This window comes from Streptomyces sp. NPDC007945 (assembly GCF_042958885.1).
Lineage (GTDB): Bacteria > Actinomycetota > Actinomycetes > Streptomycetales > Streptomycetaceae > Streptomyces.
On record NZ_JBIBJV010000006.1, the window covers coordinates 507,459 to 561,379 of the forward strand.

General features: G+C 74.7%; 56 protein-coding genes (1 of these 56 only partly in view). 24 read left to right on the plus strand and 32 right to left on the minus strand.

All coding sequences use genetic code 11. The features are described 5' to 3' along the window. The 4 genes in view from ACFZCF_RS21965 to ACFZCF_RS21980 are tightly spaced (at most 29 nt apart) and all read left to right on the plus strand, a layout consistent with a single transcriptional unit that may run on beyond the window. Positions 1 to 847, plus strand: partial view of an extracellular solute-binding protein gene (locus ACFZCF_RS21965; protein WP_391288142.1) — the 3' portion only. 470 nt of this gene lie to the left of the window's left edge; 847 of the gene's 1,317 nt are visible here — the last part of the coding sequence; the start codon falls outside the window, past its left edge; it ends in the stop codon at positions 845 to 847. Next, positions 844 to 1,776 carry an ABC transporter permease subunit gene (locus ACFZCF_RS21970; protein ID WP_391288144.1) on the plus strand — a complete coding sequence of 311 codons (933 nt, stop codon included), beginning with the start codon at positions 844 to 846 and terminating at the stop codon, positions 1,774 to 1,776. The genes ACFZCF_RS21965 and ACFZCF_RS21970 overlap by 4 nt, the downstream gene beginning before the upstream one ends. Then, a complete protein-coding gene (locus ACFZCF_RS21975; protein WP_388446222.1) occupies positions 1,773 to 2,687 on the plus strand; it encodes a carbohydrate ABC transporter permease in 915 nt (304 codons plus the stop codon). The genes ACFZCF_RS21970 and ACFZCF_RS21975 overlap by 4 nt, the downstream gene beginning before the upstream one ends. A 29-nt stretch (positions 2,688 to 2,716) precedes the next feature. Next, positions 2,717 to 3,742, plus strand: a complete 1,026-nt coding sequence (locus ACFZCF_RS21980) for a LacI family DNA-binding transcriptional regulator (protein ID WP_388446226.1) — start codon at positions 2,717 to 2,719, stop codon at positions 3,740 to 3,742. Here the strand turns inward: ACFZCF_RS21980 and ACFZCF_RS21985 are convergent, their stop codons facing one another. The 6 genes from ACFZCF_RS21985 to rhaI all read right to left on the minus strand — a co-directional run bounded on the left by ACFZCF_RS21985 (position 3,743) and on the right by rhaI (position 11,382). Beyond that, positions 3,743 to 4,390 (minus strand): LUD domain-containing protein, encoded by a 648-nt coding sequence (locus ACFZCF_RS21985; protein WP_391288147.1) that lies wholly within the window; start codon positions 4,388 to 4,390, stop codon positions 3,743 to 3,745. Then, a complete protein-coding gene (locus ACFZCF_RS21990) occupies positions 4,387 to 5,859 on the minus strand; it encodes a LutB/LldF family L-lactate oxidation iron-sulfur protein (protein WP_391288150.1) in 1,473 nt (490 codons plus the stop codon). Before ACFZCF_RS21990 ends, ACFZCF_RS21985 begins: the two co-directional genes overlap by 4 nt. Continuing rightward, entirely contained in the window at positions 5,856 to 6,572 is a 717-nt protein-coding gene (locus tag ACFZCF_RS21995) for a (Fe-S)-binding protein (RefSeq protein WP_388446235.1), read from the minus strand. The genes ACFZCF_RS21990 and ACFZCF_RS21995 overlap by 4 nt, the downstream gene beginning before the upstream one ends. Then, positions 6,572 to 8,104 (minus strand): FGGY-family carbohydrate kinase, encoded by a 1,533-nt coding sequence (locus ACFZCF_RS22000; protein WP_391288152.1) that lies wholly within the window; start codon positions 8,102 to 8,104, stop codon positions 6,572 to 6,574. The genes ACFZCF_RS21995 and ACFZCF_RS22000 overlap by 1 nt, the downstream gene beginning before the upstream one ends. Further along, positions 8,101 to 10,146: a bifunctional aldolase/short-chain dehydrogenase gene (locus tag ACFZCF_RS22005; RefSeq protein ID WP_391288154.1), complete on the minus strand. Its 2,046-nt coding sequence runs from the start codon at positions 10,144 to 10,146 to the stop codon at positions 8,101 to 8,103. Before ACFZCF_RS22005 ends, ACFZCF_RS22000 begins: the two co-directional genes overlap by 4 nt. 69 nt (positions 10,147 to 10,215) lie before the next feature. After that, on the minus strand, positions 10,216 to 11,382 hold the full coding sequence (gene rhaI, locus ACFZCF_RS22010) for an L-rhamnose isomerase (RefSeq protein ID WP_391288258.1): 1,167 nt from the start codon (positions 11,380 to 11,382) through the stop codon (positions 10,216 to 10,218). Between the two features lie 159 nt (positions 11,383 to 11,541). Between rhaI and ACFZCF_RS22015 the strand changes: the two genes are divergently transcribed. Beyond that, entirely contained in the window at positions 11,542 to 11,862 is a 321-nt protein-coding gene (locus ACFZCF_RS22015) for an L-rhamnose mutarotase (RefSeq protein WP_391288156.1), read from the plus strand. Between the two features lie 269 nt (positions 11,863 to 12,131). After that, on the plus strand, positions 12,132 to 13,133 hold the full coding sequence (locus ACFZCF_RS22020; protein ID WP_388446370.1) for a LacI family DNA-binding transcriptional regulator: 1,002 nt from the start codon (positions 12,132 to 12,134) through the stop codon (positions 13,131 to 13,133). A 22-nt stretch (positions 13,134 to 13,155) separates the two neighbouring features. Here ACFZCF_RS22020 and xylA read toward each other — a convergent pair whose 3' ends face one another. Beyond that, complete coding sequence (gene xylA, locus ACFZCF_RS22025) at positions 13,156 to 14,328, minus strand: xylose isomerase (RefSeq protein WP_388446248.1); 1,173 nt, start codon at positions 14,326 to 14,328, stop codon at positions 13,156 to 13,158. Between the two features lie 385 nt (positions 14,329 to 14,713). On the opposite strand from xylA, the gene xylB reads away from it, so the two are divergent. The 4 genes from xylB to ACFZCF_RS22045 all read left to right on the plus strand — a co-directional run bounded on the left by xylB (position 14,714) and on the right by ACFZCF_RS22045 (position 19,419). Continuing rightward, complete coding sequence (gene xylB / locus ACFZCF_RS22030) at positions 14,714 to 16,171, plus strand: xylulokinase (protein ID WP_391288159.1); 1,458 nt, start codon at positions 14,714 to 14,716, stop codon at positions 16,169 to 16,171. Between the two features lie 42 nt (positions 16,172 to 16,213). Further along, positions 16,214 to 17,866, plus strand: coding sequence for a protein kinase (locus tag ACFZCF_RS22035; RefSeq protein ID WP_391288160.1), 1,653 nt, complete (start codon positions 16,214 to 16,216; stop codon positions 17,864 to 17,866). A gap of 187 nt (positions 17,867 to 18,053) precedes the next feature. Further along, positions 18,054 to 18,659 (plus strand): hypothetical protein, encoded by a 606-nt coding sequence (locus tag ACFZCF_RS22040; protein WP_388446257.1) that lies wholly within the window; start codon positions 18,054 to 18,056, stop codon positions 18,657 to 18,659. Between the two features lie 154 nt (positions 18,660 to 18,813). Then, positions 18,814 to 19,419 (plus strand): GPP34 family phosphoprotein, encoded by a 606-nt coding sequence (locus ACFZCF_RS22045; protein WP_388446260.1) that lies wholly within the window; start codon positions 18,814 to 18,816, stop codon positions 19,417 to 19,419. Positions 19,420 to 19,482: 63 nt separating this feature from the next. On the opposite strand, the gene ACFZCF_RS22050 is transcribed toward ACFZCF_RS22045, so the two are convergent. The 5 genes from ACFZCF_RS22050 to ACFZCF_RS22070 form a co-directional block, all read right to left on the minus strand. Beyond that, a complete protein-coding gene (locus ACFZCF_RS22050; RefSeq protein ID WP_391288163.1) occupies positions 19,483 to 19,779 on the minus strand; it encodes a hypothetical protein in 297 nt (98 codons plus the stop codon). Between the two features lie 402 nt (positions 19,780 to 20,181). Then, complete coding sequence (locus ACFZCF_RS22055) at positions 20,182 to 20,373, minus strand: hypothetical protein (protein WP_388446266.1); 192 nt, start codon at positions 20,371 to 20,373, stop codon at positions 20,182 to 20,184. Between the two features lie 60 nt (positions 20,374 to 20,433). Then, on the minus strand, positions 20,434 to 21,075 hold the full coding sequence (locus tag ACFZCF_RS22060) for a phosphoribosylanthranilate isomerase (RefSeq protein WP_391288166.1): 642 nt from the start codon (positions 21,073 to 21,075) through the stop codon (positions 20,434 to 20,436). Positions 21,076 to 21,113: 38 nt separating this feature from the next. Continuing rightward, positions 21,114 to 22,058: a 2-dehydropantoate 2-reductase gene (locus ACFZCF_RS22065; RefSeq protein ID WP_391288168.1), complete on the minus strand. Its 945-nt coding sequence runs from the start codon at positions 22,056 to 22,058 to the stop codon at positions 21,114 to 21,116. Then, a complete protein-coding gene (locus ACFZCF_RS22070) occupies positions 22,055 to 22,615 on the minus strand; it encodes a winged helix-turn-helix transcriptional regulator (protein ID WP_391288170.1) in 561 nt (186 codons plus the stop codon). The genes ACFZCF_RS22065 and ACFZCF_RS22070 overlap by 4 nt, the downstream gene beginning before the upstream one ends. 537 nt (positions 22,616 to 23,152) lie before the next feature. Between ACFZCF_RS22070 and ACFZCF_RS22075 the strand changes: the two genes are divergently transcribed. Together ACFZCF_RS22075 and ACFZCF_RS22080 are read left to right on the plus strand one after the other, a co-directional pair. After that, a complete protein-coding gene (locus ACFZCF_RS22075) occupies positions 23,153 to 24,349 on the plus strand; it encodes an ROK family protein (protein WP_391288172.1) in 1,197 nt (398 codons plus the stop codon). Between the two features lie 222 nt (positions 24,350 to 24,571). Then, positions 24,572 to 25,615, plus strand: a complete 1,044-nt coding sequence (locus tag ACFZCF_RS22080; RefSeq protein WP_391288174.1) for an LD-carboxypeptidase — start codon at positions 24,572 to 24,574, stop codon at positions 25,613 to 25,615. Here the strand turns inward: ACFZCF_RS22080 and ACFZCF_RS22085 are convergent. Beyond that, complete coding sequence (locus tag ACFZCF_RS22085; protein WP_391288260.1) at positions 25,609 to 26,574, minus strand: LysR substrate-binding domain-containing protein; 966 nt, start codon at positions 26,572 to 26,574, stop codon at positions 25,609 to 25,611. The genes ACFZCF_RS22080 and ACFZCF_RS22085 overlap by 7 nt on opposite strands. 310 nt (positions 26,575 to 26,884) lie before the next feature. Here ACFZCF_RS22085 and ACFZCF_RS22090 point away from each other — a divergent pair, with 310 nt between their 5' ends. Beyond that, positions 26,885 to 27,580 (plus strand): DJ-1/PfpI family protein, encoded by a 696-nt coding sequence (locus tag ACFZCF_RS22090; RefSeq protein WP_391288175.1) that lies wholly within the window; start codon positions 26,885 to 26,887, stop codon positions 27,578 to 27,580. 19 nt (positions 27,581 to 27,599) lie between these two features. Here ACFZCF_RS22090 and ACFZCF_RS22095 read toward each other — a convergent pair whose 3' ends face one another. Continuing rightward, complete coding sequence (locus tag ACFZCF_RS22095) at positions 27,600 to 27,992, minus strand: nuclear transport factor 2 family protein (protein WP_388448200.1); 393 nt, start codon at positions 27,990 to 27,992, stop codon at positions 27,600 to 27,602. A 173-nt stretch (positions 27,993 to 28,165) separates the two neighbouring features. On the opposite strand from ACFZCF_RS22095, the gene ACFZCF_RS22100 reads away from it, so the two are divergent. Together ACFZCF_RS22100 and ACFZCF_RS22105 are read left to right on the plus strand one after the other, a co-directional pair. Then, the gene (locus ACFZCF_RS22100; protein WP_388448202.1) at positions 28,166 to 29,611 is read left to right on the plus strand and encodes a WGR domain-containing protein; all 1,446 of its coding nucleotides are present in this window, start codon (positions 28,166 to 28,168) and stop codon (positions 29,609 to 29,611) included. Further along, the gene (locus ACFZCF_RS22105) at positions 29,608 to 30,105 is read left to right on the plus strand and encodes a hypothetical protein (RefSeq protein ID WP_391288178.1); all 498 of its coding nucleotides are present in this window, start codon (positions 29,608 to 29,610) and stop codon (positions 30,103 to 30,105) included. The genes ACFZCF_RS22100 and ACFZCF_RS22105 overlap by 4 nt, the downstream gene beginning before the upstream one ends. A gap of 46 nt (positions 30,106 to 30,151) precedes the next feature. Here ACFZCF_RS22105 and ACFZCF_RS22110 read toward each other — a convergent pair whose 3' ends face one another. From ACFZCF_RS22110 to ACFZCF_RS22120, 3 genes are all read right to left on the minus strand, one after another. Beyond that, positions 30,152 to 30,574 (minus strand): DUF350 domain-containing protein, encoded by a 423-nt coding sequence (locus ACFZCF_RS22110; protein WP_189851624.1) that lies wholly within the window; start codon positions 30,572 to 30,574, stop codon positions 30,152 to 30,154. A gap of 176 nt (positions 30,575 to 30,750) precedes the next feature. Continuing rightward, positions 30,751 to 31,365, minus strand: a complete 615-nt coding sequence (locus ACFZCF_RS22115; protein WP_391288180.1) for a DUF308 domain-containing protein — start codon at positions 31,363 to 31,365, stop codon at positions 30,751 to 30,753. 35 nt (positions 31,366 to 31,400) lie between these two features. Next, a complete protein-coding gene (locus ACFZCF_RS22120; protein WP_391288182.1) occupies positions 31,401 to 32,795 on the minus strand; it encodes a M20/M25/M40 family metallo-hydrolase in 1,395 nt (464 codons plus the stop codon). A 190-nt stretch (positions 32,796 to 32,985) separates the two neighbouring features. On the opposite strand from ACFZCF_RS22120, the gene ACFZCF_RS22125 reads away from it, so the two are divergent. Together ACFZCF_RS22125 and opcA are read left to right on the plus strand one after the other, a co-directional pair. Then, entirely contained in the window at positions 32,986 to 33,522 is a 537-nt protein-coding gene (locus ACFZCF_RS22125; protein WP_388448210.1) for a DoxX family protein, read from the plus strand. A gap of 52 nt (positions 33,523 to 33,574) precedes the next feature. Further along, positions 33,575 to 34,489 carry a glucose-6-phosphate dehydrogenase assembly protein OpcA gene (gene opcA, locus ACFZCF_RS22130; RefSeq protein WP_388448212.1) on the plus strand — a complete coding sequence of 305 codons (915 nt, stop codon included), beginning with the start codon at positions 33,575 to 33,577 and terminating at the stop codon, positions 34,487 to 34,489. Between the two features lie 87 nt (positions 34,490 to 34,576). On the opposite strand, the gene ACFZCF_RS22135 is transcribed toward opcA, so the two are convergent. The 3 genes from ACFZCF_RS22135 to ACFZCF_RS22145 form a co-directional block, all read right to left on the minus strand. Beyond that, a complete protein-coding gene (locus tag ACFZCF_RS22135) occupies positions 34,577 to 35,947 on the minus strand; it encodes a carbohydrate-binding protein (RefSeq protein ID WP_391288186.1) in 1,371 nt (456 codons plus the stop codon). 129 nt (positions 35,948 to 36,076) lie between these two features. Next, positions 36,077 to 37,006 carry a LysR substrate-binding domain-containing protein gene (locus ACFZCF_RS22140; RefSeq protein WP_391288188.1) on the minus strand — a complete coding sequence of 310 codons (930 nt, stop codon included), beginning with the start codon at positions 37,004 to 37,006 and terminating at the stop codon, positions 36,077 to 36,079. A gap of 58 nt (positions 37,007 to 37,064) precedes the next feature. Continuing rightward, the gene (locus ACFZCF_RS22145; RefSeq protein WP_388448686.1) at positions 37,065 to 38,039 is read right to left on the minus strand and encodes an acetylxylan esterase; all 975 of its coding nucleotides are present in this window, start codon (positions 38,037 to 38,039) and stop codon (positions 37,065 to 37,067) included. A gap of 185 nt (positions 38,040 to 38,224) precedes the next feature. Here ACFZCF_RS22145 and ACFZCF_RS22150 point away from each other — a divergent pair, with 185 nt between their 5' ends. From ACFZCF_RS22150 to ACFZCF_RS22160, 3 genes are all read left to right on the plus strand, one after another. Beyond that, a complete protein-coding gene (locus tag ACFZCF_RS22150; RefSeq protein WP_391288263.1) occupies positions 38,225 to 39,751 on the plus strand; it encodes a Re/Si-specific NAD(P)(+) transhydrogenase subunit alpha in 1,527 nt (508 codons plus the stop codon). Position 39,752: 1 nt separating this feature from the next. After that, on the plus strand, positions 39,753 to 41,171 hold the full coding sequence (pntB, locus tag ACFZCF_RS22155) for a Re/Si-specific NAD(P)(+) transhydrogenase subunit beta (RefSeq protein ID WP_388448218.1): 1,419 nt from the start codon (positions 39,753 to 39,755) through the stop codon (positions 41,169 to 41,171). 299 nt (positions 41,172 to 41,470) lie between these two features. Next, positions 41,471 to 44,155, plus strand: coding sequence for a hypothetical protein (locus ACFZCF_RS22160; protein WP_391288191.1), 2,685 nt, complete (start codon positions 41,471 to 41,473; stop codon positions 44,153 to 44,155). Positions 44,156 to 44,224: 69 nt separating this feature from the next. Here the strand turns inward: ACFZCF_RS22160 and ACFZCF_RS22165 are convergent, their stop codons facing one another. Next, positions 44,225 to 45,043, minus strand: coding sequence for an SDR family oxidoreductase (locus tag ACFZCF_RS22165; RefSeq protein WP_388448222.1), 819 nt, complete (start codon positions 45,041 to 45,043; stop codon positions 44,225 to 44,227). 87 nt (positions 45,044 to 45,130) lie between these two features. Here ACFZCF_RS22165 and ACFZCF_RS22170 point away from each other — a divergent pair, with 87 nt between their 5' ends. Further along, a complete protein-coding gene (locus tag ACFZCF_RS22170) occupies positions 45,131 to 45,343 on the plus strand; it encodes a hydrophobic protein (protein WP_388448224.1) in 213 nt (70 codons plus the stop codon). 19 nt (positions 45,344 to 45,362) lie between these two features. Here the strand turns inward: ACFZCF_RS22170 and ACFZCF_RS22175 are convergent, their stop codons facing one another. The 4 genes from ACFZCF_RS22175 to ACFZCF_RS22190 form a co-directional block, all read right to left on the minus strand. Further along, the gene (locus ACFZCF_RS22175; RefSeq protein ID WP_391288193.1) at positions 45,363 to 46,073 is read right to left on the minus strand and encodes a DUF6766 family protein; all 711 of its coding nucleotides are present in this window, start codon (positions 46,071 to 46,073) and stop codon (positions 45,363 to 45,365) included. 84 nt (positions 46,074 to 46,157) lie between these two features. Then, entirely contained in the window at positions 46,158 to 46,565 is a 408-nt protein-coding gene (locus ACFZCF_RS22180) for a hypothetical protein (RefSeq protein WP_388448227.1), read from the minus strand. 62 nt (positions 46,566 to 46,627) lie between these two features. Continuing rightward, complete coding sequence (locus ACFZCF_RS22185) at positions 46,628 to 46,963, minus strand: hypothetical protein (RefSeq protein ID WP_391288195.1); 336 nt, start codon at positions 46,961 to 46,963, stop codon at positions 46,628 to 46,630. Beyond that, positions 46,953 to 47,351: an anti-sigma factor antagonist gene (locus ACFZCF_RS22190; protein WP_391288198.1), complete on the minus strand. Its 399-nt coding sequence runs from the start codon at positions 47,349 to 47,351 to the stop codon at positions 46,953 to 46,955. Before ACFZCF_RS22190 ends, ACFZCF_RS22185 begins: the two co-directional genes overlap by 11 nt. A 116-nt stretch (positions 47,352 to 47,467) precedes the next feature. On the opposite strand from ACFZCF_RS22190, the gene ACFZCF_RS22195 reads away from it, so the two are divergent. Continuing rightward, a complete protein-coding gene (locus ACFZCF_RS22195; RefSeq protein WP_391288199.1) occupies positions 47,468 to 47,818 on the plus strand; it encodes a MarR family transcriptional regulator in 351 nt (116 codons plus the stop codon). Between the two features lie 156 nt (positions 47,819 to 47,974). Here the strand turns inward: ACFZCF_RS22195 and ACFZCF_RS22200 are convergent, their stop codons facing one another. The 7 genes from ACFZCF_RS22200 to ACFZCF_RS22230 all read right to left on the minus strand — a co-directional run bounded on the left by ACFZCF_RS22200 (position 47,975) and on the right by ACFZCF_RS22230 (position 52,747). Then, positions 47,975 to 48,367, minus strand: coding sequence for a hypothetical protein (locus ACFZCF_RS22200; RefSeq protein WP_391288201.1), 393 nt, complete (start codon positions 48,365 to 48,367; stop codon positions 47,975 to 47,977). A gap of 86 nt (positions 48,368 to 48,453) precedes the next feature. Continuing rightward, on the minus strand, positions 48,454 to 49,347 hold the full coding sequence (locus ACFZCF_RS22205) for a glucose 1-dehydrogenase (protein ID WP_391288203.1): 894 nt from the start codon (positions 49,345 to 49,347) through the stop codon (positions 48,454 to 48,456). Positions 49,348 to 49,385: 38 nt separating this feature from the next. Next, entirely contained in the window at positions 49,386 to 50,012 is a 627-nt protein-coding gene (locus ACFZCF_RS22210) for an NAD(P)H-dependent oxidoreductase (RefSeq protein ID WP_391288205.1), read from the minus strand. A 162-nt stretch (positions 50,013 to 50,174) separates the two neighbouring features. Then, complete coding sequence (locus ACFZCF_RS22215; protein ID WP_391288207.1) at positions 50,175 to 51,140, minus strand: TIGR03557 family F420-dependent LLM class oxidoreductase; 966 nt, start codon at positions 51,138 to 51,140, stop codon at positions 50,175 to 50,177. A gap of 124 nt (positions 51,141 to 51,264) precedes the next feature. Continuing rightward, the gene (locus ACFZCF_RS22220; RefSeq protein WP_388448243.1) at positions 51,265 to 51,831 is read right to left on the minus strand and encodes an isochorismatase family cysteine hydrolase; all 567 of its coding nucleotides are present in this window, start codon (positions 51,829 to 51,831) and stop codon (positions 51,265 to 51,267) included. Positions 51,832 to 51,995: 164 nt separating this feature from the next. Then, positions 51,996 to 52,163 carry a CsbD family protein gene (locus ACFZCF_RS22225; protein WP_388448245.1) on the minus strand — a complete coding sequence of 56 codons (168 nt, stop codon included), beginning with the start codon at positions 52,161 to 52,163 and terminating at the stop codon, positions 51,996 to 51,998. Between the two features lie 17 nt (positions 52,164 to 52,180). Next, complete coding sequence (locus ACFZCF_RS22230; protein WP_391288209.1) at positions 52,181 to 52,747, minus strand: DJ-1/PfpI/YhbO family deglycase/protease; 567 nt, start codon at positions 52,745 to 52,747, stop codon at positions 52,181 to 52,183. A 207-nt stretch (positions 52,748 to 52,954) separates the two neighbouring features. On the opposite strand from ACFZCF_RS22230, the gene ACFZCF_RS22235 reads away from it, so the two are divergent. Further along, the gene (locus ACFZCF_RS22235) at positions 52,955 to 53,443 is read left to right on the plus strand and encodes a flavin reductase family protein (RefSeq protein WP_388448249.1); all 489 of its coding nucleotides are present in this window, start codon (positions 52,955 to 52,957) and stop codon (positions 53,441 to 53,443) included. A gap of 108 nt (positions 53,444 to 53,551) precedes the next feature. Beyond that, entirely contained in the window at positions 53,552 to 53,890 is a 339-nt protein-coding gene (locus ACFZCF_RS22240) for a CDGSH iron-sulfur domain-containing protein (protein WP_391288212.1), read from the plus strand. The last annotated feature ends 31 nt before the right edge of the window (positions 53,891 to 53,921 follow it).

A 53,921-nucleotide genomic window follows, 5' to 3' on the forward strand; every position in this document is an offset into this window, starting at 1 on the left:
CCTCTTCAAGGAGTACGGCCTCACCGTCCCCACCACCTGGGACGCCTTCGCCGAGACCGCCCGCGCGCTGAAGAAGAAGGCCCCGAAGAAGGCCCTCACCACCTTCTCCGCCAACGACGCCGGCCTCTTCGCCGGCCTCTCCCAGCAGGCCGGCGCCGCGTGGTGGACCTTCGAGGGCGACACCTGGAAGGTCGGCATCGACGACGCCGCCACCAAGAAGGTCACCGACTTCTGGGGCGGCCTGGTCGCCGAGGGCGCCATCGACAACCAGCCCATGTACACGCCCGCCTGGAACAAGGCCCTCGACACCGGCGAGCAGATCGCCTGGGTCTCCGCCGTCTGGGCCCCCGGCACCCTGACCACCGCCGCCCCCGCCACCAAGGGCAAGTGGGCCATGGCCCCCCTCCCGCAGTGGAGCGAGGGCCAGAACGCCACCGGCAGCTGGGGCGGCTCCTCCACCGCCGTCACCAGCGACTCCCGGCACAAGGAGGCCGCCGCGAAGTTCGCCGTCTGGCTGAACACCGACCCCGAGGCGCTCGCCGCCCTCGTCAAGGAGAGCGGCATCTACCCCGCCGCCACCGCCGCCCAGACCAGCGGCGCCCTCGCCAAGGCCCCCGACTACTTCGCCAACCAGCCCGACTTCTACACGAAGGCCGCCGAGATCGCGAAGACCACCGCCCCCGCCGCCTGGGGCCCCAACGTGAACGTCGCCTACACCGCCTTCAAGGACGAGTTCGGCAAGGCCGCCAAGGCCAAGACCGCCGCCGCCTTCGCCCAGGCCCTCACCGCCGTCCGCGACACCACGGTGAACGACCTCGCCAAGCAGGGCTTCGAGGTCGCCAAGTGACGCAGCCCCCCAAGGGCACGCGCCGGTCGTACGGGGTCAAGACGGCCCCGTACGGCTTCCTCCTCCCGGCCGCCGTCCTCTTCGCCCTCTTCTTCGCGCTGCCCATCGGCTACGCGGTCTGGCTCAGCTTCCACAAGATCGAGATAAAGGGTCTCGGCCTCGGCAAGGGCGCCAGGTCCGAGGTCTGGGCCGGCCTGGAGAACTACGCCTCCGCCCTCACCGACTCCGAGTTCCTCGCGAGCGCCCTGCGCGTCCTCGGCTACGGCGCCCTCGTCGTCCCCGTCATGCTCGGCCTCGCCCTCCTCTTCGCGCTCCTGCTCGACTCCGAGCGCGTCCGGGGCCGTTCCTTCGCCCGGCTCGCGATCTTCCTGCCGTACGCCGTCCCCGGCGTCATCGCCGCCGTCCTCTGGGGGTTCCTCTACCTCCCCGCCGTCAGCCCCTTCCACCACCTCCTGGAGAAGGCCGGCCTCCCGCAGCCCGACCTCATGGACGGCGGCCCGCTCTACCTCGCGATGTCCAACATCGCCGTCTGGGGCGGCACCGGCTTCAACATGATCGTCATCTACACCGCGCTGCGCGCCCTGCCCGCGGAGGTGTACGAGGCCGCCAAGCTCGACGGCTGCTCCGAACTCCAGATCGCGCTCCGCGTCAAGATCCCGATGGTGGTGCCCTCCCTCGTCCTCACCTTCTTCTTCTCCGTCATCGCCACCCTCCAGGTCTTCAACGAGCCCATGACGCTCAAGCCGCTCACCAACGGCATCCCCTCCACCTGGAGCCCCCTGATGAAGGTCTACAACGACGCGTTCACCGGCGGGAACATCCACGCGGCCTCCGCCACGGCCGTCGTCCTCGCCCTGGCCACCTTCGCGCTCTCCTTCGCCCTCCTCAGGATCTCCAACCGCCGCACCACGCAAGGAGCCAGCCGATGACCGGGCTCGCCTCCCCGACGCTCCGCAAGGCGCACCCCGCGCCCGGCACCACCCCCGGCGTCCCCCAGGGGCCGCCGCGGCCGCGCCGCACCGCCCTGCTGCCCACCGCGGCCCTCGTCCTCGGCGCCCTCTACTGCCTGCTCCCCGTCGCCTGGGTCGTCGTCGCCGCCACCAAGGCCGACGACGAACTCTTCTCCACCTTCACCTTCCTCCCCGGCAGCGGCTTCGCCGACAACCTCGGCGAACTCACCTCCTACCGCGACGGCATCTACTGGACGTGGATGGGCAACTCCGTCCTCTACGCAGGACTCGGCGCCCTCCTGTCGACCGTCGTCTCCGCCTTCGCCGGCTACGCCCTCGCCGTCTACCGCTTCCGCGGCCGCGAGCTCTTCTTCAACGTCATGCTCACCGGCGTCCTCATGCCGCCGGTCATCCTCGCCATCCCCCAGTACCTGCTGATGGCCGAGGCCGACCTCACCGACAGCCACGCCTCCGTGCTGCTGCCCCTGATCCTCTCCCCGTACGGCGTCTACCTCGGCCGCATCTACGCCGAGGCCGCCATCCCGATGGAGCTCGTCGAGGCCGCCCGCGTCGACGGCGCCGGCGAATGGCGCATCTTCAGCCGGATCGCCGTGCCGATGCTCGCCCCCGGCCTGGTGACGATCTTCCTGTTCCAGTTCGTCGCCATCTGGAACAACTTCCTGCTCCCGTTCATCATGCTCGGCGACGACGAGAAGTTCCCCATGACCGTCGGCCTGTTCACCCTCCTCAAGCAGGGCGCCAGCCAGCCCGCCCTCTACACCCTCGTCATCACCGGCGCGCTGCTCGCCGTCGTTCCGCTGATCGCGCTCTTCCTCGTCATCCAGCGGTTCTGGAGCCTCGATCTGCTGTCCGGCGCCGTAAAGTCCTGAGCACAGGGGATCGAGGGGAAACACACAGCATGAGCACAGCAGCGAGCAGGCGCCGTCCCGCGACGATCCACGACGTGGCCCGCGAGGCCGGCGTCTCGCGCGGCACCGTCTCCCGCGTCCTCAACGGCGGCCACTACGTCAGCCCCGCGGCCAAGGCGGCCGTCGACGCCGCGATCCGCAGAACGGGGTACGTCGTCAACCGGCACGCCCGCTCGCTGATCACCGGCAAGTCCGACTCGGTCGCCTTCCTCCTCACCGAGCCGCAGGAGCGCTTCTTCGAGGACCCCAACTTCAACGTCCTCCTGCGCGCCTGCACCCAGGCCCTCGCCGACCGTGACATCCCCCTGATCCTGATGATCGCGGGCACCGAGGACGAACGCCGCCGCAACCTCCGCTACATCGAGGCGGGCCACGTCGACGGCGTCCTCCTCGTCTCCAGCCACTCCGGCGACCCCGTCGTGGCCCGGCTCCACGAGGCCGGCGTCCCCGTCGTCGCCTGCGGGAAACCGCTCGGCCAGACCACCCGCGTCGGGTACGTCGCCGCCGACGACCGCGACGGCGCCCGCGAGATGGTCCGCCACCTGCACGCCACCGGGCGCCGCCGCATCGCCACCGTCACCGGCCCGCTCGACACCCCCGGCGGCGTCGAGCGGCTCGCCGGCTACCGCGAGACCCTCGCCGAGTGCGGCCTCCCCGTCGACGAGGACCTGATCGTCACCGGCGACTACAGCCGCGCCAGCGGCGCCGAGGGGGCCCGCGTCCTCCTGGAGCGGGCGCCCGACGTCGACGCGGTCTTCGTCGCCTCCGACCTCATGGCCCAGGGCGTCCTCGACACCCTCGCCCGCGCCGGGAAGCGGGTCCCCGAGGACATCGCCGTCGGCGGCTTCGACGACTCCCCGGCCGCGCACGACGCCCAGCCGCCGCTGACCACCATCCGGCAGCCCTGGGACCGGATCAGCGCGGAGATGGTCCGCACCCTCCTCGCCCGGATAGCGGGCGAGGACCCGGCGACCGTCATCCTCCCCACGGAACTGGTGATCCGCGCGTCCGCCTGATCACCCCGCCGCGGACCGCGCGCCCCGGACCAGGATCACCTCCAGGGTCCGGGGCCCGTGGACGCCCTCGACCCGGTCCAGCTCGATGTCGCTCGTCGCCGACGGCCCCGAGATCCACGTGAGCGGCCGCCGCGGGTCGAGCCGCGGCAGCGCCTCCGGCACGGAGGCGACGACCTGTTCCTCGCGGACGACGCACACGTGCAGATCCGGTACGAGGCTGAGCGCCCGCCGTCCCTGCCCGGGCCCGCCGTCGAGCACGAGCGTGCCGGTCTCGGCGACGGCGAGCGCGCACCCCGTGACCACGGCGTCGACCGCGTCCAGGGCCGCCGGACCGAGCCGGGCGTCCGGGACCCGCTCAGCCGCCGTGCCGGCGAGCCACCGGGCCGGCAGCCCGTCCGGTACCACCACCGTCCGCGCGCCGCGCTCCTCCAGCCGCCGTGCGATCAGCGCGGACAGCCCGGCCCCGTCGGTGCGGTGCACGTGGGCCCGGTAGTCGGCGAGGTTCTCGTGCAGCAGGTCGAGCACCGCGTCCGGGTCGTCCGGGGCGTGCCGGACGAGGTACGCGCGCGGCACCTCCGGTGCCTCGGGGGCGTCGGCGACGGCGGACCGGATCCGGGCGAGGATCCGGTCGCGGGAGTTCCGGCTCACGGGCGGTCTCCTGTGCGGTCTCCGGCGCGGTCCTCCGGGCGGTCTTCCGGGCGGTTCTTCCTCCACCAGTCCCGGAAGGGCTCGGCGGGCAGGTCGGGCAGGTCCCGGTGGTCCGTCCACTGGCGGGCACCGGGGCCCGGCAGCCTCTCGGGGAGCAGCCCGCGCGTCCTCGACGCGACGCGTTCGCCCGCCGCGAGGACACCGGGGTGGTCGAGGACCCACCCGGCGGCCCTCATCGCCGCCTTCTCCAGCCGGTGGCCCTTTCCGCCCCGGTCGGCGACCTTCTCGCGCAGGTGCACCAGCACCTCCGGGATGTCGATGGCGACCGGGCACACCTCGTAGCAGGCCCCGCAGAGCGAGGAGGCGTACGGCAGGGAGGCGTCGACCTCGCTCGTGGTGCCGCGCAGCTGCGGGGTGAGGATCGCGCCGATCGGGCCGGGGTAGACGGAGCCGTACGCGTGCCCGCCGGCCCGCTCGTACACCGGGCACACGTTCAGGCAGGCCGAGCAGCGGATGCAGCGCAGCGCCTGCCGGCCGACCTCGTCGGCCAGGGCGTCGGTGCGGCCGTTGTCGAGCAGCACCAGATGGAAGGTCCGCGGCCCGTCGGCGTCCGTCGTCCCCGTCCACATGCTCGTGTACGGGTTCATCCGCTCGGCCGTCGAGGAGCGGGGGAGCGTCTGGAGGAACACCTCCAGGTCCCGCCACTCCGGCACCACCTTCTCCACGCCCACGACCGAGATCAGCGTCTCGGGGAGGGTCAGGCACATCCGGCCGTTGCCCTCCGACTCCACGACGACGAGCGTGCCGGTCTCGGCGACCATGAAGTTCGCCCCGGAGATCCCGACCTTCGCCCGCAGGAACTTCTCCCGCAGGTGCAGCCGGGCCGCCTCCGCCAGCTCGGCGGGCGAGTCGGACAGCCCCTCCGGTGCGGGCCGGCCCCAACTCCCCATGGTGTCACGGAAGATGTCGCGGATCTCGCCCCGGTTGCGGTGGATCGCGGGGACCAGGATGTGCGAGGGCCGGTCCTCGCCGAGCTGCACGATCAGCTCGGCCAGATCCGTCTCGTAGGCGCGGATCCCCTCCGCCTCCAGGGCCTCGTTGAGCCCGATCTCCTGGGTGGCCATCGACTTGACCTTGACGACCTCCGTCTCGCCGGTCGCCTTCACCAGATCGGTGACGATCCGGTTCGCCTCGGCCGCGTCCGCCGCCCAGTGCACCGTGCCGCCCGCCGCCGTCACCGCCTCCTCCAACCGCAGGAGGTACGTGTCGAGGTGACGGAGCGTCCGGTCCTTGATGAGCTTCCCGGCCTCCCGCAGCTCGGCCCAGTCGGCCAGCTCCGCGACCGCCCGCGCCCGCTTGTCGCGGATGGTGTGCGTAGCGTGCCGCAGATTGCGCCGCAACCGCTCGTCCCGCACCGCCGACCGCGCGGCCTCGGGAAAGGCCGGCATTCCGACGAACACTCCGCTCACCGCCAGGGCTCCTCTTCCGTGCTCGCCAGGATCTCCGCCAGGTGCACCGCCCGCAGCGGCGCCCCCTGCCGGCTCAGCATGCCGCCGAGGTGCAGCAGACACGAGTTGTCCGCGCCGCACAGCACCCCGGCGCCGGTCGACACCGCGTGCGCCACCTTGTCCGCGCCCATCGCCGCCGACACGTCCGGGTTCTTCACCGCGAAGGTGCCGCCGAATCCGCAGCACTCCTCCGCCCCCGGCAGCTCCACAAGGTCCAGTCCCCGCACCGCCTCCAGGAGGCGGCGCGGCCGATCGCCCAGGCCCAGCATCCGCAGGCCGTGGCACGACGGGTGGTACGTGACCCTGTGCGGGAACCACGCGCCCACGTCGGTCACGCCCAGCACGTCGACCAGGAACTCCGTCAGCTCGTGGGTGCGCGGCCCGAGCGCCGCCGCCTCCGGCCCGAAGGCCGGGTAGTGGTGGCGGACCATCGCCGCGCACGAACCCGACGGGACGACGACGTGGTCGTACCCGTCGAAGGCGCGGACCGTGCGCCGCACCAGCGGCTCGGTCTCCCGCCGGTAGCCGGTGTTGAACTGGGGCTGCCCGCAGCAGGTCTGCGCCGCCGGGAAGTCCACCTCCACCCCCAGCCGTTCGAGCAGCCGGACCGTGGCCACCCCCGTCGAAGGGAAGACGGCGTCGTTGACGCAGGTGACGAAGAGGGCGACGCGCATCAGCAGTTCCTCGGGGACGGTTCGAATCGTGCGGCGGCCCGGTCCCAGGCGGAACCGTCGCCCTGCGGCTCGTAGTGTCGCAGGGGCTGCGTCCCGGCGACCAGGCGGCGCCCGGCGGCCAGGTCGCCCACGAGCCCCGCGGCCCGCGCCTGCACCAGCACGTTCCCCAGCGCCGTGGCCTCCACCGGGCCCGCCGTCACCGGCAGGCCCGTCGCGTCCGCCGTCCACTGGCACAGCAGCGGGTTCCGGGCCCCGCCGCCCACCAGATGGATCCGCCGGAGCTCCCGCCCGGACAGCCCCGCGGCCTCCCGCAGGGTGCGCCGGTGCGCCAGGGCCAGCGACTCCAGGACGCACCGCAGCACCGCCGCCGGGGTCTCCGGCACCGGTTGCCCGGTGCGCCGGCAGTACGCCGAGATCCGCGCGGGCATGTCCCCGGGCGCCAGGAAGTCCGGCGCGTCCGGATCGACCAGCGACCGGAACGGCCGCTCCCGCCCCGCCCGTACGAGCAGCGCGGGCAGGTCCACCACCCGCCCCCGTCCCTCCCAGGTCCTGCGGCACTCCTCCCACAGCCACAGCCCCATCACGTTCCGCAGGAACCGCACCGTGCCGTCGACACCCCGCTCGTTGGTGAAGTTCGCCGCCCGGGCCTCCTCCGACAGGACCGGGCCGGGCAGTTCGAGCCCGGCGAGCGACCACGTGCCGCACGACACGAACGCGACGGCGCCGCCCTCGGCCCCGCTCGCGGGAACGGCCACCACCGCCGACGCCGTGTCGTGCGAGGCGACCGCCGTCACCGGCGTGCCCGCCGGCAGCCCGGTGTACTCCGTCACGTGCGGCAGCAGCGTCCCCGCCGGATCGCCGGGCGCCCGCAGCGGCGGCAGCAACGCCGGATCGACGCCGAGCGCGTCGAGCAGCTCCCCGGCCCACGTGCCGGCCCGGACGTCGAACAGCCCGGTCGTCGAGGCGTTCGTCTCCTCCGCCCCGACCGTCCCCGTCAGCCAGTACGCGAACAGGTCGGGCATGAGCAACAGGGTCCGGGCCGCCGCGAACTGGGCGGAGCCGGCGGAAGCGGCCAGCTGGAAGACCGTGTTGAACGGCAGGTGCTGCAGCCCGGTCGTCCGGTACAGCGCCGCCGCGCCCCCGACCCGCTCCCACACCCCCGCCGCGACCCCGTCGGTCCGCGCGTCCCGGTAGTGGAACGGGGCGCCGAGCAGCGCCCCGTCGGCGTCGAGCAGCCCGTGGTCGACCGCCCAGGTGTCCACCCCGACGGAGTCCACCGGACCGGACCGGGCCGCCGTCCGCAGCCCGTCCAGGATCCCCTGGAACAGACCGAGCGCGTCCCAGCGGAGCCCGTCCGGCAGCCGCACCGGCACGTTGGGGAAGCGGTGGGTCTCGGCCAGTTCCAGGGTGCCGGGCCCGATCCGGCCGACCATGACCCGCCCGCTGGTGGCCCCCAGATCGGCCGCAGCGAACGTCCCGGTGCGCCCGCTCGGCGCGGGAAGGCCGCGGCGCGCCGGGGGAAGCGCGCTCATCGCAGGAAGGCCGCGGCGACGCCCGCGTCGACGGGCACGTGGAGGCCGGTGGTGTGCGTGAGGTCCCCGCCGGTGAGCGCGAAGACCGCGTTCGCCACGTGCTCCGGCAGCACCTCCCGCTTCAGCAGCGTCCGCCGCGCGTAGAACTCGCCCAGCTCCTCCTCCTCGATGCCGTACGTCGCCGCCCGCTGCGCTCCCCAGCCGCCGGCGAAGATCCCCGAACCGCGCACCACGCCGTCCGGGTTCACGCCGTTCACGCGGATCCCGTGCTCGCCCAGCTCGGCGGCGAGCAGCCGCACCTGATGGGCCTGGTCGGCCTTGGTCGCCGAGTAGGCGATGTTGTTCGGGCCGGCGAAGACCGCGTTCTTCGACGCGATGTACACGATGTCGCCGCCCAGTCCCTGTGCGGTCATCACCCGGGCCGCCTCGCGGGAGACCAGGAAGGAGCCCCGGGCCATGATGGCGTGCTGGAGGTCCCAGTCCTCGGCCGTGGTCTCCAGGAGCGGCCTGGAGATCGAGATCCCGGCGTTGTTGACCACCAGGTCGACTCCGCCGAACGCCAGGACCGCCTCCCGGAAGGCGGCTTCGATCGCCGCCTCGTCCGTCACGTCCACCGTCACGGCCACCGCCCGGTCGGGGCCGCCGAGTTCGGCCGCGACCTCCGCCGCGCTCCCGGCGTTCACGTCCGCCACCACGACGCACGCGCCCTCGGCGGCGAGCCGCGCCGCGATCGCCCGCCCGATGCCGCTGCCCGCGCCGGTCACCAGCGCCACCCGGGTCGCCAGCGGCTTCGGCCTCGGCAGCCGCCGCAGCTTCGCCTCCTCCAGCTCCCAGTACTCGATGCGGAACTTCTCGGCCTCATCGATGGGGGCGTACTCCGACACCGCCTCGGCACCGCGCATCACGTTGATCGCGTTGACGTAGAACTCGCCCGCCACGCGCGCCGTCTGCTTGTCCTTGCCGAAGGAGAACATCCCGACGCCGGGCACGAGGACGATCGCCGGGTCGGCGCCCCTCATCGGCGGCGAGTCCGGCAGCGCGTGCCGGTGGTAGTAGGCGGCGTACTCCTCGCGGTAGGCGGCGTGCAGCTCCCGCAGCCGGGCCACCGTCTCGTCGAGGGGCGCGTCGGGCGGCAGGTCGAGGACGAGCGGCCGCACCTTGGTGCGCAGGAAGTGGTCAGGACAGGAGGTGCCGAGCGCGGCGAGGCGGGGGTGCCCGGAGCGGGACACGAAGTCGAGGACGGTCCCGGAGTCGGTGAAGTGGCCGACCTGCGGCCGGTCCTGGGAGGCGAGGGCGCGGACGTAGGGCGCGAGCGCGGCGGCCCGTTCCCGGCGCAGCCGCTCCGGCAGGGGCTCGTACCCGTCGACGACCGGGCCGAACGGCTCGGGGCGTCCGCGCTCGGCGAGGAAGGCCTCGGCGGTGCGGACGATGTGCAGCGCGTTGCGCTCGCACTCCTCGGAGGTGGCGCCCCAGGCGGTGATGCCGTGCCCGCCCAGGACGCAGCCGACGGCCCGCGGGTGGGCGGCCCGGACGGCCGCGATGTCGAGCCCGAGCTGGAAGCCGGGCCGCCGCCACGGCACCCAGGCCACCGTGGGGCCGAAGCATTCCGCCGTCAGCTTCTCGCCGTCGGCGGCGCAGGCCAGCGCGATGCCCGCGTCCGGGTGCAGGTGGTCGACGTGGGGCGCGTCGACCAGGCCGTGCATGGCGGTGTCGATGGAGGGGGCCGCGCCGCCCTTCCCGTACAGGCAGTGGTCGAAGGCGGCGACCATCTCGTCCTCGCGCTCCACCCCCGGGTAGACGGAGGCGAGGGCGCGCAGCCGGTCGAGCCGGAGGACGGCGAGCCCGTCCTCGGTGAGGGTGCCGAGGTCGCCCCCGGAGCCCTTCACCCACATCAGCTCCACCTCCCCGCCGGTGACCGGGTCGGGGGCGGAGCCCTTCGCGGAGGCGTTGCCGCCCGCGTAGTTGGTGACGGTCGGATCGGCGCCGAGTCGGTGGGCGCGCGCGAGGAGGGCGGCGACCTCGGGGTGGGTGCCGGAAGTCATGGCGGTCTTCTCTCCTGATGGCCGGGAAGGGGGACGGGGCAGGGGGAAGCGGAGTCGGGGGAGGCGGGGTTACGCGCCCCAGCCGGCCTGGGCGCCGCCGACGCGCTCGGCGGCGACGCGCTCCAGGCGTCCGGAGCGGAGGGTGGCGGCCACCGGGTCGGGGTCGAGGCCCTGCTCCTCGCGGAGTTCGCGCAGGAGGGGACGGACGTCGGTGGCGTAGGCGTCCATGAGGACGGCGTGGGCGGCGAGCACGTCACCGGAGCGCTGGGCGGCGGCGAGCGCGGCGGCGTCGACGAGGAGGGCCTTGGCGGTGGCTTCCTGCACGTTCATCATGGAGCGGATGACGGCCGGGACCTTGGCCTCGATGTTGTGGCACTGGTCGAGCATGAAGGCCACGTCCGCGGCGGCGTCCAGGCCGCCGTTCCGGACGACCTCGTGCATGATCCGGAAGAGCTGGAAGGGGTCGGAGGAGCCGACCATCAGGTCGTCGTCGGCGTAGAAGCGGGAGTTGAAGTCGAACCCGCCGAGCTTCCCCTCGCGCAGGAGGAGGGCGACGATGAACTCGATGTTGGTGCCCGGGGCGTGGTGCCCGGTGTCGACCACGACCTTCGCCTTGGGGCCGAGCTTGAGGCAGTGGGCGTACGCGGTGCCCCAGTCCGGGACGTCGGTGGTGTAGAAGGCCGGCTCGAAGAGCTTGTACTCCAGGAGCATCCGCTGGTCGTCGCCGAGTCGCGCGTACACCTCGGCGAGGCACTCGGCGAGCCGGTCCTGGCGGGCGGTGACGTCGTCCTGGCCGGGGTAGTTGGTGCCGTCGGCGAACCACAGCTTCAGGTCCGTCGACCCGGTGGCGTCCATGATGTCGACGCACTCCAGGAGGTGGCCGACGGCCTTGCGGCGCACCTTCGGGTCCGGGTGGCAGACGCTGCCGAGGCGGTAGTCGTCCTCCTGGAAGGTGTTGGAGTTGATCGCCCCGAGCTCCAGGCCGCGCTCCTTCGCGTACGCGCCGAGAGCGGCGTAGTCGTCGACCCGGTCCCACGGGATGTGCAGCGACACCTTGGGGGCGACGCCGGTGCGGGCGTGCACCTCGGCGGCGTCGTCGAGCTTCTCGTACGGGTCGCGGGGGACGCCGGGCTGCGCGAACACCTTGAAGCGGGTGCCGGAGTTCCCGTAGCCCCAGGAGGGGGTCTCGATCCGCTGGGCGGCGAGGGCGGCCTTCACGGCGGCGATGTCGGGCATGTCCACCTCGGTGCGTTCGGTCGAATTCAATGAATCGATTCAGTCGTCTGGGAAGCTAGCCTTCGCCCAAGGTGTCGTCAAGGTTCTTGACCGCGGTGGCGACGGGGACCTAGCGTCCGGGACGGGAGAATCTGAAACATTTCAAGTCGAGGAGCCGCCGTGCAGAGGGTCTGCTTCCTGCTGAAGGTCCGCGCCGGGCGGACGGAGGAGTACCGGGCGCGCCACGCGGAGGTCTGGCAGGAGATGCGCGAGGCGCTCACCGCCTCCGGCTGGCGCAACTACTCGCTCTTCCTCCGCGAGGACGGCCTCCTCGTCGGCTACCTGGAGACCGAGGACTTCGAGCGCGCGAGGAGCGCCATGGAGGCCACCGAGGTGAACGCCCGCTGGCAGGCCGAGATGGGCGGCTTCTTCGAGGAGCTCGACGGCCGGCGGCCGGACGAGGCGATGCGCCCCCTGACCGAGGTCTTCCACCTCGCGTGAGCGGAGCCGCATAGGATGCGACAGGTGGCGGCGACCCCGCGCGGACGGGGCGGAACGGGCAGGACGGACGACCAGGTGGCAGCACGCAGGTGGAACGGGTGACGGGCCCCGCACGCGGCGCCGCGAGCACCCCGAACGGCACGACCGAAGCCCGAAGGACGACGGCCGACCGGCCGCCCGCCGACCGGGCATCCGGTGCGCACGCCGCGACCGGTGCCTCCGTCGAGCCCTCCTCCGGCGCCCCGCACGCCGGGGGGCGGACCGTCGGGATCAAGGACGTGGCGCGGGAGGCCGGGGTCTCCGTCGGCACCGTGTCCAACGTGATCAACCAGCCGGACCGGGTCTCCCCGTCCACCCTGGAGCACGTCCGGCGGGTCATCGACCGGCTCGGCTACGTCCGCAGCGAGTCCGCGCGCCAGCTCCGGGCGGGCCGCAGCCGGATCGTGGCGCTGCTCGTCCTCGACATGGGCAACCCCTTCTTCGTCGACATCGCGCGCGGCGCCGAACGCACCGCGCGCGCCGCCGGGCTCGGCGTCATGGTCTGCAACAGCGACCAGAACCCCCGCGACGAGGCCGACTACCTCTCCCTCTTCGCCGAACAGCGGGTCCGCGGCGTCCTCGTCACCCCCGCCGACGCCGGCGGCGGCAACCTCCGCGACTTCCGCCGCCACGGCATCCCTTACGTGCTCGTCGACCGGGTCGGCGGGGACGGCGGCGGCTGCTCGGTGTCCGTCGACGACGTCGTCGGCGGATCGCTCGCGATCCGCCACCTCGTCGCCACCGGCCACCGCACCTTCGCGTACGTCAGCGGCCCCGCCCACCTCCAGCAGGTGCGGGACCGCCGGGAGGGCGCGCTGCTCGCCCTGGCCGAGGCCGGACTGCCCGCGAGCGCGCTCCGGGAGCTCCCGGCGGAGCGGCTCGACGTGGCCTCGGGCCGCGACGCCGGCTCCCGCCTCCTCGGCCTCGCCGACCGCCCCACCGCCGTCTTCTGCGCCAACGACCTGCTGGCCCTCGGTGTCCTCCAGGCGCTGTACGCGGCCGGGGTGCGGGTCCCGGAGGACATGGCGATCGTCGGCTACGACGACATCGAGTTCGCGGCGGCCGCGACCGTGCCGCTCACCTCCGTGCGCCAGCCGGCCCTGACCCTGGGGGCCAAGGCCGCCGAACTGCTCCTGGAGGAGACCGGCGAGGCGGCGGCGGACCACCGGCACCAGCAGGTGGTGCTCCAGCCGGAGCTGGTCGTCCGCCGCTCCACCCTCGCCCCCCGCTGACGCCGCTCGGGGGGGCGCGGGCTCAGGGCCGTACGCCGAGCAGGTGCTCCAGGGCGAGCTGGTCGAGCCGCTCGAAGGCCATCGAACGGCTCGCGGCCGCGTCGACGTCGAAGGTCTCGTACGCGGTCGGATCGGCCAGCAGCTCCGCCAGGCCCTCCGGCGCGGTCGGCACGGCGAGCTCCGGCAGCCGGGAGGCGGCGAGCGCCTCCCGCACCTCGGCGTCGGCGCGGAAGGCGGCTGCCCGCTCCTTGAGGATCAGGTAGTTCCGCATGCAGTTCTTCGCCGACTCCCAGACCCCGTCGAAGCCGTCCGTGCGGACCGGCTTGAAGTCGAAGTGGCGGGGCCCGGCGTAGCCGGCGGATTCGAGCAGGTCGACCAGCCAGAACGCCTGCCGCAGGTCACCCGCGCCGAAGCGGAAGTCCTGGTCGTACTTGATGCCGGACTGGCCGTTGAGGTCGATGTGGAAGAGCTTGCCCGCCCACAGCGCCTGCGCGATCCCGTGCGGGAAGTTGAGCCCGGCCATCTGCTCGTGGCCCGTCTCCGGGTTCACGCCGACGAGTTCGGGCCGTTCGAGGCGCTCGATGAAGGCGAGGGCGTGCCCGACGGTGGGCAGCAGGATGTCGCCGCGCGGCTCGTTCGGCTTGGGCTCGATCGCGAACCGGAGGTCGTACCCCTGCTCGACGACGTACTGGCCGAGCAGGTCGAAGGCCTCCTTCATCCGGTCCAGGGCCACCCGCACGTCCTTGGCCGCGCCCGACTCGGCGCCCTCGCGCCCGCCCCAGGCGACGTAGGTGGTGGCGCCGAGCTCCACGGCCAGGTCGATGTTCCGGATCGTCTTGCGGAGCGCGTAACGGCGGACGTCCCGGTCGTTGGAGGTGAAGGCGCCGTCCTTGAAGACCGGGTGGGTGAAGAGGTTGGTGGTCGCCATGGGGACCTTGAGGCCGGTGCGGTCGAGGGCGTCCCGGAACCGCTTCACGACGGCCTCGCGCTCCGCGTCCGACGCGCCGAACGGGATCAGGTCGTCGTCGTGGAAGGTGACGCCGTACGCCCCGAGCCCGGCCAGCCGCTCCACCGACTCGACCGGGTCGAGCGCCGGCCGGGTGGCGTCGCCGAAGGGATCGCGGCCCTGCCAGCCGACGGTCCACAGTCCGAAGGTGAAACGGTCCTCGGGGGTGGGGGAGAAACGCTCGGGCATGGGCGGATCCTTCTCTGGCGGGCTGCCACCGGAAGCTGGCGGCCGGATTTGTTTTCTGAGATAACTAATACGCCACGGGTGCCTGGGCACGCCAGCCCCCACCGGGCGACAGAGACAGACGGAGAGAAGAGGTGCGCGCATGCCCGCCAACCGCCCGGCCGAGAGCGGCCCGACGGAGAACGGTTCGATGGGGAGTGGTTCGAGGGGGAGCGGTCCGATCGTGGACCGCTCGGCCGTGAACGGCCCGACGGAGAACGGTTCGAGGGAGAACGGTCCGACGGGGAGGGGCCCGGCGGGGAACGGTCCGGCGGGGAACGGCCCGAGGGGGAGCCGGCCGATCGCGAGCCGCTCGGCCGCGCACCGCTCGGCTGCGAACGGCCCGATCGTGATCGGCGTGGACAGCTCCACGCAGTCCACCAAGGCCGTCGCCGTCGACGTCGCCACCGGTGACGTCCTGGGCCTCGGCCGCGCGCCCCACACCGTCACCGGCACGAACGGCGCCCGCGAGAGCGACCCCGAGGAGTGGTGGACCGCCCTGGTCACCGCCGTCCGCGAGGCCGTACGCGCGGCGGGCGTCGCCCCCGCGCAGGTCACCGCCATCGCCGTCGCGGGACAGCAGCACGGCCTCGTCGCCCTCGGCGCCGACCACCGGCCGCTACGCCCCGCCCTCCTCTGGAACGACACCCGCTCCGCCCCCCAGGCCGTGGCCCTCACCGACGCCCTGGGCGGCCCGAAGGCATGGCTCGCACGCACGGGATCCGTCCCCGTCGCCTCGATGACCGCCGCCAAGTGGCAGTGGCTGCGCGAGCACGAACCCCACCACGCGGAGGCCGCCGCCGCCGTCCGCCTCCCGCACGACCTGCTCACCGAACGCCTCTCCGGCGAGGCCGTGACGGACCCCGGAGACGCCTCGGGCACCTGCTGGTACGCCCCCGCCGACGCCGCCTACGCCCCCGAGCTCCTCGACCTCCTCGGCCTCACCCCCGCGCACCTGCCCGTCGTGGCCCCCACCGGCGCCACCCGCGCGGGAACCCTCACGGCGGCGGCCGCCGACGCCCTCGGCCTGCCCCGCACGGTGGCCGTCGCGGCCGGCACCGGGGACAACATGGCCGCCGCCGTCGGCCTCGGCCTCGGCGCCGCCGGCCTCCTCGACCACCCCGTCGTCAGCCTCGGCACCTCCGGCACCGTCTTCGCCGCCACCCGCGCCCTGCCCGCCGACCCCGCGCTCGCCGGCTTCGCCGCCACCGACGGCACCCGCCTCCCCCTGGGCTGCACCCTCAACTGCACCCTCGCCGTCGACCGCTTCGCCACCCTCCTCGGCCTCGACCGGGAGGACGCCCTCCCCGGCGGCGGGACCGTCGTCCTCCCGTACCTCGACGGCGAACGCACCCCCGACCTCCCCGCCGCCTCGGGCCTCGTCACCGGCCTGCGCCACGCCACCGACCCCCGCGCCGTCCTCGGCGCCGCCTACGAAGGCGCCGCCTTCACCGTCCTGCGCGCCCTCGACGGCCTCCTCGCCGCCTGCGGCCTCGACCCCACCGACCCCGCCGTCCGCGCCCGCCCCCTCCGCCTCATCGGCGGCGGCGCCCGGGGCCGCACCTGGACCGACACGGTCCGCCGCCTCTCCGGCCGCCCCCTCGTCCTCCCCGCCGCCACCGAACTCGTCGCCCTGGGCGCCGCCGCCCTCGCCGCGGCCACCAGCACCGGCGAGGACCCCGTCGCCCTCGCCACCGCCTGGGGCACCGGAGCGGGCGACACCCTGGAGGCGCTGCCCAGGGACACGGAGACGTGGGACCGGATCGAGGGAGTGCTGGAGGCGGCGAGGGCGGGGCTGCTGGCCTGAGCCCGGGCGCGGTCCGAAAGGGACGGCCTAGAGTACGGCGGCGTGGACCCATTGAGACCCGGTCAGGACCCCGCGCGGATAGGCGACCACCTCCTGCTCGGCCGCCTCGGCGCGGGCGGCATGGGCCAGGTGTACCTGGCGCGGTCGCCGGGCGGGGCGATGGTCGCGCTGAAGGTGATCCGGGAGGAGATCACCGGGCACCGGGAGGCGCTGGCCCGGTTCCGGCGCGAGGTCGCCACGGTGCGCGCCGTCCGCAGTCCGCACAGCGCGCGCCTGGTGGACGCGTCGCTCGACGAGCCGCCGTACTGGCTGGCCACCGAGTACGTCCCCGGCCCGACGCTCCGTCAGGCGGTGGCCGCCGAAGGGACGTTCCCGCCGGAGGCCGGCCGCCGGCTGTTCGAGGCCCTCGCGGTCGCCCTGGCGGACGTCCACGCCCACGGGGTGACCCACCGGGACCTCAAGCCGCAGAACGTGATCCTGGCGCCCGAGGGGCCCCGGCTCATCGACTTCGGGATCGCGCGCGGCCTCGACGACACCGCCCTGACACGGACCGGCGCCGCGCCCGGCACCCCGGGCTTCACCGCCCCGGAGGTGCTGCTGCGCAACGAGACCTCCGCCGCCGCCGACGTCTTCGCGCTGGGCGCCACCATGGCGTACGTGACGACGGGCCGGCCTCCCTTCGGCGACGGCCCCGCCGAGGCCGTCTCCTACCGGGCCGTGCACGAGGACATCGACCTGACGGGGGCGGCGGACCCGGACCCCGGGCTGCTCGCGCTGATCCGGGACTGCGTGGCGAAGGACCCCGTCGACCGCCCGGCCCTGACGGAGGTGATCGCCCGCTCCACCGCCCCGGCCCTCCCGCCGACCCGCCTCGCCCCGGACACCACCGGAAACCCGGAACCGGACGCCCCCGGAGCCCTGGAACCGGACGCCCCCGGAGACTTGAAACCGGGCGCCCCCGGAGAGCCTGAACCGGACGAGAGCCGGGGCGAGCGGCCGGGGACGCGGACGGGAGGCGTGGGCACGGGCCGCCGCCCGCGCGGCGGGTGGGGCGCGCTGGCCCTGCTCCTGGTGCTGGCGGGTGTGGCGGGCACCACCGCCTGGCAGGCGTGGCACGACGACGGGAGGAACGGCGGCTCCGGAACCGGCACCGGCACCGGCACCGGCGCCGTCGGCGGGCCGACACCGTCGGGCGCGCCCGGACGGACGACCGCCCCGACCCGCACGTCCCCCGAGCCCGTCGAGCCCGTCGAGTCCGACCCGCCGGCGGAGTCCGCCTCCGAGGTCCGCTGGGCCCTCTCCACGAACCCGAAGCAGGCGCGGCTGGGCATCGGGCAGTGCGACCGGCTCGCCGAGGGCGGCGCGTCCGGCGGTTCCACCTCGACCTCGGTCACGTACACCTCCGGCGCCTCCACGGCCGAGGTGGGCTTCTCCTACACCGGCGAGGGGACCCTCCGCCTGGTGGCCGGCGTGAAGCCGCCCGGCGGAAAGGGATTCGGCCACACCACGCGCCCGATGCGGGTCGGCCCGGCCGGGAAGACCCTGAGGTATCCCCGGGACTTCCCCGGAGCGCCGCCCGTGACCTCCAGGAGCGGCGACTGGACGGTCGTCGTCTACCGCGCCGGCACCGACGACCGGACCACGTGGAAACGCTTCGGTTGCACGGGCTTCCGCGCCCCCGGCTCCAGCGACTGACCGGCCGGCTCCCGGTTGCGGGGGCGACGGCGGAGCCTTGTCGCGCGCGCCGGGCTCGGGCGCGCCTCGGGGTTCGTACGTTTGCCCGCGAGGAGCGGTGGAAGAGTTGACTCCGACGACCGGCCGACCGGGTCGAGTTCGGGGCGGCCGGGCGTCCTCGCCGCCACGACCCGAACGGAGCCCTCCGTTGCGCTTCTACGCCCAGACGCCCGCGCGCCGGAACCGCCAGGTGCTCGCGGACCTGATCGCCGTGGCCCTGATCGCCGTGGCGGTGTGGGTGGCCCTCGCCGTCCGCGGGGCGATCGAGCTGCTGGCCGAACCGGGGCGGAAGGTGGAGAGTTCCGGCGACGGTCTCGCCAGGGAGCTCGGGCGGGCGGGGGACGCGGCGTCGGACGTGCCGTTGGTCGGTGACGTCCTGGAGAAGCCGCTGCGGTCCGCGGCCGATGCCGGGTCGGGGTTCGCCGACGCGGGCGCGGCGTTCCAGGAGACGGTCGCTCAGGTCGCCGATGTCGTGACGGCCGCCCTCATCGTCGTCCCGGTGCTCTTCGTCCTGGCGCTGTGGCTCCCGCCGCGCCTGCGCTGGATCCGCCGGAGCGCCGCCCTGCGCCGCCTCGCCGAGGCTCCCGGGGGCGCCGACCTGCTCGCCCTGCGCGCCCTCACCGGCCCCCCGGCCGCCCTGAACCGGCTGCCCGTGCCGTCCGGCGGATGGGCCGACGCCTGGCGGCGGGCGGACCCGCGGGCGATCGCCGACCTCAGCGCGGTCGCGCTCGACCACGTAGGGCTCCGGCCCTGAAACGGTCGGCCGCCGGTCGGTGAAGTGCGGCGGCGGCCTCGTTCCGCCGCCCCGGTGGCGGCGATACTGATCGTGGTGGGCGCCCCGCCGTCGTGCCGGTCGCGGGACCGGCCGGCGGGGACCGCCCGGTCGATCTCTTCGAGGGGAGCCGTACATGAGCACGGCGAAAGACCTGTTCCTCATCTCCGTGGATCCGGGGCCGGGGCCCGACGTGGGGCAGGGCGACCTGTCGCTGGCGCTCGCGGGAGCCGAACTGATCGATCTCGTCGGCGCTGGAGCCGTCGCCGTGGACGACGATCTCATCGTGCCGGGCGACCCGTCGGGGTCTGACGACCGGCTTCTGGCCGGGGCCGAGGCTGAGCTCGTCCGGCAGCCGCCCCACGAGCGGGTCGAGGACTGGCTGTGGCGCCGGGGCCGGGACCTCGCGGCCGCGTACCGCACCGCCCTTGAGGAGGACGGCGAACTGCGGCGGCGGCGGAGCGGCCGGTTGCCCTTCGGCCCGGAACGGGTCGAGCCGGTCGACACGCCCGCCCTCCGCCGGGCGGTCGGCCGCCGGGACGAGGGGGAGCCCGTCCTGGCCGCGCTCGCCTCGGCCGTGGGGATCGGCGACGGGCGGCCCGACGAGGAGCCCGGTTTCGGCGACGAGGCGGTGACGAGCGTGGTGGCCGCCGTCCACGACGCGGTCATGGAGCTGGAGGCCGTGCGGCAGCGGCGGACCATCGAGAACACGGCCTTCGCCAACGTCTGGCGCGGGCCGTGAGCCGGTCGCCCGACCGGAACCGGTGACACCGGCTCTCCTCCGTCCGCACCGGAGGGGGGTCGCTCAGTCCCCGTACACCAGGAGCAAGCACAGGGCCGCGAACGGCACCACGGACCCGGCGAGCAGCGCCAGCGCGGTCGGGACCGCCGCCGTCAGCCGTGCCCGTCCCTTGCGGCGGCCCGACCGGTACACCGCGCGGGCCGGAACGAACGGCAGCGCGAGAAGGGCGAGGAGGAGCACCGGCACCAGGAACCGGCTGAACGCGGTGGTCCCGGTGCCGGTGGCCAGGTGCCATACGGTCGTACCGAAGACCGTCACGGGCCAGGCGAGGAGGCCGAGGGCGAGAGCCGAGGCCGCCACGACGGCCAGCCCCTCGGTCAGCCGTTCGGAGCGCGTGCGCTCCCCCCGTGTTTCCCCTGCCCGACCGTGTTCCATGTCCGCCCCCCGGCGCCGCGGCCCGACATCGGAGGCACTCCGGGGCCGCAGGTGCGATGATCTCACGCCCCGCCGCCCCACTGCCGACCGGCGGGATCCCCCGCGCCCTCGGATCGGTCCGCCCCTCCTCGGCCCAGGTGTACGCCCGCCTTGCGAGCGGCCACGCGGCCGTCGGGATGACGCGGAGCCCCCAGTCGAGTGTGGCGCCCGACCCGAAGCCGAGCGCGGCGTCGAGCGTGGGGGCCGAGCGCGGTGCCCGGCGCCCGCGCCCGCCCCGCCGGTCACGCCCGTCTCGCCGGCTCCCGCCGTCCCGCCCGCCCCGGTCGTCTAGCCCGCCGCGTCCTTCTCGCCCGGTGCGTCCTTCTCGTCCTCGTCCCCGTCGGCGGGCCGCTGTTCGGCCTTCGCCGTGGCGAGTTCCGCCGCTGCGGAGTAGGTCTCCGGGACCGACAGGAGTGCGGTCACGCCGCGCGCCGCCGCGCCCGCCGCACGCACCACGGCCTCCGCCAGTTCCTCCACCATCACGGCCCCCTTGTTCTCGGCGTTCCATGGTCGTACTCGGTAGTACGACCTGCTTCACCCCTACTGACGTGCGGAGACGTCGGAAGGTTGAGCGGACGCCGCGGATTTCGAGGCGGTCACGAAGGCGCGGACCAGGGCGTGGTCCTTCACGCCGGGCGCGGACTCGACGCCGCTGGAGACGTCCACCCCCCAGGGGCGGGCGGTGGCGATGGCCTCGGCGACGTTCCCGGGCGCGAGGCCGCCCGCGAGGAGCCAGTGGCCCTCGGGGCGGGCGGTGTCCAGGAGCGACAGGTCCCAGCGCGAACCCGAGCCCGCCTTCGGCGAGTCGAGCAGCAGGACCTCCTCGCCCAGCGCGCCCACGCGCGTGTCGGGCCCGTCGGCGAGCGCGGTCGCCCGCCACAGGCGCGGGTGGACGGCCGCGGCCGCCTCGAACTCCGCGGGCCCGTAGGCGCGGCCGTGCAGCTGGAGCGCGTCGAAGCCGAGGTCGGCGGCGATCCGGGCGGCTTCGGCGGCCGGTGTGTCGTTGACGACGAGGACCGACACCACCCCGTCCGGGACCCGTCCCACGAGGCCCGGCACCCGGTCCCGGTCCAGGCCCCGGACGCTGGTGCCGCTGATGACGAGGCCGATCGCGTCCGCGCCCGCCTCGGCGGCCACGTCGATGTCGGCGGTCGTGGCGAGCCCGCACACCTTGACGAACACTCTGTCGCTCCTCTGCTTCGGTCCCGGCGCCGCCGAGCCTACTGACCGCGTCCGGCGGCGTCGATCCGCCGCTGGTGGACCCGCAGATGGAGGGTGGCCAGGTCGAGCAGCGGAGTCGGTACGTCCAGGGCGCGGGCCCGCGCGGTCAGGTCGCCGAAGAGGTGCTCGACCTCCGTGGGCCGTCCCGCCACCAGGTCCCGGTAGAGGGAGGGCACCATCGGGGAGCCGGGGGCCGCCACGACGGCGAGGGTCGCCGCGCGCTCGGCCTCCGGCAGCGGGTGCCCGGCCGCCGCGGCGACCGCCGCGCCCTCGGCGAGGACCGCGGGGCCGAGGTCGGGGCCGCCGGGGGAGTCGTACACCTCGCCGACGGTGCCGCGCATCAGGCTCGTCACGGCGCCGATCGTGGTGATGAAGACCCACTTGTGCCACATCGCGGTGACGATCGACGCGGGCACGGGCGCGTCGATGCCGGCGCCCTCCAGGACCGTACGTATCTCCTTCACGCGCGACGAGACCGTGCCGTCGCGTTCGCCGAGCGCGAGGTGCGCCAGCGGCGCGAGCCGCCGGATGGTCCCCGCGTCGTCGAGCGTCGTCACCACCTTCGCGACCCCGCCGAGGACGGCGCCGGCGCCGAAGCGGGCGTCGAGGGCGTCGAGATGGGCCATGCCGTTCAGCAGCGGCAGCACCGCCGTGCCCGGGGAGACGAAGGGGGCCAGGTCCGCCAGGGCGGCGTCGAGGGCGGTCGACTTCACGCCGAGCAGGACGAGGTCGTACGGGCCTCCCGCCGGTGCCTCGCCGGCCGTGACGAGCCGGGGCGCGTCGAGGACCCACTCCTCGTCCCGCCCGGCCACCCGCAGCCCGCCCGCGCGGAGCGCCGCCGCGCGGCCGGGCCGCACCAGGAAGGTGACGTCCCGCCCGGCGCGGGCCAGCATCGTGCCGAAGTAACCACCGGTGGCGCCGGCGCCGACGACCAGGATCTTCATGAGGTTCCTCTCGTGGAGAGCATCGTGGGGAGCAGCGGGGTGAGCAGACGGTGCGGGCGGGCCAGGGCCGCCGTGACCGGGTCGGCGTCGTCGCCGGGCGGGGGGAGCCCGGGGCCGGGCGCGACCAGGAGGTCACCGGGCGGGACGGCGGCCCCGCAGCCGGAGCAGCGGCCGTCGGGGCCGGTCGGCGCTCCGTCGGCGTGGTGCAGGAAGACCCGGCGGGGACCCTCGCCGTTGGCCGGGTAGTGCTCCTCGCCCCAGTCGGTGAGGGCCCGGACGGCAGGCCACAGCCCGAGGCCCTTCTCCGTGAGGACGTACACCTCGCGCCGGCCGCCGCCCGGATCCCGGTGCCGGTCGAGGACACCGGCGCCGGTCAGCCAGGCCAGCCGCTCGGTGAGCACGGACCGGGGTACGGCGAGGTGCGCGGCGAACTCGCCGAACCTGCGCACGCCGTAGAAGGCGTCCCGCAGGATCAGCAGCGTCCAGCGCTCGCCGACGACCTCCATGGCACGGGCGAGGGAGCAGCTCTGGCCGCGGTAGTCGCGTGGAAGGGTCATGGGGAGCAGCCTAGTCGGAAGAGTTCGGTCACCGAACTCTTTTTCCTGGGCCTGAAGCGCCGTGGTCGGGTCCCCCCCCCGGGGTGCGAGGCCGTCGTCGTCGGCGGCGTCGGGCCCGCGGGCGACGGCTTCACCGCCGCGGAGCCCGCCCCACGACGGCCGGGCCGCCGCCCGAGGACGGTCGGGCCGCCGCCCGAGGACGGTCGGGCCGTCCCACGACGGTCGGGCCTCCGTCCCGCGACGACGACCGGGCCTCCGCGATGGCCAGGGCTCCGCCCCGCGACGCCCGGGCCTCCGCCCCACGACGGCCGGGCCTCCGCCCCGCGACGGTCGGGGGTTCGTCGCCGGGCGGTCAGGCCTTCGCCCCGCGACGGTCAGGCCTTCGCCCCGCGACGCCCGGGCCTCCGCCCCGCGACGGTCGGGCCTTCGCCCCGTGACGGCTCGACCGGCCCGCGTTTCCGCTTCCCGGCGGCCGTTTCGGTCCCCGGACGGGGTATTTCTGTTCGAGTGAAAGGGCCGACTAGGCTCTCGCTCACGATGAACCAGCCCACGGAACCCAAGGCCGACAAGTCGGGCGTGCGCCGGCACAACCTGAGTCTCGTCCTCAGGACCGTCCACGACGCCGGCGAGACCACCCGGGCCGCCGTCGCCGCCCGCGTCGGCCTCACCCGGCCCGCCGTCTCCTCGCTCGTCGAGCAGCTCCTCGACCTCGGGTTCCTGGTCGAGTCCGGGAAGACCTTCAGCGGCCAGGCGGGCCGTCCCGGCACCGTCCTCAAGCCGGCCGGGACCGGGCCCGCGGGGCTCGGCGTCGAGATCAACGTCGCGTACGTCTCCGTCTGCCTCGTGGACCTCACCGGCACCGACCGCATCCGCCGCACCGAGCGGCTGGACAACCGCTCCGACGCCCCCGCCGTCCTCGCCCGCGCGGCCGGGGTCGCCGCCGACGCCCTCGCCGAGGCCGACGCCCTCGGCCTCGCCCCGGCGGGCGCCGCGCTCGCCCTGCCCGGCCTGATCTCCGGCGGCACCGTCCGCCAGGCCCCCAACCTCGGCTGGCACGACACCCCCGCCGAGCGCCTCTTCGGCGAAGCGCTCGCCGCGCTGCGCCCCGCCGCGGGCCCGCTGCCCGTCGCCTCCGACAACGAGGCCAACATGGCGGCCCTCGCCGAGCTCCGCTTCGGCACCCCCGGCACGCCCCGCACCTTCCTCCACCTCACCGGCGAGACCGGCGTCGGCGGCGCCGTCGTCGTCCACGGCGAACTCCTGCGCGGCGCCCACGGGTTCGCCGGTGAGATCGGCCACCTCGTCGTCGACGCCACCGGCCCCCGCTGCCGCTGCGGCTCGCGCGGCTGCCTGGAGCAGTACGCCGGCCAGACCGCGCTGCTGCGCGCCGCGGACGCCGCCGACGTGGACGAACTCGCCGGGTGCGCCGAGCGCGGCGACGCCCGCGCGCTCGCGGCCCTCGCCGAGGCCGGCCGGATGCTCGGCCGGGCCCTCTCCGGCGCGGTGAACCTCCTCGATCCCGAGGCCGTCGTCCTCGGCGGCATCTATCCGCGCCTGATGCCGTGGCTGGCCCCCGCCGTCACCGCGGAACTCGCCGAACGGGTCGTCTCGGGCCTCTGGCCGGCCGACGCCGGCCGGCTGCGCGCCGCCTCCCCGGCCGCCGACGCGGCCCGCGGCGCCGCCGCCCTCGTCCTCCACGACATCCTCGCGGACCCCCTCGCCCACACCCTCTGAGCCCCCCTCCACTCGGGGGACGGGCCGGCCGCCCGCCACGCGCGCGTGTGCGGGGGAAGCGCGGTGATGGTCGGGCTCAGGATCCTCCAGCACCCGCCACGCGCGCGAGCGCGGGGGAAACCTTCGGCATCCGCGGCTTCGTCCGAGCCCGCCACGCGCGCGTGCGCCGGGGACGGAGAAATGGCCGGGCGGGCGCGGCCGGAGCCCGGCTAGGGTGCGGAGATGTCGCAGATCGTCCTACCGCCCAAGCCGCGCCCCGGCGACCGGATCGCCGTGCTGTCGCCCGCTGCCGGACTGCCCGAAGTGCTGCCGCTCCCCTTCGACCTCGGCGTGCGGCGGCTGTCCGAGGAGTACGGACTCGTGCCCGTCGAGTACCCGACCACGCGCAAGCTCGGCGCGTCCGCCGAGGACCGGGCCGCCGATCTGCACGCGGCCTTCGCCGACCCGTCGGTCGCGGCGATCGTCGCCAGCATCGGCGGCGACGACCAGATCACCGTCCTGCCGCACCTCGACGACGCGTTGATCCGCGCCCATCCGAAGCCGTTCTTCGGCTTCAGCGACAACACCAACCTCCTGATGCGGCTGTGGAACCTCGGCGTGGTCGGCTACCACGGGGCCGCGGTGATGACCCAGTTCGGGCGGCCCGGAGCCGTCCACCCCGTCACCGACGCCTCCGTCCGGGCCGCGCTCTTCGGATCGGGTCCGTACGAACTCCCCGCCCCCTCCGACACCAACGACGTCGAACGGCCCTGGGAGGACCCCCGCACCTTCGACTCCGCGCCCGCCATGGAACCGGCCGGCCCCTGGCACTGGCACCGTGCCGGGCGGGTCGTCGAGGGCCGCTCCTGGGGCGGCTGCCTGGAGATCGTCGCGCAGCTCCTCATGGCCGGGCGGGAGATCGCGGAGCCGGAGGCCTACGAGGGCGGGGTGCTGTTCCTGGAGACCTCCGAGCTGCTGCCCTCCGCCGACGAGGTCTTCCGGATCCTGCGGGCCATGGGGGAGCGAGGGCTGCTCGCCCGCTTCCCCGCGCTGCTCATGGGCCGGGCCCGCGCCTGGTCCTTCGAGACGCCGAACGACGCCGCCGCCCGGGCCGCCTACCGGGAGGCCCAGCGCGCCGCCGTGCTGCGCGCGCTCGACGCGTACGCCCCCGAGACGATGGCCGTCTTCGACGTGGACCTGGGGCACACCGACCCGCAGGTGGTGATCCCGTACGGCGGCACCGTCCGCGTCGACGGCCCCGCCCGCCGGATCACCGTCACCTACTGACCGTCTCGCGCCCCGGTGCCGGCTCCTCGCCCGCCCGACACCCCGTCCGCCCGCTGCCGGTCCGCCGTCTCGTGCCGCACCAGATGGTCCCGGACCAGCGCCACGTGCGGGTGGGCCGGCGGGCCCGGCCGGTGCACCAGGAAACCGGTGTTGATCGGCGGGTCCTCCGGCAGGTGGAGCGGTACGAGGGCACCCGAGGCGAGCTCCGCCGCGCACAGGTAGCGGGGCAGCACGCTCACCCCGGCGCCGCCCGCCACCGCCGCCCGTACCGCGCGCAGGTCCGGGACGGTGACCGCGGGCACGGCCGTCAGACGGCGGCCGAAGACGTGGCGCCAGTAGCGGCGCAGGATCGGCAGGTCCTCGGCGTACGCGACGAGGGGGACGCCGTGCAGCGCGGCGGGCCCCTCCGCGGCGATCCGGTCGCCGAGCCGCTCCGCCCAGACGGGGGCGCCGACGAGGACGAACTCCTCGTCGGAGAGCGGCAGCCAGGCGAGGCTGCGGCCCCGGGGCCGTACCGTCGCCACCACCAGGTCGTGCCGTCCGGCCCGCAGCTCGTCGAGCAGCCCGTCGGTGAGGCCGAAGGAGACCCGCAGCCGCACCCCGCGCTCGACCAGCGGCGCGAGCGTCGGCAGCACGCTGTGCGCGAGGAACTCGGCCGGGCCCGCCAGGTGGACCGGCTCGGCGGGCCCCTCCTCGCCGGGCCGGCCGGTCGCCGCCCCGGCGGCGATCCCCAGCGCGTCCAGCGGGCCCATGATCCGCGCGGCGAGGTCGTCCGCGAACGGTGTGGGCGCCGCCCCGCGCGGCCCCCGCTCGAACAACTCCCGCCCGAGCCGTCCCTCCAGCGCCCTGATCTGCGCGGTCACCGTCGGCTGCGAAACCCCCAGGATCCGTGCCCCCGCGGTGAAGGCCCCGGCCCGGTACACGGCGAGAAAGGTGCGCAGCTGGTTGAGGTCCGGCAGCCCGCCGTTCCCCGCCCCCGGCCCGGACCCGCTTCCGGGGCCGAACCCCGCCCCGGACTCAGGTCCGGACCCGCTTCCAGGGCCGGAGTCCGGCCCGAACCCCGGCCCGGACTCCGGGCCGCTCACCCGCCCGGGGCCGCCGCCCGAGCCCGCCGCGTTCCGTGAGCCATCGGAATTTCTATCGTCCACATGCCCGAGCCTATTGGATTCCCATGGGTCGTCGCGCCTACGGTCGAACCCTCGCCGGTCCGGCGGTCCCCGTGAGGGGCCCGGGCCGGACCGCTCCCACGAACGAGAGGCCCGCAGACCCATGTCGAAGATCCTTTTCGTACTGACCGGTGCCGACCACTGGACCCTCGCCGACGGCACGAAGCACCCCACCGGCTTCTGGGCCGAGGAGGTCGTCGCGCCGTACGAGGCGTTCGCCGCGGCCGGCCACGAGGTCGTCGTCGCCACCCCCGGCGGCGTCGTTCCCACCGTCGACCGGGGCAGCCTGGCCCCCGAGGTCAACGGCGGCCCCGAGGGCGCCGACCGCGTCGCCGCCGCCCTCGACGCCTTCGCGGCGCTGCGGGAGCCGCTCCGCCTGGCGGACGTGGAACTCGCCGAGTACGACGCCGTCTTCTACCCCGGCGGCCACGGCCCCATGGAGGACCTCTCCGTGAGCGCCGAATCGGGGCGGCTGCTGATCGACGTCCTGGACTCCGGCAAGCCGCTCGCGGTCGTCTGCCACGGCGCGGCCGCGCTCCTCGCCGCCGTGGGCGAGGACGGCGCCAACGCCTTCGCCGGCCGCCGCGTCGCGGCCTTCACCGACGCCGAGGAGACCCAGGCCGGGCTGGCCGCGAGGGCGAAGTGGCTCCTGGAGACCCGGCTCCGCGAGGCCGGCGTCGACGTGGACGCCGGTGAGCCCTGGGCCCCGCACGTGGTCGTCGACGGCGCCCTCGTCACCGGCCAGAACCCCGCTTCCTCCGCCGCCCTCGCGGACGAGGTCCTGAAGAAGCTGGCCTGACGCCCGCCCGGGCGCCCGCTCAGGCCCCGGCCGCCTCCCGGGCGATCCGGTCGAACTGGGCGCCCATCGCGGCGGCGAGGGCCTGGGCGGCGGAGAGCGGGCGGACCATGACGGTGAAGTCGTCGATCAGCCCGTCCTCGTCGAAGTGCAGGAAGTCGCAGCCCTGGATCCGCTTGCCGTCGACGGTGGCGGTGAAGACGAAGGCGTGGTCCCGCCCGTCCGGATTCGCGATCTCGCGGACGTAGGTGAAGTCCTCGAAGACGCGCAGGACGCCGCGGAGGATCGCCGCGGTGATCGCCTTGCCGGTGTACGGCTTGAAGGCGATCGGGCTGGTGAAGAGGACGTCCTCGGCGAGCAGCGCCTCGACGGCGGCCTCGTCGCGGTTCTCGACGGCGGTACGGAAGGGGTGCACGGGACCTCCACGGCGTCCAAAGCGATACGTCGACACTCAACGAACGATATTCAACGAATTGAATAGGTGTACCGGAGGGTAAGTTCCCGGTGAGCACTTGTCCAGGGGGCGGCCGGGGCACTCTCCTCCCGCTCCCACGGGCGTTGTCAGTGGCAGCGCCTACCGTTCGGATCATGACGACGACGACCTATCTGGAGCTGTCGCAGGACGGCGGCGGTGCCCACAAGTTCTACGAAGTGACCGTCGACGGCCTGGAGGTGTCGGTCCGTTACGGCCGCATCGGCACGGCCGGCCAGGCCCAGCGCTCCACCTTCGCCACCGCCGACAAGGCGCGCGCCGCCGCGGCCAAGAAGATCGGCGAGAAGGTCCGCAAGGGGTACGCCCCCGCCGTGCCCGGTCAGCGGGCGGCCCGCGCCGTCACCCGCCGGGCGGTCGGCTCCGCCCCCTCCACGGCCCGCGCCGTCGCGCCCGTCCTCTGGCGCTTCCGGACCGGCTCCGCCGCCTTCGGCATCCACGTCGACGAGGAGCGGATCTGGGTCGGCAACCAGGCGGGGGACGTCTTCACCCTGGACCACGGCGGCGAGGTGCTGGCCCGCTTCGGTCTGCCCGACGGCGTGAAGTGCCTGGTCGCCGACGACTTCTGGATCTACGCGGGCTGCGACGACGGCAAGGTCTACGACCTCTCCTCCAAACTGCCCTTCGCCGCCTACGAGATCGGCGCCGACGTCGACATCTTCTGGCTCGACATCCACGAGGGCGTCCTCGACGTCGCCGACCGCTCAGGCCGGCTCACCGTCATCGACCACGAGGACGAGCACCAGTGGTCCCGCTCCGGCCGCGGCGAGTACGCCTGGATGGTCCGGGCGGACGGCCGCGCCGTCTACTACGGCGACACCAGCGGCGTCACCGCCTATGCGGCGGACGGCACCGGCGAGCTGTGGCGGACCGCCACCGACGGCGCGGTCCTCTTCGGCTGGCAGGAGACCGGCTCCGTCTACGCGGGCACCGGCCACCGCAAGGTGCAGCGGCTGGCCAAGGCCGACGGCCGCGTCGAGGCCGTCTACGCCTGCGACGCGAGCGTGTACTCCTGCGCCACCTCGCCCGGCGGCCGGTTCGTCTTCGCCGGCGACTCCGCCTCCTCCGTCTACTGCTTCGCCGAGGACGGCACCCGGCTGTGGAAGCTGTCCACCGGCGGCGGCTCCGCGCTCTCCATGCAGTACCGCGACGAGCGGCTCTACCTCGTCACCACCGACGGTTCGCTGGTCTGCGTGGACGCGAGCGAGGGCGCGATCGAGGCCGCCCAGCAGGGCAGCGTGCCCGTCGTACGGGACGTCAAGCTGGCCGCCGCCCTGCCCACCTACACCCCGGCCACCACCGCCGCGGCCGTTGCCACCGTCGTCTCCGTGCAGGAGGCGCCGAGCGGCTCCATCGTCGTCGAGTGCGTCCGCGAGGGCGGCCGCAGCCGCGTCCGGGTGGTCAGCCACGGCTACGAGCCGTCGTGGAACGTGCAGTTCCCGCGGGCCATCCGCGAGCCCGGCGCCCGGTACGTCGTCGAGGCGCTGCACCCGGCGGCCGGCGGCTTCTACCGGGTGCGCGGCGAGATCCGGCGGCTGCTGTGAGCCGGGACCCGGGCGGCAAGGGCGCCTTCGAGGCGGCGACGGGCGACGGTCCGCCGCTCGCCGGCGATGCCGAGCAGCGCTCCCGCGAGGTCAGGTCCGCGCTCGACGGACTCCGGCAGATCCGGCGTCTGACCGCCGGCCGGGACGGCGCGGGCGGAGCCGTCCCCGCCGAGTGGGAGCGGCGGCAGCCGGTGCGGGCCGTGGCCCTGGCCCTGGAGGCCGGCGGGCTCGCGCCCTCGGCGGCGGACGCGGACGGGTCCAGGACGGCGACCGGCTACCGGGTGAGGGCGGGGGAGCGGCCGGCCACCGCCGTCGTCGAGTGGCTGGGGCCGCCCGGCTCCGGCGCCGCCGGGCAGGAGACCACCGCCCTGGCGGAGTGCGCCGACGCCCTCGCCCGGCTCGGCTGGGAGGCCCTGCTCTACAAGGGCCCGCGCGGCCGCCGCTTCCTGGAGGTGGAACCGGCCGCGACGGCCCCCGGCCCGGCCCCGTCCTGAAGGGACGGGCACCGGGCCGGGACGGGGCGCGTGCGGGCGGGGCGCGTCAGGCGATCGAGGCCGAGACGATCGCGGAGACGGCGATGTTGCAGGACGCGGTCACCCAGACCGCCGGGTGCGGCTCCGGGTCCACCAGCGTGGCGCCCAGCTTGCCGGGCGTCACCAGGTCCACCACGAGGAAGGCGACCGCCATCATCACCAGGCCGAGGAGGCCGAAGGCGGCCGTGGAGGCGAGGCCCTTGCCGAAGTTGTCGTAGGTGGTCCAGATGGAGGTGAAGACGATCCCGCCGATGCCGAGCAGCGCGGAGCTGAGCAGGACGGCCGCGTTGCGGTTGCGGTCCTCCCATATCTGCCGGCCCAGCTTGCCGGGGGTCAGGATGTCCACCAGGACGATGCCGAGGATCAGCAGGACCACGCCGAGGGCGCCGTAGGCGGTGGCGCGGCCGAGGCCGTTGACGATGTCGGTCATGGGAAGCCGGCTCCGGAGAGTGGTGATCGCGAGCGATCGACGGTCGAGGACCGGCAAAATCTAGCGCACGGAACGCGCCGGTCCGCCGTCCGCCCGGAGATCGGGCCGACGGCGGACCGGAGGAGCCGCCGGAGACCGGCCGGCCGCTCCGGACGGGCCGGACCGGCCGGGACGGATCAGGTGCCAGGCGGCAGGCGCCCGGCCCGCGAACGGATCTGGAACGCGGTGACGATCTCCGCCGCCCCGACCGCGATCAGCCAGATCCCGCCGAGCAGGGTCAGCACCGCGACCGACTCCAGCGGGGAGACGATCAGCACCACCCCGGCCACGGCGCTCACGATCCCGAGGAACACCTGCCAGCCCCGGGCCGGCATCGCCGGGTCGGACGCCGCCGCCACGGTGTGGGTGATGCCGCGGAACAGCCAGCCGATGCCGATCCACAGCGCGAGCAGCAGGATCGACTGCGTCGCGCCCCGGAAGCAGAACAGACCGAGCAGGATCGACAGGGCGCCGCTGATGAAGGCCAGCACCCGCAGCGAGGTCGTGGCGTGCGTGCCGAACGCGGCGATCAACTGCGTCACACCGCTGAAGAGCAGGTAGAGGCCGAAGAGCACCCCGGCCGCCACCAGCGAGGCGCCCGGCCACACCAGCACGAGCACGCCGAGGACGAGTGCCACCACCCCGGCGAGCAGCAGGGCCTGCCAGGCCGCGCCGGCGAGCATCCGCAGCGGGCCCTGCGGCAGATCGGTCCCGGTGCGGCCGTCGTGCGGCCGTTCATGCGTGTGTGTCATGGGTTCCGTCTCCTCTCTCACGTGTCGGCCGGGGGTCACGTGCCCGCCGAGCGGGCGAACACCCCGGCGTAGGAGCGGAGGAAGAGCGCCTCGGCCAGCGCCATCCGCTCGATCTCCGTCGGGTCGACGCTCTCGTTGGGGGCGTGGATGAGGCAGCCCGGCTCCTCCACGCCGATCAGCGCGATCTCCGCCGAGGGGAAGTGGTCCGCGAGCACGTTGCACAGCGGGATCGAACCGCCCTGCCCCGACTGCACCATGTCCTTCCCGTACGCCTCGCGCAGCGCCGCGCCGAGCGCCGTGTACGCGGGCCCGTCGGTGCGGGCCCGGAACGGCTGCCCGGCGCTCTCCGCCTCCACCTCGACCCGCGCGCCCCACGGCGCCGCCGCCACCAGGTGGTCCGTGAGCGCCTTCCGGGCCTCCTCGGCGTCGGTCCCCGGCGGGACCCGGAGGCTGACCCGGGCCCGTACCCTCGCCTGCACGGCGGCGGAGGAGCCGACCACCGGCGGGCAGTCGATGCCGAGGACGGTGACGGCGGGCCGCGCCCACAGCTCGTCGGCGACCGACCCGGTGCCCACCAGCTGCACCCCGTCCAGGACCCCCGCGTCGGCGCGGAACTGCTCGGCCGGATAGGACACCCCGTCCCACAGGCCGTCGCCCGGGAGTCCCTGGATCGCGGTGTTGCCGTGCTCGTCGCGCAGGCTGTCCAGGATCCGCACCAGCGCGGCCAGCGCGTCGGGCGCCGGTCCGCCGAACATGCCGGAGTGCATCTCGCCCCGGAGCGTGGACACCGTCACCACCACGTTGGTGAGACCGCGCAGCGAGGTCGTGGTGGTGGGCAGCCCGAGGGCGAAGTTGCCGGTGTCGCAGATCAATAGCGCGTCGGCGTCGAAGAGTTCGGGTTGCAGCGGCACCAGCTGCTCCAGGCCGCCGGTGCCCTGCTCCTCCGAACCCTCGGCCACGAACTTGAGGTTGACCGGGAAGCCCGTGCCGTCCGGGCCGCCGAGCGCCCGCAGCGCCGTGAGGTGCATGGCGATGTTGCCCTTGCAGTCGGCGGCGCCGCGCCCGTACCAGCGCCCGTCCCGGGCGGTCAGTTCGAACGGCGGGGTCCGCCAGGCGGCGTCGTCGAGCGGCGGCTGCACGTCGTAGTGGCAGTAGAGGAGGACGGTCGGCGCGCCCTCCGGGCCCCGCCCGTGCCCCACGACCGCGTCCGTGCCGTCCGGGGTGGTGACCCGCCGCATGTCGCTCAACCCCGCCTCGGTGAAGGCCCGCACCAGGTAGTCGGCGGCCTCGTCGCACTCCTCGGGCGGGAACTGGCGGGGGTCGGCCACGGAGCGCATCGCGACCAGCGCGGCCAGATCCTCCTCGGCGCGCGGCATCAGGGCCCGTACGCGCTCCCGCAGCGCGGCGGTGTCGGTGGAATCGGCGGTCATGCGTACCCACTTCCCTCGGGGCCGCTCCCCGGTGGCGGGGCGGCGACAGCCACCCCAGTCAAGCAACGCGGGGTAAACGCCGCAAAACGTGACACGTGTGGAGTATTCGGTGGGCTCCCCGGCGGCGGCGGGCGACGGACCCGCCGACAGTGGAGGCGTACACGCTCCCTTCCCGCACCAGGAGAACCCCATGAACCGACGCGACCTCGGGCTGCTCGTGCTGAGGGTCGGCACCGGCGCCGTGCTCGCCGCGCACGGCACCCAGAAGCTCCTCGGCTGGTTCGGCGGCGGAGGGATCGAGGGCACCGCCCACGCCATGGAGGCCATGGGCTTCCACCCGCCCCGCGAGTCCGCCATCGCCGCCGGGCTCGGCGAGGCCGGCGGCGGCGTCCTGCTCGCCCTCGGCCTGGCCACCCCCGCCGCCGGCGCGGCCGCCGCCGGAGCGATGGCGGGCGCCGTCTCCGTGCACGCCCCCGCCGGCTTCTTCGCCCAGGCGGGAGGCTACGAGTACCCGGCCTTCCTCGGCTTCACCGCCGCCGCCCTCGGCCTCACCGGCGCGGGCCGCTACTCCCTCGACCACGCCACCGGACACGTCCTCGACCGCCCGTGGGTGGTGGCCACCGCCTTCCTCGGCTCCGCGGCCGCCGCCGCGGCCGTCGTCGGCCGACGCGCCCAGGCCAGGGCCGCCGCGACCGCGGGCGCCGGGGAGCCGGGCGACGACCACTGAACCCCGCGCGGGGCGTTAGGCTCGCCGCAGAGGAAGGGACGGACTCCGGGCAATGAAGATCGATCTCACGGACACCAACTCCAGCGCGATCAACAAGGCGATCCTGGAGGGCCGGAGAGCCGTCGGCACCCCCGCCGTCGGCGTGGTCCTCACCCTGGTGATCGTCACCGACGAGGAGAACGCCTACGACGCGGTGAAGGCGGCCAACGACGCGTCGAAGGAACACCCTTCGCGCATCCTCGTCGTCATCCGCCGCCGCGCGCTCTCCCCGCGCGAGCGGAACGTGACCCGGCTCGACGCCGAGGTCCGGCTCGGCACCGACGCCGGCTCGGGCGAGACGGTGCTGCTCCGCCTGCACGGCGAACTCGGCGCCCGCGCCGACTCGGTGGTGCTGCCGCTGCTGCTGCCCGACGCCCCCGTCGTCGTCTGGTGGCCGGTCGACGCCCCGGCGGTCCCCTCCAAGGACCCGCTGGGCGCGCTCGCCCAGCGGCGGATCACCGACGCGTTCGCGGTCGAGGACCCGCTCGGCGCACTGGCGGCGCGGGCCGCCTCGTACGCCCCCGGCGACACGGACCTGGCCTGGACCCGGCTCACCCCCTGGCGTTCGATGCTGGCCGCCGCCCTCGACCAGGCCGGCACGGACGTCCTCTCGGCGGCGGTGGAGGCCGAGGAGGCCAACCCCAGCGCCGAGCTGCTGGCCCGCTGGTTCGAGGTCCGGCTCGGCGTCCCCGTCGACCGGATCGTCTCCGAGGGCCCCGTCGTGACCGCCGTCCGCATGGGCACCCCGCAGGGCGAGGTCCGGATCGACCGCCCCGAGGGCCCGGTCGCCCGGCTCGCCATCCCCGGCCAGCCCAGCCGCGTCATGGCCCTCAAGGTCCGCTCGACCGCGGAGCTGATCGCCGAGGAACTGCGCCACCTCGACCCCGACGACGCCTACGCGGCGGTCCTGGAGGGCCGCCCCTTCTGAACCGCCGCGCCCGGCCGTGCGCCGGGAACGCCGAAGCGCCACCCGCCCGGCGGGAACGGGTGGCGCCGTCGTGGTCGGCCGTGGCCGTCAGACCCGCTGCCAGAGCGCCGGCACGTTCGGCGGCTCCCAGCCGGCCTGCGCCTGGTGGCCCTGGAGGCACCGGTAGGTGGAACCGCCGTACGTGACCGTGGCGCCGGCCGCGTAGACCGTCCCCGCCTTCCACGTGCCGCCCGGCTCCGGCTCGCCCGGGCCCGGGCCGGGGCCCGGGTCGGTGCCGCCGGTCCTCAGGGTCAGGCCGTAGGCCGACAGGATCGGGTTCAGCGGCTGGAAGTACGTGGTGCCGCCGCTGGAGCAGTTGCCGGAGCCGCCCGAGGTGACGCCCTGGGCCTGGCTGCCGGAGATGTACGAGCCGCCCGAGTCGCCGGGCTCGGCGCAGACCGTCGTCCGGGTCACGCCGGAGATCGTGCCCTCCGGGTACGTCACGCTCGTGTTGTGCTGCTGGACGGTGCCGCAGTGCCAGCCGGTGGTGGAGCCCGAGCGGCAGACGGAGGCGCCCACGGGCTGCAGGACGGAACCGGTGACCTGCACGTTCGCGCCGCCCGCCCCCTTCACGTACGGGGTGGCGGTCCAGCTGCTGTTGGCCGCGACCCACGCCATGTCGCTGCCGGGGAAGACCGAGGCCTGGAAGCTGCCCTGCGCGACCTGGTTGTAGCCGCTGGTGGTCTGGCCGGCGCGGCCGCAGTGCCCGGCCGTCGCGAAGCCCTGCGTCGTGCCCCGGGTCACCGGGAAGCCGACCGAGCAGCGCCCGCCGCCGCCCATGTAGTACGCGTCACCGCCCCGGAGGTCGTACAGCGGACGCGGCGCCTCGGCGCTCCGCTCCACCCGCACCAGCTCCCGCGGCACCCCGGTGGCCGCCGCCAGGCGGGCTCCGGCACCGGCCCGGACCTCCTCGACCACCAGCTGGTTGGCGCGCACGTCCACGTACCGCACCGGCGCGTCGGCGCCCGCGACGCGGTCGAGGGAGGCCTTCGCCCGCTCCAGGGAGGCCAGGTCGTGCCGGACGAGCCGGGCCGTCGCCCCGGCCGCCCGGATCGCGTCGAGGTCGGCGGCGCGGGTGGTGGCCACGGTCAGGGAGCCGGACTCGGCGCCCTCGACCCAGGCTCCCGCGAAGGAGCCGCCGATCCGGTCGCGGAGCCGGGCGGCGGTGGCGCCCGCCTCCGCCTCGTTGACGAGCCGGCGCTCTGCCTGGGCCCGGGTCAGGCCCAGGTCGCGGCCCATCGCGGCGAGCAGCTCGGGCTGCGCCTCGGCGGTGCCGAGCGCCCGCGCGGCGCCCTGCGCGGCGGGCGCGGTCCCGGGGGAGGGCTGCGCGGCGGTGGCGGACCCGGCCTGTAGCCCGGCCAGCACCATCCCGGCGGCGGCCAGCGCGGTACACGCCGCACGGGCGTGTCGTCGGAGCATGGGGAGTCTCCTCGGTTCTCGGTGGGGGATCTGCCGAGAACCGTAGGAACCGCCCCGGGACCCCGGGCACCCTCCGGCCCGCCCCCTCCCCGGAGTTATGGCCCCCAGGCGCCCGCCGGGACCCCGCCGTCAGGCCCCTGCGGCCTCCGTCCGGCCGGCGCTGCGGGCCAGGGCCTCCGCGTGGGCCTCGCGGGTGTGGGCGAGGACGGCGGGGGCGTGGGCGGCGGCGCGGCCCTCGGGGTGCCAGCCGAGGAGGTGGCGCCAGACGAGGGGGGTGCCGGTGAGGGGGCGGGTGACGATGCCGGGGGTGGCGGGGAAGGACGCCCGGCAGAGGCCCACGGCGCGGCCCACCTGGACCAGGTGGACGCAGGAGGCGGTGTCCGTCTCGTACACCCGGGCCGGGGTGAAGCCGGCCCGGACGCACGCGGCGGCGAAGCAGTCGCCGAAGCAGCCGTCGCCGGGCACGTCCGTCCAGTCCTCGGTGGCCAGTTCGGCGAGCGCGACCTGCGGGCGGGCGGCCAGCGGGTGGCCGGTCGCCAGCATCACGTACACGGGGTCACGGGCCACCTCCGTCCAGGCCAGGCGTCCCGCCTCCGGCGGGGGGCTCTCGCCGCAGACGCCGACGAGCGCGAAGTCGAGCCGTCCGGCGGCCACTCCGCGGGCGACCTCCCGCTCCGACCAGGAGGTGTACGTGGTCACCGGCGCGTCCGGCTCCGCCCGCGCGAGCCGGTCCACGAGGCCGCCGAGCAGCGGGCCGTGGGTGCCGCCGAGCCGGTGGCCGGCGGCGCCGTCGCGGGCGAACCGGACCGCCTCCTCCTGGAGTCCGCAGACGGCGGGCAGCACCACCCGCGCGCGTTCGAGGACCAGGTCGCCGAGCGCGGTGGCCCGCACGCCCTCCCGTCCGCGGACGAACAGGGCGCCGCCCAGGGCCCGTTCGATCCGTTTGAGCTGGGCGCTCAGCGCGGGCTGCGCCAGTCCGAGGGCGGTCGCCGCGCGCGTGAGGCTGCCGGCCTCGGCGATCGCCCGGACCGTCTTCAGGTGTCGCAACTCCAAGTCCATGCCGCCAGCTTGACGTCCGGCGGCTGGCAGGTCCAGACCAAGGACGGGGGTATTCGGGCTACCGGGCGCGGAGGCGCTCCGGCAGCCAGGCCAGCTGCGCGGCCTGCTGGAACACGCCGCCGCCCTCGTGGTCGTTGAAGTCGTAGACCTCGATCGCCTTGTCCTCGTGCGCGTACGCGTTGAACGCGGCGAACACCGTCGACGGCGGGCACGTCAGGTCCTCCAGGGCGGTGGAGAACAGCGCCGGAGCCGTCGCGCGGGCCGCGAAGTGTACCCCGTCGAAGTAGGCGAGGGTCTTCCGCACCCGCTCCGTCCGACCCCGGTGCGTCTTCAGGTAGTTGCCGATCTCCCGGTACGGCATCCGGTCCGTGACCGTCGTCGCGCGCGGGAAGTCGCACAGGAACGGAACGTCGGGCGCCACCGCCACCAGGTCCGGCACCAGCCCCGACACGGCGACGGTGATGCCGCCGCCCTGGCTGATCCCGGTCACCGCGGTACGCGCCGCGTCCACGAGCGGATGCGACCTGGCCGCCTCCACCGCGCGCACCGCGTCGGTGTAGACCCGCCGGTAGTAGTACGTCTCCGGGTCCTCGACGCCCCGCGTCATGAACCCCGGGACGGAGGGCGCGCTGCCCACCGGGTCCGCGGTGTCGCCCGGCGCCCAACCGCTGCCCTGACCCCGGGTGTCCATCACGAAGTGCGCGAACCCGGCCGAGGCCCACAGCAGATGGCTGTGCGCGAGCCCGCGACCCCCGCCGTACCCGAGGAACTCCACGACGACCGGCAGCGGCTCGGTGGTGCCCGCGGGTATCACGAACCAGCCCTTGACCGGCTGCCCGTCGAAGCCGGAGTACGTCACGTCGTACGTCTCCACCGTCGCGAGGCCCGTCGCCACCCGCTCGAAGCGGGCGGCCAGCTCGTGCTTGCGCGCCTCGCCGAGCGTCCCCGCCCAGAACGCCTCGAAGTCCTCCGGCTCGACCGACGCGCCCCGGTACTCGCGGAGCTGTTCGAGGGGCAGGTCGAAGAGGGTCATGCACACCACCTGATCGGTCGTCACGTTCGAAATGTCGACCGGTCGGACCCGGCCCGACCCACCCTAACCTCCACATACGCCAGGCCGATCCTCGATCTTCTGTCCAGACCCGAGCGAGCCTTGTTCCCAGCGGGCGCCCCGGGGGGTCAAGGTGGGGGCCGAACAGCGAAGAACGGAGGGGTGTGGTGATTGTCGGAGTCCTCAAGGAGGCCCGGGACGGCGAGCGGCGGGTGGCCGCGACGCCCGTCACCGTCGAGAAGATCCGGGGGCTGGGATACGAGGTCGTCGTCGACCCGGGCGCGGGTGCCGCGGCCGGCTTCGCCGACGCCGCGTACGAAGAGGCCGGCGCCCGCGTCGGCGAGGCGGTCGAGGCGGACATCGTCCTGGGGGTGAACGCCCCGCCGCCGGAACGGCTCGACCGGGCGCGCCCCGGGGCCACCGTCATCGCCCTCTTCGCCCCCGCGATCTCCCCGGAGACGGTCGAGGACCTGGGCCGGCGCCCCCTCACCGTCCTCTCCATGGACGCCGTGCCCCGCATCAGCCGGGCCCAGTCCATGGACGTCCTGTCCTCGATGGCGAACATCGCCGGATACCGCGCCGTCGTCGAGGCGGCCCACGAGTTCGGCCGCTTCTTCACCGGTCAGGTGACCGCGGCCGGCAAGGTGCCGCCGGCCCGGGTCCTCGTCGCCGGCGCGGGCGTCGCCGGCCTGGCCGCCATCGGCACCGCGGGCTCGCTCGGCGCGATCGTCCGCGCCACCGACCCGCGCCCCGAGGTCGCCGACCAGGTCCGCTCGATGGGCGGCGAGTACCTGTCCATCGAGTCGGCCGAGGCGGAGGTCTCGGCGACCGGCTACGCCAAGGAGATGGGCGACGACTACAAGGCCCGCGAGGCCGCCCTCTACGCCGCCCAGTGCCGCGAGGCCGACATCGTCATCACCACCGCGCTGATCCCCGGCCGCCCCGCGCCCCGGCTGATCACCGCGGAGATGGTCGCCACCATGAAGCCCGGCTCGGTCATCGTGGACATGGCCGCGTCCAACGGCGGCAACGTCGAGGGCTCCGTCGCCGGCGAGCGCACCGTCACCGCCAACGGCGTCACCATCCTCGGCTACACCGACCTGGCCGGCCGCCTCCCCGCCCAGGCCTCCCAGCTCTACGGCACCAACCTGCTCAACCTCCTGAAGCTCATGACCCCCGGGAAGGACGGCACGCTCGTCCTCGACTGGGACGACCCGGTGCAGCGCTCCGTCACCATCGTGCGCGACGGCGAGACGACCTGGCCGCCGCCGCCCGTCCAGGTCTCGGCCGCCCCCGCGGCGGCGGCCGCCGCCGCGCCGGCCCCCGTGTCGCCGGTGAAGACCCCGATGAGCCAGGGACGCCGCTTCACCGCGGTCGCCCTCTCGGCCCTCGCGCTCTTCCTCGTCGTCGGCTTCGCGCCCGCCGCACTCCTGCCGCACGTGACCGTCTTCGTGCTCGCGATCGTGATCGGCTACTACGTGATCGGGCACGTCCACCACGCCCTGCACACTCCGCTGATGTCCGTCACGAACGCGATCTCCGGGATCATCGTCGTCGGCGCGCTGCTGCAGATCGGACACGGCGGCACCGTCGTCACCGTGCTCTCCGCCGCGGCCATCCTGCTGGCGAGCATCAACGTCTTCGGTGGTTTCGCGGTGACGCGCCGCATGCTTGCAATGTTCAACAGGAGCTGACATGTCCGCCACACACGCTGCGCAGGCGGCCTACCTCATCGCCGCCGTCCTCTTCATCCTCGCCCTCGCCGGACTCTCCAAGCACGAGTCGGCCCGGCTCGGCAACGCGTTCGGCATGCTCGGCATGGGCGTCGCGCTCGTCGCCACCGTCGTCCTCGCCGCCGACCGGGGCATCGCCGCCGGCGCCGCCGGACTCCTCGCCGCCGCGATGCTCGCCGGAGCGGTCATCGGCATCTGGCGCGCCCGCGGCGTCGAGATGACCGGCATGCCCGAACTCATCGCCCTGCTCCACTCCTTCGTCGGTCTCGCCGCCGTCCTCGTCGGCTGGAACGGCTACCTGGAGGTGGAGCACCACCCGAGCGGCGCCGAGGCCAAGGCCCTCGACGCGCTCGGCACCCTCGGCATCCACCACGCCGAGGTCCTCATCGGCGTCTTCATCGGCGCCGTCACCTTCACCGGCTCCGTCGTCGCCTACCTCAAGCTCGCGGCCCGCATCAACTCCAAGCCGCTCGTGCTCCCCGGCAAGAACGCCCTCAACGTCGGCGCGCTCGTCGTCCTCCTCGTCCTCACCGTCCTCTTCACCATCGAGCCCAACCTCTGGCTGCTCGTCGCCGCCACCGCCGTGGCCCTGGCCCTCGGCTGGCACCTCGTCGCCTCCATCGGCGGCGGCGACATGCCGGTCGTCGTCTCGATGCTCAACAGCTACTCCGGCTGGGCCGCCGCCGCCTCCGGCTTCCTCCTCGGCAACGACCTGCTGATCGTCACCGGCGCCCTCGTCGGCTCCTCCGGTGCCTACCTCAGCTACATCATGTGCAAGGCGATGAACCGGTCGTTCCTGTCCGTGATCGCCGGCGGCTTCGGCATCGAGGCCCCGTCGAGCTCGGACGTCGACTACGGCGAGCACCAGGAGATCACCGCCCAGGCCGCCGCCGAGGCCCTCGCCAACGCCCGCTCCGTCGTCATCACCCCCGGCTACGGCATGGCCGTCGCCCAGGCCCAGTACCCGGTCGCGGAACTCGCCTCCAAGCTGCGCGCCCGGGGCGTCGAGGTCCGCTTCGGCATCCACCCCGTCGCCGGCCGGCTCCCCGGACACATGAACGTCCTGCTGGCCGAGGCCAAGGTCCCGTACGACGTCGTCCTGGAGATGGACGAGATCAACGACGACTTCGCCGACACCGACGTCGTCCTCGTCATCGGCGCCAACGACACCGTGAACCCGGCGGGCGCCGAGGACCCTTCCAGCCCGATCGCCGGCATGCCGGTGCTCACCGTCTGGGAGGCCGGCCAGGTCATCGTGTTCAAGCGCTCCATGGCCTCCGGCTACGCGGGCGTGCAGAACCCGCTGTTCTTCCGGGAGAACACCTCCATGCTCTTCGGCGACGCCAAGGACCGGGTCGAGGCCATCGTCAGCGCCCTCTGACACCGCCGCACACCGTCGCACCCTGCCGCCGCCCGCTGTCAGCGGGCGGCGGTATCGTCGTCCCGGCCGAGGGGACGGCGAGGGGGAGGGGCGGCATGGGCGTACGGACGGTGGGCCCCGCGTGGGCCGGGCAAGGACCGGGGCACGGCAGCGTCGAAGGCCCCGCCCGGAGACGGGTCGACCGGCTGGTGCCGGGCGTCACCGGCGTCACCACGTACGGGCCGCTTCGCCGACGACGGCACCCGGGGCGGCGCCCCGACCCTGACGGACCACGCACGCACGAGCCTGGACGTGATGCCATGACCACAGCGGTGCACACCGGATTCGCCTCGCCCCTCTCCCTCCTCGGGGACTGGGAGAAGCAGGTCGAAGGACCCCTGAGGGAGTTCCTCGTCCTCGGCCACACCATCGACCTCCCCTTCCTCGAAGCCGTCGCCGTGCCCAGGGCCCGCACGCTCGGCGCCCGCGTCGCGATCCTCGGCGACGCCGGACCCGCCCCGCACGAGACCGCCGACGTCCAGCTCGCCGGGCGCGGTTACCTCCACGGAGTCGCCGCCTGCCACGGCGCCTTCCGCCCCGAACTCGCCCTGCTCCTCGGCGACGACGCCTGCCGCGTCGCCATCGGCTCCGGCTCCGGCGACCCCACCCGGTCCGGCTGGGACACCGACGACGAACCGTGGACGATCGTCACCACCGACGACGGCGCCTCCCATCCACTCCTCGCCGACCTCGCCGACTGGCTGGAGGCCCTGCCGGACGCCGTCGCCATGACCCCGTGGTGGGCGGACCACCTGCGCCACCTCGCCGAGCTGCTCACCGTCCTGCACTGCGAGGCCCCGCCCACCGCCACCGCAGGGCCGGAGGTGGAACTGGCGCACAACCTGCGCGAGCCCCTGATCACCCGCCTTCCCGAAGGGCCGGTGGACGAACTCCGCCTGTACGCCCCCTTCGTGGGCCCCTCCGGAGAGCTCCTGCGCCTCCTGCGCGAGCGGCTGTCCCCCGGGGAGATCACCCTCGGCGTCCAGCCCCGTCGTACCGGCTACGACTTCGCCGGCGTGCGCGAGGCCCTCGACGGGCACCCCGCCGCCCGGGTGCGCGAACTCACGGAGAACCGCGGGCGCCAGGGCAGGCTCGTCGAATGGCGCGTCGGCGACACCTGGCACGCCCTCACCGGCAGCCCGGACCTCACCAGGGCCGCCCTCGCCCGCGCCGTCGGCGACGCCACCGGCGGCACGGTGGAAGGGGCCGCCCGGAACTGCGAACTCGCCGTCATCGCCCACGGCACCACCCCGTTGCTTCCGGACGAGGGCCCCGTCCGCCCCGTCCCGGAACTCACCGGGTCCACCGTGGCGCCCCGGGACGCGACGGAGGCGCCCCCGGCGCTCGTCCTCCTCGGCGTCCGCGCGCACGGCCTCCTCCTGGAAGCCGTCCTCGGCCGCCGACCCGTAGGGGCGGAGGTCACCGTCGAGATATCCACGGACGGCGGGGCCCCCGGCTCGTGGCACCCCCTCGGGACGATCCCGGCCGACCGGAACACCGGCGCCTTCCGGTGGACCGTGGCCCCGGGAGCGGCCGTGCGGGCGAGCTGCCGGCCGGCCGACGGGACGCACGTCGAATCCGCCGCGGCCTTCCTCTACGACGCCGAGGGCTGCGCACCGCGCGGCGCCGCCGACACCGCGCCGCGCCTCTCCGGCGGCTACGCGGTCGACGACCTGTTCCGGGACCCGGCCGCCGCGCGCCGCTTCGAGCAGGAGATCGCGAGGCTGCGCGAGCTCGTCGTCACGGACGCGGCCACGGGCACGGGCGCCCCGGGCGCGCCGGTGCCCGGCACCGCGTCCCCGACGATGGCCGAGTGCGTCCGGGCACTGGGACCGGAGCTCACCGAGGTGGCCTACGGCCCGCTCGCGACGGACCTCCCCGGCCTGCCGCGGATCCCGGCACAGCGCCGCCGGCAGCACTCGGAGCACGTCCCGACCGACGCGGACGCGGCGGCCGAGGCGGAGGACGACACGGAGGAAGCCGCCCCCGAGGCGGGGGAGGGCCCGCTGCCCGAGAGCGCCCGCGAACAGGCCCGCGCCTGGATGGCCCGGCTGGCCCGGCGCCTGGCGACCGAGGCGGCGCAGGCGTCGGAGGCCACCGGCGGGGCGGAGCGGCCCGCGGCCGTACGTCCCTGGTCGCCGCCGACGACGCTGCTGGTCACCGCCCTCCACCTCCAGCTGCTCGCCGCCGGCGCCTGGGACGAGGACGACTACGGCTGGCGCGCCGTCACCGCAGACCTCCTGCGCGCCCTCGACGCGGCGGACGAGGCCGCGTCCGGACCCCACCGGCAGCGGATCGACGCGGTGACCGCCGTCTGCGTGTCCCTCCTCGGGCTGCACGGCGAGTTCGAGGGGCCGGAGGCCGAGCCGGTCGCGGCGGCCGCGTGGCGGACCGCCCGGGCCGCGGTCGCCCGCGCCGAACCGGAGGACGCGGCGGACCTCTGCCTCCCGGCGGGCCGCCGGGGCGCCCCCGTGGCCCCCGTGGCCGACGTCGAGGCCCTCACCAAGCGGGCCCGGGCCGTGCCCGACCCGATGGCCGAGGCGCACCGCGCCCTCGCCGCCGCCCACCTCGCCGCGCGCCACGAGTCGGGGGTCTGGGAGCTCACGGGCGAGTTCAGCAACCCGCAGGCGGCCTGCGCGAAGGCGGTCACGGTCCTGGCCGGCCTGCCCGACGGGCTGTGGCCCGGGCCGGTCCTGGTCCGCGCCCATGCCCGGGGCACCGGCGTCCCCTGCTTCATGGCCTGGAGCCGCCCGCTCCTCGTCCGCCGGCGGGGCAGGGCGTGGAGCAGCTTCCGCATCCTCGCCCCGGCGACCCCGCTCGCCACCTTCCAGAACGGCGCCCCCCGCCCCACCGCCCAGGGCGCCCGGTCCGAGCGCGACCTCGGAGACCTCCTTGCGGCCGCCGGCCTGGACCCCGTCCCGCTCTTCGTCCACCTCCAGAGCTGACCACCCCGCCCCCGTCCCGCCGGCTTCCGGGCGGGACGGGGGCGGGACGCGGCGGGCCCTCGGACCCGCCTACGCCAGAAACTCCCGTGCCCCTCGGAGCCGGGTCCTCAGCCGCTGCCGGGTGGCCCGGCCGTCAAGTCGCACGTCCAGCGCACCGGGCAGTCCGCTCTCGGCCCGGAGGCCGGTGGGCAGCGCGGCGGGATCGAGCCCGTCCCGGCGCGCGACGAGCACGCCGAGCGCGTGGCGGCTGACGCAGTCCGGGCCGGCCAGGTGGAAGACGCCGCGGTGGCCGGACAGGGCGAGCTCCCAGAGGGCCGACGCCAGATCCGTGACGTGGACGGGGCAGCGCACGTCGTCCGTGAACAGCGCACCGACCCGCGTCCCCGCCGCGAGCTCGTGGACGACCCGTTCGTGCGGGGAGGCGCCGTCGCCGATGATCAGGGAGGTCCGGGCGACGGCGGAATCGGGGTGGAGCAGCCGTACGGCGCTCTCCGCGGCCGCCTTGGCGGCACCGTACGGGGTGACCGGGTCCGGAAGCGCCGTCTCGTCGTAGCGGACGGCCGCCCCGGAGAAGACCGCGTCGCTGGACACGTGCACCAGTCGGACGCCCCGCCGCGCCGTCGCCACGGCGAGGCGGATTGCGCCGTCGGCGGTCACGGCCCAATCCGCGTCGCCACTGGAGGCGTTGACGACGACGCTCGGAGCCACGTGGTCGAGCACCGCCTCGATCCCGCGGGCGTCCCGCAGGTCGAGCCGCCGCCAGCCGTCGCCGGCGCCCTGCGGCGCGCGGGAGTGGAACGTCGCGACCACGGCGCGCCCCGTGGAGGCCGCCTGTCGTACCAGCTCCGAGCCGAGGAAGCCGTTGCCGCCGATCACCAGGGCCGTCATGGGGCCACGGTACGGCCCCGGGAGGCCGGTGTACCGAGGGTGTGGCCCCTGGGGCGCATGGCTCGGCGCGGGGTGCGAAGTTGCACGATGGACGACCGGCGTTGCGGCGGAACGACGCGGGCCGGTGCCCGAAGAGGTGACGTCAGGATCCCGCTTCTGCTCGTACTGCTTCTGATCCTCGTGCTCTTCGGAGCCGGCTTCGCGGTCGAAGTCCTGTGGTACATCGCCCTCGCCGTCCCGGTGATCTGGGTGCTGGGCTACTTCGTCCGCGGCTCGCAGGGACGCCGGTACCGCTGGTGACACGGTCGATCCGCCCGCCTCAGCCCTCCACACCGGTGGCCGAGTGGGAGGATCCGACCGGCTTGGACTCCGGGGAGCCCCGCTGGCGCAGGTACACGGAGAGGATGGCCATCGCGCAGACGGCGAGGAGCTCCGACTGCCAGTTCTGGAGCGAGCGGCTCCAGAAATCGGACGACGCGAGATAGGTGGTCCAGTCGAGGGGCGCCTGGAGTTGCCGCAGGCGCTGCCCGTTGTACGCGGCGACGCCGGCGACGGACTGGGCGAACCACGACAGGAAGAAGAAGACGGCCATCGTCAGGCCCAGGGACCGGGAGTAGAGGCCCTGACGCCAGTCCTTCGTGCCGGCCCAGCGCGGCGAGTCGGAGCGGGCGTGATCGCCCATCTTCTGGTCGCGGTCGCTCTCCGTGCCCGCCCGTTCGAGCGGCTTCGACTCGGGCGAGCCGCGCTGGACGAGGTGCACGGTGCCGAACACGTACAGGAAGAACTGCAGGAACTCGGACTGCCAGTTCTCCGTGACGTCGACGGCGAAGTCCGAGGACATCAGGTAGGCGCCGAACCCGACCTGCTGGAGACCGTCGACGGCCAGCTGCTCGTTGAACTCGGCCCGTCCGGCGACCGCCTGCGCGGCGAGCACCACCAGGAAGGCGCCGCCGAAGACCAGCGTCAGGCTGTTCGCACGCCAGAACCCCGGCCCCTCGGTCCGGACGCCCGGGACGCTCGTGCTGCTCATCGGTGCATCGCCCCGATCACCGTGAAGTAGGCGAGGCCGCCCAGGATCGTCAGCACGACGCCGAGGAACATGGTCCTCATCCCGTCATCCTCCCTTCAGCGAGCACCGGTACGGCTCGTCCGTGGACTGCGCGGCGCAGCCCGCCGCGGTGACCTTCCATCCGTCGTCGAACCGCGACAGGAAGACCGTGTCGCCCGCCGTGCGCAGCAGGGCGTCGTTCCCGTACACGTCGACGCCGTGCGCGGGCCCGGCCGGCGGCAGGCCGAGTTCGCGCAGGGCAGGGCCGCACGGCCCCTTGGCGTCCTCCTCCACCTCGTCGCGGGTCTCTGGGGCGAGCAGTTCGCAGGCGGCGCGGTAGTCCCCGGCGGCCAGCGACGCGGCGAAGCGGCGCCCCGCGGAGGCGGCGCCGTCCTCGCGTGCCGGGGACGCTCCGCAGCCGGAGAGGGAGGCGGCGACCAGCAGCACGGCGGCCGCACGCAGAGCCAGCGACATGCCCTCACTGTGCCCGGGGGTCGGCCGGGTGCCGCGCCGCGCCGCCGTCGGCGCCGCGGCCTTCACCCGTTCGCGCTCTCCCGCGCCGCGCCGTCGCCCGCGCCGAGCCCCGCCGTCACGCGGATCAGTCCGCCGGGGCCGTGGAGGGGGAGGAGGTCGGCGGCCTGGAAGACGTTGGTCAGGGCGGTCTCCAGGGCGGTGTGCAGGCCGGGGATCCCGGCCGCGGTGCAGACGTCGGGATCGGCGGCGTGGGCCGTGATGATGGGACGGATGAGGGGGTCGGCGTGCCAGGAGACGACGACCGCCCGGCCGTCACGGGTGGTGGTCAGACCGCTGTCCGGCCCGAACCCGGCCTCGGCGAGCAGGAAGTGGACCTGGCGGAGGAGGTCATGGGGCACGATCGTCTCCGTGGGGGGCGGCCGGGAACTCCAGGAGGCCACCGGTGTGCGTCCGGGCGAGCAGACGGGCGACCTGGGCGCTTGCCGCGACGACCGACAGTCGGCTGCGCCGGGCCGTGGCGAGCAGCCGGGCGTGCAGCAGCGCGTTCAGCCCGGAGGAGTCGCAGAAGGAGACGCCCGACATGTCCAGCGTGACGGGGGCACCGCGGCCTCCGAGGGACAGGGCGGCCGTGAGGACGGTCTCCAGCTCCTCGGCGGTGTCCAGGTCGATCTCGCCGCTCAGCCGCACGGCCATCCCGGACCCGGTGGGCTCCGTCCGGTGGCGCAGCCGTTCGGGGGCGCGGCCTCCCGGGGACGCGGGGGGTGGTGGGGCGGGAGAGCGGGTCATGCCTCCTCCTGGGGCGGAGGGCCTGTCCTCCGAGTCTGCGCCTCCGCCGCATACCGGTCAACAGTTACGTGAAATGCCCTTCGCATGATCCGTGGGGCAGGGGGAAGAAGCCCGTCATGCAGGGCAAGGGAACAGGCCCGGGGTGGACCTTCCTCACCAGCCACGCACGGGTGTTGCTGGCGATCGCCAGGGACCCCGGGATCCGGCTGCGGGACGTCGCGTCGCACTGCGGCGTCACCGAACGCACCGTGCAGAACATCGTCGCCGACCTCGAAGCGGGCGGGTACCTCACCCGGAGCCGGGCCGCCGACGGCCGCCGCAACGTCTACCACATCGACCCGGCCGCGCCCTTCCGGCACCCGGCCGAGTCCGACCACGAGATCGCGGGGCTCCTCGCACTCCTCGGACCCGGGCCGGACCACGCGCCGCGCCACGACGATGAGCGGCAGGACCCTCGGGGCCGGTGACGGGCCGGCGGGGCCTCAGGCGAGGCCCCGCCGCGTGGCGTCGCCGAGGGCCGCGCGGAGGCACGGCAGGGTGTCGCGGTCGAACTCGCCCCGGGACGGCCGGCAGCCACGCGCCCGGGGGAGCGGAGGGATCACGGGAGACCGAGGAGGCCGGCGTCAGACCGACGGACGTTCGGCGTCGACGCGGACCCGGACGACGGCGGCCGAGGAGGGCGTGCGGCGGACGGTGACCTCCTGGGCGAGCAGCGTCACGAGATCCCACCAGAAGACGTACGGACCGCGCCCGGCCGGCGCGGGGAACGGCGGTCGGGCGTCCCTGACCAGGATGTCGAGTCCTTCGGCGGCGAGCCGCAGCTCCAGCACGCAGCCGCCGCCGACGTGGGCGACGAGCTCGCTGGCGATCAGCGCCGCGTCGTCCTCCGACGTCCGGCTGACGACGTGGCCGACGAGCAGGGCCTGGTCGGCCAGCCGGTGCACCTCGCGCCGGGCCTCCGCCGCAGCCCCGGGGCCCGGCGCGGGACGGCACCACCGCCGCAACCAGAACTCCACCCTCAGCACCTCCTCGACCGTCGTTCCGTCCCCTGCGTCTGCCCCGCACCCGGACGGCGACGCGCCCCGCCCCCGGCGTCTTCCCGTCAGGGGAGGGGGGTTCCGCCGGTGGCGTTGACGATCTCGCCGGTGATGTAGGAGGCCCGGTCGGAGGCGAGGAAGACGTAGGCGGGCGCCATCTCCGCGGGCTGGGCGGGCCGGCCCAGCGGCGACTGCTCGCCGAACGTCGACGGGTCCGGCATCGTCGACGGGATCAACGGTGTCCAGACGGGGCCGGGGGCGACGGCGTTGACCCTGATGCCGCGTTCGGCGAGCATCTGCGCGAGGTTGTGGGTGAAGGAGACGATCGCGGCCTTCGTCATCGCGTAGTCCAGGAGGTGCGGGCTCGGCTGGTAGCCCTGCACCGACGTGGTGTTGATCACCGATCCGCCGCGCGGCATGTGCGCCAGCGCGGCCTTGGTGAGCCAGAACATCCCGTACAGGTTGGTCCTCATCACCCGGTCGAACTGCTCGGTGGTGATCGCCTCGATCCCGTCGGGCTGCGCCATCTGGTACGCGGCGTTGTTGACGAGCAGGTCGATGCCGCCCAGTTCGTCCACCGTCCGGTCGACGAGGGCCGTGCACTCGTCCTCGTTCCGGATGTCGCACGCGACGGCCACGGCCTTGCGGCCGGCCTCGCGGACCAGGCGGACGGTCTCCGCCGCGTCCTCCGCCTCCTCGGCCAGGTGGGTGAGGACGACGTCCGCCCCCTCCCGGGCGAAGGCCAGGCAGACGGCCCGCCCGATCCCCGAGTCGCCGCCGGTGACCAGCGCCTTGCGGCCGCGCAGCAGGTCGTGGCCCTCGTAGGTGTCCTCGCCGTGGTCGGGACGGGGGTCCATGGCTTCGGTCGAGCCGGGAGGGTCCTGCTGCTGATCCGGGAACGGGGGACGGGCGTGGAGGGACACGGGGTCGGTGAGGTGGCTCTGGTCACGGGACGGCATGGGGTGACTCCTTCGGGGTCGTGGTCGTCGACGGTGCGTCAGGAAGGGGGGTAGGGAGTGGACTTGAGGAGCCGCGCCAGGTGGGCGGTGTTCGCCGCGAGGGTCTTGGTGGCGGCCGCGGTCTTCTCGGGCGTCTTCTCCAGGTCCTGGTAGTCGGTCCCCTGCATGGCCTCGCCGACCCAGTAGGTGACGGCGTTCGGGGCGAGGGAGAAGCCGACGTCGTTGAGGCCCTGGAAGAGGTCGGCGCTCACGTTGTGGGCACCGTCCTCGTTGCCGACGACGCACACCGCGGCCGCCTTGCCGTAGGTGAGCATGCGGCCTTCGTCGTCGCTCTCGCCCAGCTCGGCGTCGAGCCGTTCGAGCACGCGCTGGGCGACGCTGGAGGGGTGGCCCAGCCAGATGGGCGTCGAGAGCACCAGGATGTCGCTGTCCAGGATCTTGTCGCGGATCGCCGGCCACGCGTCGCCGTCCCCCATGTCGACCTCGACGCCCGGTTTGACGTCGTGGTCGGCGATCCGGATCACGCTTCCGGTGACGCCGTGATCGGCGAGAGCGGCCATGGTCTGCTCGGCCAGCAACTGGGAGCTGGACGGCTTGGGGGACGGGGAGAGCGTGCAGACCAGCGCGAGGGCGCGCAGGGGCGTGGTGTCGGTCGTGGTGTCCATGGCGTGCGGCTACCCGGAAGCCCGCCGCACATCCCCGCGCCTGCTCCATCCGGCGGAACGCCCCGACGGGCCCGAAGTCTTCCGCCGGGGGCTCCGCCGGACGGGTCGGTACGCAGGCCACGGAGGGGGTACCGGTCGAAGCGCCCAGGGCCCGCGTCGGGCCTACAGCTCGCGGAGCGCGGGCAGCAGGGTCGACTCGGCCCAGCGGAGGAAGGGCAGTTGGTGGTCGCCGCCGATCTGGACGAGGGCGAGGTCGGTGAAGCCGGCCTCGGCGTACGCGCGGGCCGCCTCGACGACGGCGTCGACGTCGTCCCCGCAGGGGATGCTCTCCGCCACGTCCTCCGGCCGGACGTGCGCCGTGGCCTGGGCGAAACCGGCCGGCAGGGGGAGTTCGGCGTTGACGCGCCAGCCGCCCAGCGACCATCGGAACTGCTCGTGCGCGCGGGCCCTGGCGGCCTCCGGATCGGGGTCGTAGCAGACGGGGAGCTGGCCGACCCGGGGCTTTCCCGACCCGCCGGCGGCGTCGAAGGCGTCGAGCAGTTCGCGTTTCGGCTCCGTGGCGATCACCAGGTCGGCGCGGCGTCCGGCGAGCTCGCAGGAGCGGGGGCCGGAGACGGCGATGCCGACGGGCGGCGGGGTGTCGGGGACGTCCCAGAGCCGGGCGTCGTCGACCTGGAAGTAGCGGCCGTGCCGGGTCACGTACTCGCCCGTGAACAGGGCCTCGATGATCTCCGCCGCCTCGTCGAGCATGGCGAGGCGCACCCGGGCCGAGGGCCAGCCGCGTCCGACGACGTGTTCGTTGAGGTTCTCGCCCGAGCCGAGGCCGAGCCGGAACCGGCCTTCGGACAGCAGTTGGAGCGTCGCCGCCTTCTGGGCGACGACCACGGGGTGGTAGCGGAAGGTGGGACAGGTCACGTACGTCATCAGGGGGATGCGCGAGGTGGCCTGCGCCGCCGCTCCGAGGACGCTCCACGCGTAGGGGGCGTGTCCCTGGGAGGGCAGCCACGGGAAGGAGTGGTCCGAGATGACGGAGAAGTCGAACCCGGCCCGTTCCGCCTCGACGACGTGTCCGACGAGCTCACGGGGGCCTGCCTGCTCGGTCATCATCGTGTAGCCGATGTGCATCATGACCCGCGACTTGCCGGGACCCGGGGGGTCGAAACGGAAGAAATCCCCCTCATCGGCTCCGTGGGCCGACGAGGGGGACGTTCGAAGGGGGCCGTCGGGGGCTGCCGCAGCCCCGCCTGCGATCTCAGGACGGCGTTCCGTCGCCGAAGGTGATCTCGTCGCTCTTGCACAGCAGTGCCGACATGTTCCGCTCCATCATGCGCAGGGCCGCGTCCGACAGCTCGGCGTCGATGTGGGCGACCGCGTCGACGGGGACGACGACCTCGTAGTGCCGGATGTGCGCGTCCAGCGCCGAGTACAGCACGCACTGCTCGGTCACCTGCCCGCAGAGCACCACCCGGCCCACCCCGAGCTGCCCGAGCAGATAGGCCAGGGGGGTCTCGTAGAAGGCGGAGTGCCGCGCCTTGACCACGAAGAGGGCTTCCTCGTCGGGCGCGATCGGCTCGACGAGGTCGCGGTGGCGGCCCGACAGGGCCGCCTGGAGGATCTCGCCGTGGTGGGAGCGCCACCGGCCGAAGTTGTCGTTCACGTAGATCACCGGTGCCTCGCCGGCCCCCGCCCGCTCCAGCAGCGAGCGCAGCCCGGGCAGGGCCGCGCGCACGGACGGCACCAGCTTCTCGGCGTCGTCGTGCTCGTAGGTGTTGAGCATGTCGATGACGATGAGTGCCGTGGCCTTGGCCGTACCGTCCATGTCGATGGCTCCGTTCCGCGGCCCGCCTGCCCGCAGGGGCGGGCTCTCCGGGGTCGAGTGCGGCGGGCGGGCCCCCGGCGGAAGGGGATCGCCGGGGGCCCTGAGGTGTCCGGGGAGGGGCGCGGCCCTCGTGGTGACGAGCGCGGGCCCGTTCCCCGGGCCGGCTAGTGGGAGTGTCGCTTCATCGCGTCGCGGGCCTCGGCGGCCGACTCCCGGACCTTGCCCTCGGCCTGGTCCGCCTTGCCCTCCGCTTCCATGCGCTTGTTGCCCGTGGTCTTGCCCAGGGCCTCCTTGACCTTGCCCTTGCCCTTCTGCATCCCGCTCCTGCCCATGGCCCGGCTCCTTTCCGTCATGCGTGGTTCCCGCCGCCGTCGAGGGCGTCGACGATCGCCGCGGAGAAGGCGGCGAGGTCGTCCGGCTTGCGGGAGGTGATCAGGCGATGCGGCCCCGAGGTGTCGACGACGACCGCGTGGTCCGTCCAGGTGCCCCCGGCGTTCTCCAGGTCGGGACGGAGCGAGGGGTACGAGGTCAGTTCACGGCCCTTGGCGAGCCCGGTGTCGACGAGCAGCCACGGCCCGTGGCAGATGGCCGCCACCGGCTTTCCGGCGTCCGCGAAGGCCGAGACGAGGCGTCGCGCGTCGGCGTCCGTCCGCAGCTGGTCGGCGTTGACCGTGCCGCCCGGCACGACCACGGCGTCGTACCCGTCCGCGGTCTCCCGTCCGAGCGTCGTGTCCGGCCGGATCGTTTCGCCGGGATCCCGGTCGGACACGAGGGTCTGTACGGGCTCGTCCTCCTGCGCGGCGATCACCACGCGGGCCCCGTTCTCGCGGAGGACGGCGACAGGCTTCTTCAGCTCGTCCTGTTCCGTTCCGTAGTTGGTCGTGAGGACCAGCACGCTGCGTCCATCGAGCGACACGATTCGACTCCTCTTCGGTATGTATGTCCTGGTTCGGCACCTCACCGCGCGAGCGGGTCCTCAAACGTTTCGGGGTCGCCCGATGCGGACAGGCCCGCCGTACGGCCGCCGCGCGCACCGCTCCGGTCGCGCCGCCCGGCACGGCGGCAGAGGGTGGAGGGCGCGGGGACGGCCACCGGCAGGGCAACGAAGGGGTGAGGAGACGTCGTGACGGGATTCCCGGGCTTCACGGACGCGTTGGACGGACCGATGTACGTGGTCACCGTGGCGTCCGGAGGGGAGCGGGGCGGCTGCCTGGTGGGCTTCGCGTCCCAGTGCTCCATCGACCCGCCCAGGTTCGTGGTGTGGCTGTCCACCGCCAACCGCACCTACCGCCTCGCCCGGACGGCCGACCACCTCACCGTGCACCTGCTCCAGCAGGGCGAACGGGCGGCGGCCGAGTGGTTCGGCGGGCGGACGGGCGACGAGGTGGACAAGTTCGCCGAGGTGGCCTGGCACGAGGGGGAGGGGGGAAGCCCCGTCCTCGACGGGCTCTCCACCTGGTTCACCGGCCGGATCGAAGCGCGGATCGAGGGCGGTGACCACGTCGGCTTCCTGCTCGCCCCCGTCGCGGAGGCCCCGCCGTCGGCGGGCCCCCCTCCCGCGCTGCTCCGGTACCGCGAAGTGCGCGACCTCGACCCCGGCCACCCCGCCTGAGGCGGCCTCGCCCGGTGCCCGCGGAAGCCGCGCGCACCCGGAGCGGTTCGAGCCCGGCGGGGCGGGCACTCGCGGCGTACGACGCTGTCGAGCGACGGAGGGTCTGCGATGTCGGCTTCCCCGAGCGAGAACGGCCCGCCGGAACGTTCCCGGACGGACGGCGGAGCGGAGCTCCGCCCCTATGGACGGGCCTCCGCGGACCCGCCCCGTCTCCGGCCGCTCCCGGAGGGGCCGCTCCTCGTCGAGGGGCCCGCGGAGATCGTCATGCCGGACGGACGGGTGATCCGCTGCGAGCGGCCCGTCCTGGCCCTCTGCACCTGTCGGCGGACCCTGCGCGCTCCGTTCTGCGACACCAGCCACCGGTACCGCGAGCGGCGCCCGGCACGCCGGGCGGTCGAGAGGACGCCCGAACCGGTGAGGAACCTCCCGTACGGGGCCGCGGCGTGAGGGCCGAGGCGCGACCGCCCCGCGCCCCCGG

Coding starts and splice junctions, on each gene's coding strand:
- ACFZCF_RS21975 (WP_388446222.1), top strand. CDS start 1,773: ATGACCGGGCTCGCCTCCCCGACGCTCCGCAAGGCGCACCCCGCGCCC.
- ACFZCF_RS21980 (WP_388446226.1), top strand. CDS start 2,717: ATGAGCACAGCAGCGAGCAGGCGCCGTCCCGCGACGATCCACGACGTG.
- ACFZCF_RS21995 (WP_388446235.1), bottom strand. CDS start 6,572: ATGCGCGTCGCCCTCTTCGTCACCTGCGTCAACGACGCCGTCTTCCCT.
- ACFZCF_RS22000 (WP_391288152.1), bottom strand. CDS start 8,104: ATGAGCGCGCTTCCCCCGGCGCGCCGCGGCCTTCCCGCGCCGAGCGGG.
- ACFZCF_RS22005 (WP_391288154.1), bottom strand. CDS start 10,146: ATGACTTCCGGCACCCACCCCGAGGTCGCCGCCCTCCTCGCGCGCGCC.
- rhaI (WP_391288258.1), bottom strand. CDS start 11,382: ATGCCCGACATCGCCGCCGTGAAGGCCGCCCTCGCCGCCCAGCGGATC.
- xylA (WP_388446248.1), bottom strand. CDS start 14,328: ATGCCCGAGCGTTTCTCCCCCACCCCCGAGGACCGTTTCACCTTCGGA.
- ACFZCF_RS22045 (WP_388446260.1), top strand. CDS start 18,814: ATGAGCACGGCGAAAGACCTGTTCCTCATCTCCGTGGATCCGGGGCCG.
- ACFZCF_RS22055 (WP_388446266.1), bottom strand. CDS start 20,373: ATGGTGGAGGAACTGGCGGAGGCCGTGGTGCGTGCGGCGGGCGCGGCG.
- ACFZCF_RS22065 (WP_391288168.1), bottom strand. CDS start 22,058: ATGAAGATCCTGGTCGTCGGCGCCGGCGCCACCGGTGGTTACTTCGGC.
- ACFZCF_RS22070 (WP_391288170.1), bottom strand. CDS start 22,615: ATGACCCTTCCACGCGACTACCGCGGCCAGAGCTGCTCCCTCGCCCGT.
- ACFZCF_RS22075 (WP_391288172.1), top strand. CDS start 23,153: ATGAACCAGCCCACGGAACCCAAGGCCGACAAGTCGGGCGTGCGCCGG.
- ACFZCF_RS22080 (WP_391288174.1), top strand. CDS start 24,572: ATGTCGCAGATCGTCCTACCGCCCAAGCCGCGCCCCGGCGACCGGATC.
- ACFZCF_RS22090 (WP_391288175.1), top strand. CDS start 26,885: ATGTCGAAGATCCTTTTCGTACTGACCGGTGCCGACCACTGGACCCTC.
- ACFZCF_RS22100 (WP_388448202.1), top strand. CDS start 28,166: ATGACGACGACGACCTATCTGGAGCTGTCGCAGGACGGCGGCGGTGCC.
- ACFZCF_RS22110 (WP_189851624.1), bottom strand. CDS start 30,574: ATGACCGACATCGTCAACGGCCTCGGCCGCGCCACCGCCTACGGCGCC.
- ACFZCF_RS22115 (WP_391288180.1), bottom strand. CDS start 31,365: ATGACACACACGCATGAACGGCCGCACGACGGCCGCACCGGGACCGAT.
- ACFZCF_RS22120 (WP_391288182.1), bottom strand. CDS start 32,795: ATGACCGCCGATTCCACCGACACCGCCGCGCTGCGGGAGCGCGTACGG.
- ACFZCF_RS22125 (WP_388448210.1), top strand. CDS start 32,986: ATGAACCGACGCGACCTCGGGCTGCTCGTGCTGAGGGTCGGCACCGGC.
- opcA (WP_388448212.1), top strand. CDS start 33,575: ATGAAGATCGATCTCACGGACACCAACTCCAGCGCGATCAACAAGGCG.
- ACFZCF_RS22135 (WP_391288186.1), bottom strand. CDS start 35,947: ATGCTCCGACGACACGCCCGTGCGGCGTGTACCGCGCTGGCCGCCGCC.
- ACFZCF_RS22140 (WP_391288188.1), bottom strand. CDS start 37,006: ATGGACTTGGAGTTGCGACACCTGAAGACGGTCCGGGCGATCGCCGAG.
- ACFZCF_RS22145 (WP_388448686.1), bottom strand. CDS start 38,039: ATGACCCTCTTCGACCTGCCCCTCGAACAGCTCCGCGAGTACCGGGGC.
- pntB (WP_388448218.1), top strand. CDS start 39,753: ATGTCCGCCACACACGCTGCGCAGGCGGCCTACCTCATCGCCGCCGTC.
- ACFZCF_RS22160 (WP_391288191.1), top strand. CDS start 41,471: ATGACCACAGCGGTGCACACCGGATTCGCCTCGCCCCTCTCCCTCCTC.
- ACFZCF_RS22165 (WP_388448222.1), bottom strand. CDS start 45,043: ATGACGGCCCTGGTGATCGGCGGCAACGGCTTCCTCGGCTCGGAGCTG.
- ACFZCF_RS22170 (WP_388448224.1), top strand. CDS start 45,131: ATGGACGACCGGCGTTGCGGCGGAACGACGCGGGCCGGTGCCCGAAGA.
- ACFZCF_RS22175 (WP_391288193.1), bottom strand. CDS start 46,073: ATGAGCAGCACGAGCGTCCCGGGCGTCCGGACCGAGGGGCCGGGGTTC.
- ACFZCF_RS22180 (WP_388448227.1), bottom strand. CDS start 46,565: ATGTCGCTGGCTCTGCGTGCGGCCGCCGTGCTGCTGGTCGCCGCCTCC.
- ACFZCF_RS22190 (WP_391288198.1), bottom strand. CDS start 47,351: ATGACCCGCTCTCCCGCCCCACCACCCCCCGCGTCCCCGGGAGGCCGC.
- ACFZCF_RS22195 (WP_391288199.1), top strand. CDS start 47,468: ATGCAGGGCAAGGGAACAGGCCCGGGGTGGACCTTCCTCACCAGCCAC.
- ACFZCF_RS22205 (WP_391288203.1), bottom strand. CDS start 49,347: ATGCCGTCCCGTGACCAGAGCCACCTCACCGACCCCGTGTCCCTCCAC.
- ACFZCF_RS22210 (WP_391288205.1), bottom strand. CDS start 50,012: ATGGACACCACGACCGACACCACGCCCCTGCGCGCCCTCGCGCTGGTC.
- ACFZCF_RS22215 (WP_391288207.1), bottom strand. CDS start 51,140: ATGATGCACATCGGCTACACGATGATGACCGAGCAGGCAGGCCCCCGT.
- ACFZCF_RS22220 (WP_388448243.1), bottom strand. CDS start 51,831: ATGGACGGTACGGCCAAGGCCACGGCACTCATCGTCATCGACATGCTC.
- ACFZCF_RS22225 (WP_388448245.1), bottom strand. CDS start 52,163: ATGGGCAGGAGCGGGATGCAGAAGGGCAAGGGCAAGGTCAAGGAGGCC.
- ACFZCF_RS22240 (WP_391288212.1), top strand. CDS start 53,552: ATGTCGGCTTCCCCGAGCGAGAACGGCCCGCCGGAACGTTCCCGGACG.